The 57,671-nt window shown below is 39.5% G+C and carries 52 protein-coding genes (2 of these 52 cut by a window edge); 22 read left to right on the forward strand and 30 right to left on the reverse strand.

The features are described 5' to 3' along the window. The 4 genes from HMPREF9455_RS02290 to HMPREF9455_RS02310 form a co-directional block, all read right to left on the reverse strand. Positions 1-384: the 5' end (the start) of a hypothetical protein gene (locus tag HMPREF9455_RS02290; RefSeq protein WP_006797960.1), read on the reverse strand. It extends 2,640 nt beyond the left edge of the window; 384 of the gene's 3,024 nt are visible here — the first part of the coding sequence; the start codon lies at positions 382-384; its stop codon lies off the left edge, out of view. Positions 385-396: 12 nt separating this feature from the next. Beyond that, positions 397-897 carry a hypothetical protein gene (locus HMPREF9455_RS02295; protein ID WP_044215336.1) on the reverse strand — a complete coding sequence of 167 codons (501 nt, stop codon included), beginning with the start codon at positions 895-897 and terminating at the stop codon, positions 397-399. 48 nt (positions 898-945) lie between these two features. Then, positions 946-1,602, reverse strand: coding sequence for a hypothetical protein (locus HMPREF9455_RS02300; protein ID WP_006797963.1), 657 nt, complete (start codon positions 1,600-1,602; stop codon positions 946-948). A gap of 913 nt (positions 1,603-2,515) precedes the next feature. After that, complete coding sequence (locus HMPREF9455_RS02310; RefSeq protein ID WP_006797965.1) at positions 2,516-2,851, reverse strand: hypothetical protein; 336 nt, start codon at positions 2,849-2,851, stop codon at positions 2,516-2,518. Positions 2,852-3,121: 270 nt separating this feature from the next. Between HMPREF9455_RS02310 and HMPREF9455_RS02315 the strand changes: the two genes are divergently transcribed. Continuing rightward, a complete protein-coding gene (locus HMPREF9455_RS02315; RefSeq protein ID WP_006797966.1) occupies positions 3,122-5,503 on the forward strand; it encodes a hybrid sensor histidine kinase/response regulator in 2,382 nt (793 codons plus the stop codon). On the opposite strand, the gene HMPREF9455_RS02320 is transcribed toward HMPREF9455_RS02315, so the two are convergent. From HMPREF9455_RS02320 to HMPREF9455_RS02350, 7 genes are all read right to left on the reverse strand, one after another. After that, positions 5,500-6,810 carry a sigma-54-dependent transcriptional regulator gene (locus tag HMPREF9455_RS02320; protein ID WP_006797967.1) on the reverse strand — a complete coding sequence of 437 codons (1,311 nt, stop codon included), beginning with the start codon at positions 6,808-6,810 and terminating at the stop codon, positions 5,500-5,502. The two genes, HMPREF9455_RS02315 and HMPREF9455_RS02320, sit on opposite strands and share 4 nt — an antisense overlap. A gap of 439 nt (positions 6,811-7,249) precedes the next feature. Next, positions 7,250-9,241 carry a hypothetical protein gene (locus HMPREF9455_RS20565; protein WP_006797969.1) on the reverse strand — a complete coding sequence of 664 codons (1,992 nt, stop codon included), beginning with the start codon at positions 9,239-9,241 and terminating at the stop codon, positions 7,250-7,252. Positions 9,242-9,272: 31 nt separating this feature from the next. Beyond that, entirely contained in the window at positions 9,273-9,743 is a 471-nt protein-coding gene (locus HMPREF9455_RS02330) for a hypothetical protein (protein ID WP_006797970.1), read from the reverse strand. Next, complete coding sequence (locus HMPREF9455_RS02335; protein ID WP_006797971.1) at positions 9,743-10,288, reverse strand: hypothetical protein; 546 nt, start codon at positions 10,286-10,288, stop codon at positions 9,743-9,745. The genes HMPREF9455_RS02330 and HMPREF9455_RS02335 overlap by 1 nt, the downstream gene beginning before the upstream one ends. Before the next feature lie 64 nt (positions 10,289-10,352). Continuing rightward, positions 10,353-12,722 (reverse strand): coiled-coil domain-containing protein, encoded by a 2,370-nt coding sequence (locus HMPREF9455_RS20570; RefSeq protein ID WP_006797972.1) that lies wholly within the window; start codon positions 12,720-12,722, stop codon positions 10,353-10,355. A 99-nt stretch (positions 12,723-12,821) separates the two neighbouring features. Then, entirely contained in the window at positions 12,822-13,376 is a 555-nt protein-coding gene (locus tag HMPREF9455_RS02345) for a hypothetical protein (protein ID WP_006797973.1), read from the reverse strand. Positions 13,377-13,574: 198 nt separating this feature from the next. Next, a complete protein-coding gene (locus tag HMPREF9455_RS02350; protein WP_006797974.1) occupies positions 13,575-14,267 on the reverse strand; it encodes a hypothetical protein in 693 nt (230 codons plus the stop codon). A 307-nt stretch (positions 14,268-14,574) separates the two neighbouring features. Here HMPREF9455_RS02350 and HMPREF9455_RS02355 point away from each other — a divergent pair, with 307 nt between their 5' ends. Continuing rightward, positions 14,575-14,895 (forward strand): hypothetical protein, encoded by a 321-nt coding sequence (locus HMPREF9455_RS02355; protein WP_006797975.1) that lies wholly within the window; start codon positions 14,575-14,577, stop codon positions 14,893-14,895. Positions 14,896-15,051: 156 nt separating this feature from the next. Here the strand turns inward: HMPREF9455_RS02355 and HMPREF9455_RS02360 are convergent, their stop codons facing one another. Further along, positions 15,052-16,068, reverse strand: coding sequence for a fasciclin domain-containing protein (locus HMPREF9455_RS02360; RefSeq protein ID WP_006797976.1), 1,017 nt, complete (start codon positions 16,066-16,068; stop codon positions 15,052-15,054). 374 nt (positions 16,069-16,442) lie between these two features. Between HMPREF9455_RS02360 and HMPREF9455_RS21275 the strand changes: the two genes are divergently transcribed. Then, positions 16,443-16,652, forward strand: a complete 210-nt coding sequence (locus tag HMPREF9455_RS21275; protein ID WP_148401821.1) for a hypothetical protein — start codon at positions 16,443-16,445, stop codon at positions 16,650-16,652. 69 nt (positions 16,653-16,721) lie between these two features. Here the strand turns inward: HMPREF9455_RS21275 and HMPREF9455_RS21280 are convergent, their stop codons facing one another. Then, positions 16,722-16,964, reverse strand: a complete 243-nt coding sequence (locus HMPREF9455_RS21280; RefSeq protein ID WP_148401822.1) for a hypothetical protein — start codon at positions 16,962-16,964, stop codon at positions 16,722-16,724. Between the two features lie 578 nt (positions 16,965-17,542). On the opposite strand from HMPREF9455_RS21280, the gene HMPREF9455_RS02365 reads away from it, so the two are divergent. The 6 genes from HMPREF9455_RS02365 (at position 17,543) to HMPREF9455_RS02395 (ending at position 24,397) form a co-directional block, all read left to right on the forward strand. After that, on the forward strand, positions 17,543-18,496 hold the full coding sequence (locus HMPREF9455_RS02365; RefSeq protein WP_006797978.1) for a fimbrillin family protein: 954 nt from the start codon (positions 17,543-17,545) through the stop codon (positions 18,494-18,496). Between the two features lie 82 nt (positions 18,497-18,578). Beyond that, a complete protein-coding gene (locus HMPREF9455_RS02375) occupies positions 18,579-19,586 on the forward strand; it encodes a fimbrillin family protein (protein WP_148401823.1) in 1,008 nt (335 codons plus the stop codon). 369 nt (positions 19,587-19,955) lie between these two features. Further along, the gene (locus HMPREF9455_RS02380; RefSeq protein WP_006797980.1) at positions 19,956-20,354 is read left to right on the forward strand and encodes a DUF3244 domain-containing protein; all 399 of its coding nucleotides are present in this window, start codon (positions 19,956-19,958) and stop codon (positions 20,352-20,354) included. A 78-nt stretch (positions 20,355-20,432) separates the two neighbouring features. After that, entirely contained in the window at positions 20,433-22,139 is a 1,707-nt protein-coding gene (locus HMPREF9455_RS02385; RefSeq protein ID WP_006797981.1) for a tetratricopeptide repeat protein, read from the forward strand. Between the two features lie 70 nt (positions 22,140-22,209). Further along, positions 22,210-22,614 (forward strand): DUF3244 domain-containing protein, encoded by a 405-nt coding sequence (locus tag HMPREF9455_RS02390; RefSeq protein ID WP_006797982.1) that lies wholly within the window; start codon positions 22,210-22,212, stop codon positions 22,612-22,614. Between the two features lie 79 nt (positions 22,615-22,693). Then, entirely contained in the window at positions 22,694-24,397 is a 1,704-nt protein-coding gene (locus HMPREF9455_RS02395; RefSeq protein ID WP_006797983.1) for a tetratricopeptide repeat protein, read from the forward strand. Positions 24,398-24,420: 23 nt separating this feature from the next. Here the strand turns inward: HMPREF9455_RS02395 and HMPREF9455_RS02400 are convergent, their stop codons facing one another. Both HMPREF9455_RS02400 and HMPREF9455_RS20575 read right to left on the reverse strand, forming a co-directional pair. Then, on the reverse strand, positions 24,421-24,888 hold the full coding sequence (locus tag HMPREF9455_RS02400) for an aminoacyl-tRNA deacylase (RefSeq protein ID WP_006797984.1): 468 nt from the start codon (positions 24,886-24,888) through the stop codon (positions 24,421-24,423). A 12-nt stretch (positions 24,889-24,900) separates the two neighbouring features. Then, positions 24,901-25,734: a leucine-rich repeat domain-containing protein gene (locus tag HMPREF9455_RS20575; protein ID WP_006797985.1), complete on the reverse strand. Its 834-nt coding sequence runs from the start codon at positions 25,732-25,734 to the stop codon at positions 24,901-24,903. Between the two features lie 255 nt (positions 25,735-25,989). Here HMPREF9455_RS20575 and HMPREF9455_RS02410 point away from each other — a divergent pair, with 255 nt between their 5' ends. Next, on the forward strand, positions 25,990-27,099 hold the full coding sequence (locus HMPREF9455_RS02410; protein WP_148401834.1) for a phage portal family protein: 1,110 nt from the start codon (positions 25,990-25,992) through the stop codon (positions 27,097-27,099). 53 nt (positions 27,100-27,152) lie between these two features. Here the strand turns inward: HMPREF9455_RS02410 and HMPREF9455_RS02415 are convergent, their stop codons facing one another. From HMPREF9455_RS02415 to HMPREF9455_RS02430, 4 genes are all read right to left on the reverse strand, one after another. Further along, positions 27,153-28,286 (reverse strand): MBL fold metallo-hydrolase, encoded by a 1,134-nt coding sequence (locus tag HMPREF9455_RS02415; protein ID WP_006797987.1) that lies wholly within the window; start codon positions 28,284-28,286, stop codon positions 27,153-27,155. 124 nt (positions 28,287-28,410) lie between these two features. Continuing rightward, positions 28,411-29,031 carry a DUF4230 domain-containing protein gene (locus tag HMPREF9455_RS02420; RefSeq protein ID WP_245532156.1) on the reverse strand — a complete coding sequence of 207 codons (621 nt, stop codon included), beginning with the start codon at positions 29,029-29,031 and terminating at the stop codon, positions 28,411-28,413. 172 nt (positions 29,032-29,203) lie between these two features. Continuing rightward, on the reverse strand, positions 29,204-29,470 hold the full coding sequence (locus HMPREF9455_RS02425; protein WP_006797989.1) for a hypothetical protein: 267 nt from the start codon (positions 29,468-29,470) through the stop codon (positions 29,204-29,206). Between the two features lie 165 nt (positions 29,471-29,635). Beyond that, the gene (locus tag HMPREF9455_RS02430) at positions 29,636-30,535 is read right to left on the reverse strand and encodes a sugar phosphate isomerase/epimerase family protein (RefSeq protein ID WP_006797990.1); all 900 of its coding nucleotides are present in this window, start codon (positions 30,533-30,535) and stop codon (positions 29,636-29,638) included. Between the two features lie 276 nt (positions 30,536-30,811). On the opposite strand from HMPREF9455_RS02430, the gene sucC reads away from it, so the two are divergent. Both sucC and sucD read left to right on the forward strand, forming a co-directional pair. Further along, positions 30,812-31,966 carry an ADP-forming succinate--CoA ligase subunit beta gene (gene sucC / locus HMPREF9455_RS02435; protein ID WP_006797991.1) on the forward strand — a complete coding sequence of 385 codons (1,155 nt, stop codon included), beginning with the start codon at positions 30,812-30,814 and terminating at the stop codon, positions 31,964-31,966. 75 nt (positions 31,967-32,041) lie between these two features. After that, positions 32,042-32,914, forward strand: a complete 873-nt coding sequence (gene sucD, locus HMPREF9455_RS02440) for a succinate--CoA ligase subunit alpha (RefSeq protein WP_006797992.1) — start codon at positions 32,042-32,044, stop codon at positions 32,912-32,914. 307 nt (positions 32,915-33,221) lie between these two features. Here sucD and HMPREF9455_RS02445 read toward each other — a convergent pair whose 3' ends face one another. Together HMPREF9455_RS02445 and HMPREF9455_RS02450 are read right to left on the reverse strand one after the other, a co-directional pair. Beyond that, positions 33,222-34,988, reverse strand: a complete 1,767-nt coding sequence (locus tag HMPREF9455_RS02445; RefSeq protein ID WP_148401824.1) for a hypothetical protein — start codon at positions 34,986-34,988, stop codon at positions 33,222-33,224. A gap of 281 nt (positions 34,989-35,269) precedes the next feature. Then, complete coding sequence (locus tag HMPREF9455_RS02450; protein WP_006797994.1) at positions 35,270-35,776, reverse strand: DUF6712 family protein; 507 nt, start codon at positions 35,774-35,776, stop codon at positions 35,270-35,272. 845 nt (positions 35,777-36,621) lie between these two features. Between HMPREF9455_RS02450 and HMPREF9455_RS02455 the strand changes: the two genes are divergently transcribed. Next, the gene (locus HMPREF9455_RS02455) at positions 36,622-36,852 is read left to right on the forward strand and encodes a hypothetical protein (protein WP_006797996.1); all 231 of its coding nucleotides are present in this window, start codon (positions 36,622-36,624) and stop codon (positions 36,850-36,852) included. Between the two features lie 94 nt (positions 36,853-36,946). Here the strand turns inward: HMPREF9455_RS02455 and HMPREF9455_RS02460 are convergent, their stop codons facing one another. Beyond that, a complete protein-coding gene (locus tag HMPREF9455_RS02460) occupies positions 36,947-37,321 on the reverse strand; it encodes a hypothetical protein (RefSeq protein ID WP_006797997.1) in 375 nt (124 codons plus the stop codon). Between the two features lie 99 nt (positions 37,322-37,420). Between HMPREF9455_RS02460 and HMPREF9455_RS02465 the strand changes: the two genes are divergently transcribed. After that, on the forward strand, positions 37,421-37,600 hold the full coding sequence (locus tag HMPREF9455_RS02465) for a hypothetical protein (protein WP_006797998.1): 180 nt from the start codon (positions 37,421-37,423) through the stop codon (positions 37,598-37,600). A gap of 280 nt (positions 37,601-37,880) precedes the next feature. Here the strand turns inward: HMPREF9455_RS02465 and HMPREF9455_RS02475 are convergent, their stop codons facing one another. Continuing rightward, a complete protein-coding gene (locus HMPREF9455_RS02475; RefSeq protein ID WP_006798000.1) occupies positions 37,881-38,348 on the reverse strand; it encodes a hypothetical protein in 468 nt (155 codons plus the stop codon). 102 nt (positions 38,349-38,450) lie between these two features. On the opposite strand from HMPREF9455_RS02475, the gene HMPREF9455_RS02480 reads away from it, so the two are divergent. Then, a complete protein-coding gene (locus HMPREF9455_RS02480) occupies positions 38,451-40,889 on the forward strand; it encodes a hypothetical protein (RefSeq protein ID WP_006798001.1) in 2,439 nt (812 codons plus the stop codon). Between the two features lie 354 nt (positions 40,890-41,243). Further along, positions 41,244-43,655, forward strand: a complete 2,412-nt coding sequence (locus HMPREF9455_RS02485; protein ID WP_006798003.1) for a TonB-dependent receptor — start codon at positions 41,244-41,246, stop codon at positions 43,653-43,655. A gap of 164 nt (positions 43,656-43,819) precedes the next feature. Here the strand turns inward: HMPREF9455_RS02485 and HMPREF9455_RS02490 are convergent, their stop codons facing one another. From HMPREF9455_RS02490 to HMPREF9455_RS02505, 4 genes are all read right to left on the reverse strand, one after another. Next, on the reverse strand, positions 43,820-45,121 hold the full coding sequence (locus HMPREF9455_RS02490; protein ID WP_006798004.1) for a biosynthetic peptidoglycan transglycosylase: 1,302 nt from the start codon (positions 45,119-45,121) through the stop codon (positions 43,820-43,822). Positions 45,122-45,219: 98 nt separating this feature from the next. Next, positions 45,220-45,975 carry a hypothetical protein gene (locus HMPREF9455_RS02495; protein ID WP_006798005.1) on the reverse strand — a complete coding sequence of 252 codons (756 nt, stop codon included), beginning with the start codon at positions 45,973-45,975 and terminating at the stop codon, positions 45,220-45,222. 27 nt (positions 45,976-46,002) lie between these two features. Then, positions 46,003-46,848 carry a hypothetical protein gene (locus tag HMPREF9455_RS02500; RefSeq protein WP_006798006.1) on the reverse strand — a complete coding sequence of 282 codons (846 nt, stop codon included), beginning with the start codon at positions 46,846-46,848 and terminating at the stop codon, positions 46,003-46,005. Between the two features lie 497 nt (positions 46,849-47,345). Next, positions 47,346-47,564: a helix-turn-helix transcriptional regulator gene (locus tag HMPREF9455_RS02505; RefSeq protein ID WP_006798007.1), complete on the reverse strand. Its 219-nt coding sequence runs from the start codon at positions 47,562-47,564 to the stop codon at positions 47,346-47,348. 281 nt (positions 47,565-47,845) lie between these two features. On the opposite strand from HMPREF9455_RS02505, the gene HMPREF9455_RS02510 reads away from it, so the two are divergent. Together HMPREF9455_RS02510 and HMPREF9455_RS02515 are read left to right on the forward strand one after the other, a co-directional pair. Continuing rightward, the gene (locus HMPREF9455_RS02510) at positions 47,846-50,884 is read left to right on the forward strand and encodes a SusC/RagA family TonB-linked outer membrane protein (RefSeq protein ID WP_006798008.1); all 3,039 of its coding nucleotides are present in this window, start codon (positions 47,846-47,848) and stop codon (positions 50,882-50,884) included. A 102-nt stretch (positions 50,885-50,986) separates the two neighbouring features. Continuing rightward, complete coding sequence (locus HMPREF9455_RS02515; RefSeq protein ID WP_006798009.1) at positions 50,987-52,696, forward strand: RagB/SusD family nutrient uptake outer membrane protein; 1,710 nt, start codon at positions 50,987-50,989, stop codon at positions 52,694-52,696. Between the two features lie 126 nt (positions 52,697-52,822). Here HMPREF9455_RS02515 and HMPREF9455_RS02520 read toward each other — a convergent pair whose 3' ends face one another. Together HMPREF9455_RS02520 and HMPREF9455_RS02525 are read right to left on the reverse strand one after the other, a co-directional pair. Next, complete coding sequence (locus tag HMPREF9455_RS02520) at positions 52,823-53,548, reverse strand: DUF3307 domain-containing protein (protein ID WP_006798010.1); 726 nt, start codon at positions 53,546-53,548, stop codon at positions 52,823-52,825. Between the two features lie 5 nt (positions 53,549-53,553). Next, positions 53,554-54,213 (reverse strand): SatD family protein, encoded by a 660-nt coding sequence (locus HMPREF9455_RS02525; protein WP_006798011.1) that lies wholly within the window; start codon positions 54,211-54,213, stop codon positions 53,554-53,556. Positions 54,214-54,450: 237 nt separating this feature from the next. Between HMPREF9455_RS02525 and HMPREF9455_RS02530 the strand changes: the two genes are divergently transcribed. From HMPREF9455_RS02530 to HMPREF9455_RS21285, 4 genes are all read left to right on the forward strand, one after another. Beyond that, on the forward strand, positions 54,451-55,623 hold the full coding sequence (locus HMPREF9455_RS02530) for an XkdF-like putative serine protease domain-containing protein (RefSeq protein WP_006798012.1): 1,173 nt from the start codon (positions 54,451-54,453) through the stop codon (positions 55,621-55,623). Between the two features lie 338 nt (positions 55,624-55,961). Next, on the forward strand, positions 55,962-56,318 hold the full coding sequence (locus HMPREF9455_RS02535) for a hypothetical protein (protein ID WP_044215348.1): 357 nt from the start codon (positions 55,962-55,964) through the stop codon (positions 56,316-56,318). Positions 56,319-56,361: 43 nt separating this feature from the next. After that, positions 56,362-56,973, forward strand: coding sequence for a hypothetical protein (locus HMPREF9455_RS02540; protein WP_006798013.1), 612 nt, complete (start codon positions 56,362-56,364; stop codon positions 56,971-56,973). A gap of 97 nt (positions 56,974-57,070) precedes the next feature. After that, positions 57,071-57,229 carry a hypothetical protein gene (locus HMPREF9455_RS21285; protein WP_006798014.1) on the forward strand — a complete coding sequence of 53 codons (159 nt, stop codon included), beginning with the start codon at positions 57,071-57,073 and terminating at the stop codon, positions 57,227-57,229. A gap of 227 nt (positions 57,230-57,456) precedes the next feature. On the opposite strand, the gene HMPREF9455_RS02545 is transcribed toward HMPREF9455_RS21285, so the two are convergent. Further along, positions 57,457-57,671, reverse strand: partial view of a hypothetical protein gene (locus tag HMPREF9455_RS02545; RefSeq protein ID WP_006798015.1) — the end only. 1,729 nt of this gene lie beyond the right edge of the window; the window shows 215 of its 1,944 coding nt (coding positions 1,730-1,944); its start codon lies off the right edge, out of view; the stop codon is at positions 57,457-57,459.

Raw genomic sequence — 57,671 nt, forward strand, 5'->3', positions numbered from 1 at the left:
TGCGACAAATGAAAGTTCAGGTACCTGATAAGTACCGCCTACCACTATGTTCGTCTTGGTTTTCACCACGCTGTATTCTCCCAGAGCATCACAGAATGCACTTACCGTAACTGTATAGGTGCCCGCCGGTATACCGGACAACACGTTATTAGCTGTAGGCAGCAGAAAAAATCCTCCGCTAACGGTCGGCTCCAGCGAATACTGGACATTAAAAAGTCCTGCGGCGTCAGCTCCCGTAAGCGTTACGGTTACCGTACCGTTACTCTGGCAGGTAGAGGGCGTTACAACCGTGTTTACCGTAAAGTTATCACATGTTGTTTGAGCCTGCAGAACCATACCAAAAATCGATATTATAAACAATATCGAATATATTAGTTTCCTCATTTGTTTATCTCTTTATTGTTTGATCAGTATCATTTCATATACCCCTTCCAGTGTCTGGTTAGGATAATTTGAAGTGCCGTAAATAGTTTTATTAAAAACAATCGTTATAGAATTTCCCTGTTCCAGAATAGTATATTTTGGGAAAAAATAATTGTCGGAAAACTGGTCCTTTTTATCTGGAACTTCATTCTCTGCGTCTCTCTTTTCCAGGGTATTTTCTCCGGTAATCATGTAGGTATACCCATTATTCAACAAGGTAAATTCAGTTATTTGCCCGTTGGCTATGGTGGCTTTGGAAAACACCGGTTGCGGGGGAAAATCCCAATTTTGAGTTATTACCTGAAGCGAGTCTGTAAAAACTTTGGTAAAGACCGGAGCCTTACTGCGGAAGTCCTTAGCTGTTATCACCGCCTGTGAAAATTTATATTCTCCGGATATATTTTGCGAATTTTGGGAAAAAACATTGGCACAGGCGATGATATATATCATGAATATGACGATTTTTTTCTTCATCTTTTTAGATATTTGATTTTGGTACAACTATGATTTTTTTTCAAATTCTTATTTTTCGGAGAATAAAATATTCATAAAAGTTTTCTCTGAGATGGTATATCCCGAAGCAAGCTGATAGGTTAATACTCCTGTCGTACTTATTGTTACATTTGAGAAAACCGAGTTATCGAAATAAATAATATAGTAGTCCAACTGATTAGCATTAAATATTTTCAGTGCCGGGGCGCCAGAGCTCTTCCTTGATGTAGTCGAAGAGGATAGTCCGTATTGTTCACTATACAGATTGTATAAATTTACGGAGAAAGTGCTTCCACTATACGTATAATTGCTGTTAGGCAATGTAGCCGGATCCGTAGGCAGGATAATTGAAGGCATGTAAAATTGATTTTTACCACTGCTTCTTACCCATCTTGTTCCATCATTGATATAGTAACCGGGAGTCACATCTCCTGTGGTGGCAGTATTGTACACCGTCATCCCGGCAACATGGGCCGATAGGGGAGAAAATGAAGTGGTTAACGAAAGGGTTACGCGCGGCAACAGTAAGCCTTTGGTAGATGAGCCTCCGGCTGTTTCCTTCAGGTCGAGAATAGCATTCATGTCCGGTTCTTCGCCAGAGCCGATAGTTACCTGTGCGTGTGAGGTCGCACACAGGCATACCATCAAGGACATAATCGCTATTAATTTTTCAAATCTTAGTTTCATAATTCATTAGTTTGTTGTAATTCTTTAGTAAAGTATTTGTTCTTAATTTTGCAGATCCTTGTATGCTTTATCAAAATGTAATTATTCTGCATCTTCTTTTAGTATTGGGATATCTGCACGAACGGATACACATTGGTGTATCTCCGCTTCCTGATATATCCCGGCTGATAATCTGGTTGTTTTCTGGGTTTGCAATTTGTGATTGTCTTTAAATTTATTGTCTGTTTGTATAAAAACGGTAATCTGTTACCGGTATATTTCTATTGTTGTGTATTAATAAAGTTGTTTGTGTAATAATTTATATTCAAAGAATTGCTAATTTTACAAGAGAGTTGAAATAATTACCTACATACTTCCTATAAAATAAAACATTAGAGTACATTTTGATAAAAGTTAATAAAAGTTTTGTGTCTACTACTGATATTTTCAGCCAGCCGGATTTCATACGGCCAGGTAAAATGTCTTTCGGATAAAAATGTATAACATCCATGTTTTCAGCAATAAAAGCTGAATGATAAATACAGTATTTCTGTCTTATTTTCATTCTCTGGTAGTACTCACTTTTTACGAGCGCAAGTTACCTTGAAAATTTTATATAAATTTTATATATTTTCGCCATTCTGTTTCATATTTTCTCCCTGGTATGATAATCTTCATTTTGCGGATCATATTCTTTAATTATTCCGTTATTATGTTTTTTCAGAAGGCTTTTTTGTCTTTCATTATGTTTTAAGGCGTATCTCCTAATTTTTTAATATCCTATTTGTTTAAGTACTTGTTTATGTAGGTTCGTTGTGTTTTTTATAAAATGTTATTCGTCATAGATATTCTCCCAATAGAAGAAAAAATAAAAGGAAATACTTAAGTATTTCCTTTTATTTACTAAAATTGTCAGATGTAGATTGGAACTAATTTATTCGGCAGCAGTTTCTACAAATTCCTTACCTTCGTCATCCAGAATAACAACTTTAATGCTTTCATCCGATTTTGAGGATAAGGTTACTTTAGTAAGTTTCTTGTCTGCGTTGTAGGCAAGAGCTGTGACATTATATGATTCTGTGTACCCTTGAATAGCAGCTTGTACTTTCTCGTTCAGGTCCTCAAACTTCACGTCTACATATCCGTCATCGTTTGATTGGCTAATAGCAACGACTGCATTATTCTCAACTGATAAACTTTGTACATTTGCAAAAGCTGATGTTCCAAAAACTATCGCAATGGCTAACATCATTAATTTCATTGTTTTCATGTCTCCAAATTTTTTAATTACTATTAATTGGTATAAATGTGTAAACTTCCGTTACAGTATATAATTTGCAATAGCTATGCCAAAAAGAAGATAAGTATCCTTTGTTATTGTAAGTTTTTGTAAATCAATTATATGTGTAATTAACGTTAATCGGATAATAAAAATGAGATTGTGGAACTGTGGAAAATTTCCACAATTTGGACTGTGGAAAACTAAATAGAATAATTATTTGTTCGTTTTATATATATGTATAATGGAAATATTAAAAGGATGTCAGAAACTCCCGAAAAAAATATAAGGTTCAAAGCTATATTGATATACGTAATTGTTGCCGTTATCTGTGGCGGTATGCTTATTTATATATATAAACTAAGAGATGATATTGATGATCAGAAAAGAAGTATTTCGCAGTATTATAAAGAGTTATCGCTAGTCAACAAATTGATTGATTCTGTAAATGCATCACAGTCGAAGGTAAATATGTATGTGTCTACAAAACAAATAAGGCATTATAAATCTTTCAATGAAAGCCTGAATGTTGTGGAACAGCTAATGGATTCTCTTAGTCATATAAACCCGTTACACAACGAAAAATTACAGCAAATAAATAATCTTTTGATAAAGAAGGGGGTGATTGTTTCAAATTTGAATAGGCAATTCAATAATAAAAATCCCATAGAGTCAATAAATGAAATATTAAAAGAAATTGATCCTGTTGTTAAGAAAGATACAGTTTTGATCACTACCACCGTGCAGGATACTGTAATTTATTCGGGCGCCAAGAAAGGATTTTGGCGGAAATTGGGGGAATTGTTTTCTGCTTCGAAAGGGGCTGATACTGTGACTTCAATTACCACAGCCAGACTAGATACTTTGACTATGCCAAAAAACGATACCCTCCATGTAGTTTCGGAAGTCACAGAAATAGCAGAACAAGCGAAAGACGACTATTTAAAAAGAATTATATCTATCGAGAAAAACTTGAGCAACCTCATTGTAGCAGATCAGGAAATTTCTTCTGAAATTACAACACTATTGATTGGCCTGTATAACCAAACTGTTCAGGCCAGGCTTGATGAAATCCAGAAAAGTGAACAACTGATCCGTAATAATAATACTTATTCTATAGTAAGCAGTATTGTCTCTCTTATCCTGATTTTTATATTTATATTGCTTATAATTAGTGATGTAAACAAAAGTTACAGGCTGCGAAAGAATGTAGAGCAAGCAAACCTGAAAATTAAGCAAATCATGGATAGCCGGCATAAATTGTTACTATCAGTTTCTCATGACATTAAAACGCCTCTTAATTCGATACTGGGGACATTAGAACTGAAAGAAACAAGTGATGGGTTTCTACATCACGAAGTACGCACGATGAAAGATTCGGGTGAATATATTCTTGCCTTGCTGGGTAACCTTCTGGAGTTTTCAAGTATTGAACAGGGTACCTCGAATATATCGAATCGTAACTTTAATCTGTACGACCTGTGTCGGCAGACTGTAGAAATGTTTGTACCCCTTGCAGATAAGAAGAACCTTACATTGGCCTATTCGTTCGACTTCGATAAAAGTTTGATATTGTCGTCCGATTCTTTAAAGATCAAACAAATACTCATAAATATATTATCTAATTCAATTAAGTATACATTAGACGGTTCTATTCGATTTGATGTAAGATTCTCTGAATCCAGATTATATTGTACAGTAGAGGATACAGGAGTTGGTATTCCTGAAAATCAAATTAAAGATATATTCCGGCCATTTAGCCGGGTTGATCAAAATTCACATTTGTCGGAAGGCTCAGGGTTTGGAATGTATGTAGTAAAAGGTTTGGTCGATTTATTTCAGGGAAATATAAAAGTTACTTCCACAGAAGGGCAGGGGACCAGAACAGAAATATCTATCCCCGCAAGCGAGGTTTTTATAAATGATGCTTTTATTCCAAAGAAAATATTGGTAGTAGACGATGATATGTCTTATTTGATAATCATTCGTAATATGTTATCAGACTTAGGGCATATACCATCCATATGTGGCAATATAGTTGATTTTGAAAATATAATAACAAAAATCGACCAATATGATGAGATATTGACGGATATGGAAATGGAAAATTTTAATGGTATTGATGTTTTAAACAGGATAAAGCACAGTGGGATAAATATACCGGTTACAGTGATTACAGCCCGGGAAGATGTTAATAATGAATATTTTATGGCAATGGGGTTTAACGCCTATATAAAAAAACCTGTATCGGGAGGTGACTTAAGGCTGCTGTTTGGAGGACGACAAAAAGAAGAAAGAGCAGAAGGCGTTGGCTCGCTCGATAAAATGCTGGAAGGAGACTCCGAAGCATTACATGAGGTTTTGGCATCTTTTGTCGATTCTACAAAGGATAATACGGGCAAACTAAAACAGGCTTTACTCAATAGTGATTATAATATGGCCCAGTTTATTAGCCATAAAATGAAGCCAATGTTTATACAGGTCGGAGCAGTGGAGAAGTTAGATATATTGAAGAAACTGGACACACACCGTTCAGATGGAACATTCATGTTGTATCCCCAATGGGAGGATGATGTACTTGAGCTTATTGAATATGCGGAACAGATAATAACCGAGACCGAAAATTATTTGAAATCCCATTAAATATCCATACCATACTGGTGCATTTTGTTATATAGAGTCTTTCTATCTATATTGAGTAGGTTTGCCGCTTTGGTTTTATTTCCTTTTGTTATTTTCAGGGCTTTGGTAATTTGTTCACGCTCATCTGTTGGCAATAAGATCTGTTCAGTTTGTATAGGACTCTGAATAAATTCAGGTAAAAGGTCGGGGGTAATTTCCGTTCCTTTTGTAAACAATACGGTTCTGCGTATAACATTTCTTAATTCACGGAGGTTTCCGGGCCAGCGATATTGTTTTAGTATAGACATGCTTTCCTCCGAGAACCGCTCCACATTTCGTTCCAATTCTTTATTGGCTTCAGATAAAAAACTATTCGCAAAAAGGACAATATCCTCCTTACGCTCACGTAAAGGGGGGACTATCAGAGTAAATTCATTTAACCTGTGATATAAATCTTCACGAAAACGCCCTTCGGAAATAGCTGTTTCCAAATTTTCGTTAGTTGCAACTATTACCCTTACGTCTATCTTAATGTCGGTCGCGGAGCCTACCGGACGTATTTTACGTTCCTGTATCGCACGTAACAACTGAACCTGTACTTCGTAAGATAAATTTCCTACTTCGTCTAAGAAAACAGTTCCTACCCCTGCTTGTTCAAAAACGCCCTTCTTATCTGCAATAGCAGAGGTGAATGATCCTTTCAGGTGTCCGAACAGTTCGCTTGGCGCCAATTCTTTAGATAAGCTGCCACAATCCACAGCCACAAAAGGAGCTTGTTTCCTTTGGCTGTTGTCGTGTATCATCCGTGCAGTATATTCCTTTCCGGTTCCGCTTTCGCCTCTTATAAGGACAGACAGGTGTGTAGGCGCAACCAGCTTTATATGCTCATACATTTGTTTGGATAAAGCGCTGTTGCCATAAACAATATTTGTAGCAGGAGCATTTTCTTTTGATATTTCAGCCGGAGTATAATTTAGAGCCTCATCTATTTTTGATCTTAGAATATCCGGATTCACAGGCTTTTCCATATAATCAAAAGCTCCCAGTTTAATCGCTGCAACTGCACTTTGAACCTCTCCGTAGCCGGTCATGACAATTACGGGGGTGTTTATTTTCCTCTCTCTTATCCATGCCAGCAGCATTATCCCGTCTCCGTCAGGAAGTCTCAGATCGGTAATAATTAACTTGAAATCAGTTTTTAGCAAATCCTTCCTGGCTTCATCTAAAGTAGATTTAACGAATGCGTCAAATCCATTTTTATCAAACCATTTCTTAAGGACAATTCCGAATGTATTGTCATCTTCAATAATTAAAACCTTGGAAGCCATTGTACATTATGAATTAGAGGAAAGTTTCTTCAAAATTATTCGTTTTTATTTTCAGACGAAAGGGTTTTATTCTTAATTAACACTAATAAATAAAATATGGCCGGGCTGATTATGACAAAATGCTCAACACACGATTTTTATACTAAATACATATGAAACATTCATAAGACATAAGTGAAATTACATGATTGCATGCAATATCAGGAATACATTTGCGGCATACTGTCTTCTTAATACCATGCTCTTTTAATATCTGTTCGGCTGTCATAACTATTCTTTTTACAAAAATAATAAAAAGCTTAAGATAAACATAGCTTCTATCTGTTTTGCAGGTCTTTCCACTTTTAAAAGGCCTTAATCTATCTCAATCGTCGTTCACAAAATAGACCGCTGTCAGAATGTTCTGTTTTGCACATTTACAGCGGTCATATTCATTTCCCTATTTTATCCTCGCATTATATGAGTCGGAATAATGATATTTCATCTGTAAGACAAACAGGTCATCCTTACTGTTGTGTTTCACATTCAGCTCATCCACTATTATATAGCGCTTAGTAGACAATTCATAAACAGCTGTCGACGCACTGATTTCTTTCAACCATTCGGCCACTTCCCTGTTTATGGGTAAGGTTTGTACCGTAAACTGCTCTGTCACGTCTTTATTGAAGACCGATTCTATACGGCTGCTGGTTGTGTACTCCGGTGTCTGGGTGCGATGAATGGTCGTGGTTTCCGACTTAAAATCGGTCTGTTCCGTACCTCCGAAGTTGAAGGAACACCACCCTCCAAGTGAGCCCAGGAATGCAAAGTCATTCACTTTGTACAGGCAATCGGGCAGTATCTGGTAGGTCAGTGCCTTACTTACGGCTTTGCCGTCGCGACACAGATACACCCTTACAATACCCGCTTTAGCGTATTTATCCAGTACTATTTTGTCTATGTCGAGGCATGCTGTATTTACGGCGTTATACTTACCTTTGTCTTGTACATCTGAAACTTCGTAGTCCAGATAACTGTCGGCTTGTGTGTATACTTTGTATAATATGCCCAGTTTGCACTGCGTGTCGTTACTTTCGGGGGCAGGGTCGGAAAGGATAAAGTTGAAATATTGCTTTTGCCCCCTGATATGAGTAAGCACAGGTTGCCGGGTCAATGGCTCTGCCTCATTATTCCGGCTGATGTCATAAACATATTCCGATAAATTATTCTTTTCCAGATTGCGGTCGTATCCCGTAAGGGCAAACAGCACGTCGGAATGATAGAATGTTTCGGTTTCGACACCATTGAAACGCTTGGCAACAAAGCGGAAATCGGTCATTGTGCCTGTATTATGCCAGCCTTTTCCTTCAAGAAACTTGTCTGAATATGTATTCGTATTAGCCCACATCGTATTCATATCGAACCACAAAGGCATTCCGAAGTAAGATTTGGATAGGGTAGTGGCATATGTCCCCATTTTGGCATAATCCTTTATGCCCGGCAGTATGCCTGTGTCTTTGTAAATGTCGAGTTGTATTTCGCAATCGCCAAAATCTTTAGTCAGGGAGTCGTTATCTGTTGTTAATAGCGGATCACCTGTGATTTTGACAGATAAGGGACTCTTTTCAATCGAAAAAGCATACTTATTCCCTATTCCTTTCGATTTCATTTCAATTTTGTCAGGGCTCGAAGGCAGTATGATAATATCAAAATTATTTCGGAAGAAATAATTGTTAATCAGGCATGCGCGCAGATTTTCTGTTGTTATTTTAATGGTACTGCCTGCAAAGTAGGTATTGCTGCTGACTTTGCTTTTGTCTGTTGTATAATAAAAAGTATGTTTGGTTCCTGTCAGGTATTCCTTGAAGGTGAGTTCGTTATCACTATCGTGAGCTATGGTTCCGTGCTGTAATGTGATGTTTATAAACGGATCATCGTCTTTATTATATGTATCGGTCGGATCTCCTATCCTTACAATGAAATCGTTGAACCGGCTGACTTCGGGCTCAAGAGTAAAGGCGTAATCGTTGCCGCTACCGTTTGAGGTAATATATATAGTCGTGTCGTTCGATGTGATTGTAAACTTGTCTTTGAAAAAACTCTTGCTGTTAAAGCAATTTATCAATGTTTCAATTGTTTTACTTGTTTCGGTTCTTATTAAAAATGTATCATTATCGACTTCTCCGGCTTCTATTGTTCCCACGAATTTGTATACCTGTTTCGATTTTAATTCTGTTATTTTAAAATCCGATACTTTTTCCGTTACGACCACTCCTCCTCCCACAGTTGTATATATAAAGCCGGAGCCTCTGATCGTCAGAGATAAGGTGACCGGCTTGTCTTCTTTTTGAGGATTGAAATTCTCGAACTGTACAAAGTTTGGATTTCCTGCCAGCGAAAATATTTCAGGTTCCGTTATTTTCGCTATTTCATTTTCTGTTATATATCCCATATCTGTATATTCTATTTTTTTACTTACTGTTTTATTCAAAATATTTACTTAATTCATCTGTCACCGCATCCAGCAGCATATCCGCCCATTTATCGTCCCATTGCTTTTCTATTTCCTCCTCCAGCGTTGCCAGCACCGGACGCCCCTCGTAGCCGTCGCGCCGGATAGCCCTGCCGATCAGGAACAGCGTACTGTTGTCGGCAGGTATGCCGCGCGATAAAGCCCAGTCGCGCAGTGCGTCGATTGGCGGTTGTTTGCCTGTGCCGGGTTTGCGCCCCTGCTCTATGTAGTCTATATAATTGTCGAACAGGGTTTCTATCACTACCGATTCGCTCATCTTGCAGATTTCCACTCTTACACTGTCTTGTAGTGCGCTGCTTCTGAGCGTGTTTCTGCCTGTTTTGGCATTCGTGCCCACCTTATTGTCGGACAGTATGGTTTGCGACAGCTTCAACACATCGGCGGCAATGGCTTCTATAACTTTTGTAATCGCTGTATCCATTATCTACGGGTTTTGATGTCGAAGTCGGGCAGCTTTTGCACGAATACCTCACAATTGTTTGCCGGAAGTATATCGAAACCGGGCAGAAGGGATTCGTCTTCAAGCAACTTACCTATATCGAACTGTTCGTCTATCAGGCAAAGGTTCTGCATATTCACCTGTGTGAAGTTGACCGAAAAGCGGCAACCGCAGGCATTGTTGTCATAATAGTCGCGCAGGGTGGTGTATGTCCAGTCGGGGCGGATACTGATACCATAATCCGGATTTTTCTTTATCCGTTCCACGATGTTCAGCCCGATGGAGAAAGCGAGGTTTTGCAGGTGATGCACCGACTCTTCGGTGGAAGGAAGAAACAGGATGGAAAAGTTTACCGAATTGGTGAATACATTGTCCTGATTACGCCCCGTGAGCGGGTCTTCGAGCCAGAACAGGGGATGGGTTTCCTTGCCGCTGCCGAGTTCGTAATTGCGGTTGTAATAAAAGGCCTTGATGGTCTTGTGTTGCTGCGCCTGTTGGCGAAAGATTTGTAGAATGTTGTTTATCATATTGTTTGCTTGTAAATGGTTTTTATGATATAGATAAATTACTTTTATTTTGATGCAAATCCAATCAATTTCCCGACCACCTATCTACCTGTACTGCATCTTCCTGTGCACGGATAATATCCGTTACCGCCACTCTCGAATTGATCTTTATAGATTTTATGGCATCTATAAGCGCTTCATTATCAATTGTGCTAGGTGTCTCTATAGCTGGCATTAGCCCGCCTGCTGCAAATTCCCTTTGGAAAGGAAGTTCAAAGCCTTGGGATGCTTTGGCGAAAAAGCCTGTCATATCTGTTGCATTCAGTTCCTTTCGCTGTGAATTGATATAGCGCACCAAACCAAGATTTTTAGAAGTAGACTCACGATTGATTACATATTCGCCGCCTTCCACTTCTATATTTGTACCTTCGATACGCATACCACCTTGTGAATGGCGTTTGCCTTTGAGGAAACCCCCGTCTTCGAGTTTCGACAATTGCTTGGTCATCACGCCAACCTGTATTGCTCCGGCTGCTCCTACAATAGCTGCCATAATGGGGCCGATGATAGGACCCAGCGACCATGCCTTGGTAACACCTAACGCAGTATTGGCCACCCCTTGAATGATGCCTTGCGAGATTTCATTCTTTTTGATTTGCTTTTCTTTTTTCTCTTTTTCTTTTTCGGCCTTTTCTTTCTCTTTGGCTAATTGCTTCTCTTGTTGGGCAAGTTGCTGATTTTTTGCCATTTCCTGATTGATTTGTTCCTGCAAAATCAACAGGCGGCCACCACGTGCATTTTTAGCTTGTTCTTCTAAGGAACTGATTTTGTCGCTGCTCTCCTGACGCAGCTCTACGGCTTCGCTATACTTTTCGGAAATGGCTTCGAATTTTTCGTTGGCTTCTTCGAGCTGCTCACTCAACAATGCGTTGCTGGCACTGAAAATGGCATTGACGCCTGTCATTATAATGTCGACATGCTCTTGCATGGTAGCGCTTATTTTCGACCAATGCTCTTTGTGAGATTCCTGTGTGTCGGCGGCAGTTTCTACAATGGCATCACCGGCTTCTTGGTTGGCTTGCACAAAGTTAGACATCGATTGCTGTGCTTCGTCCAATAGTTCGTTTTGCCGGTCGTTGAACGATTCTGTGTTTTGGATTAATAGGTCATTCGTTTTCTGTTGGTCTTGCAGTTTTTTGTCGGCAATTTCTTTTGATAGTTGATCGAGGTCTTTTTGTTGCTGTTTTTCAATTTCTACAATATCTGTATTTGATTGTTGAAATATATTTTTTATTTGTTCTTCCTGTTCTTCGGTAAGCTTTATAATTTCCTCTTTATTTTCGGTCTTTTCTTTTCTTACAGTATTATTTTCTTTTTTTCTTACAGCAATTTCCTTTTTTGCATATTTATCTCTAATCTCACTCTCAATCTTTAAATACTCTTCTTTTAGACCTGAAATATCTTCACCTCGTTCCTTTGCCAATATAGCTTGTGATTCATAGGATTGATTTAGAATTTCAAGCTCCTTATCCATTCCCTCTTTAGATAAAATTGTTTTTAATCGATTTAAAACAACTTGGTCTTCATAAAACTTTTTTTCTATAACTGATTTTTTTTCGTTCCATATAGCGTATGACTTTATTCTAACATCTAAAAGATTTTGTTCTGCTACCTTTAATTCTTCCTGCAATAATAATTCTTGATCATAAGTATTATTTTCAAAAAATAATTCTGTTGCTATATTTGATAAAGTTTTATTCTCTTTTTTAAGCTTATCTAATGCATTTCTCAAATCATTAACATGATTTTCAGCTTTTTCAATTTGATTATCTCTATCAAATTCGAGTTTATCTAATGCGTCATCGAGATTAATGACAGTTTTGTTAAGTTCAAGATGCTCTGTTTTAAGAAAATTCAATTTATTAGACATTTCATCATATGCAACGAGTAATTTTCGGCTTGAAAATAATGTGCCATCTACGGTTGATGTATATTTTTTTTGCTTAGTCATTAGATTATCATATCCGTTGGTAAGATTATCGAAGCCATCAGTTACATCAGTTAGATTCGACAAACCCAATGGAAGATATTCTAATATTTTAAGAAAGCGCTTATCAAATTTTTTAGTACTATCGTCTAATTCTTGAATATTCTTATTGTTTTTTGCAAATATAGAACTTGCTATTGATTGCATTTTATTTACGGTTGAAACTGTATCTCCCAATTGAGAAACATTATTTTCTACAAAAAGAGCCTGCCGCCCAAAGGCTTTCATGAAATTATTCCCATCTTTGAAAAGTTCATTCATTTCCTCTATTCTGGACGATGCATTTTTTGCTGTTTCTGGTATTTTAATTATAGAATCCCTCAGTAGATTAGAATCTGTTATTGTCTGTTTTAAACCATTAGATTTAAATTCGAACTCGAAAGTTTGTATTTTTTTTTGTTGAGCCATAAGTGTTTTTAAAGTATAGATAAAGTTTTTTATTTTTCATAACAAAAGGCTTGAATCTTTATGATCCAAGCCTTATAACTTCAAATATTTTTTTAATTGTTAATCTACCTTTGATTTTTGATTTTCAATATTTTTACCTGCTTTATCAAAAATATTATATAATAACAGCGGGACAACCATCCATAAAGGTATTACAACAGCAGAAATACACATACAATATCCTAAAACTGATAAGCCACCAATATAATCGCCTTTAAAACGGACTAATTTCCATCCTACAATAAAGCTTAATACTGAAAAGACGATTAATAATGTAATTAGTAAATATGTATAAATAATCTTTAGCAACAATAGAGCTAATAAAGAACAAATACAAAATATAATAACGTTAAGATATATTTTGATATTGACTAAATCAAAAATAGACAAATAACGTCTCAAATATCCTAAAAGAAAAATAAAATTTATCAGTATTAGAAATGCAAACAAACGTACATATCCGCTTACTTTAGTTAGTAATGATGCAAAACCATCAACCATTGTTTGGGCACTATAATAAAGCCACGCATACATGCATAATAAAGCTACTAATAATATAAATAACAGAATGGATAATATTTTTTCGATACAATATGGATAACGTTTGCTAGACATAGTTTTATTAGGTTATTTTTTTATAAAGATAAATAATTATCCATACCATCAAAAGATAATCACAAAAGTCTTTAACAGGTGAATATTTTGAAGGAAAGTTTGAAATCACAATCGGATTGCAAATTTCACCTCTCCTTCATTCTCACCTCCTTATCTGCTTCTCAAACTTATACTGTTCATCCTCAGCCCGCGCCTTATCTATCCGGTAAAGGAGGAATCCGAAAACTTCGACAACTGCCTTTCCAGTGATTTGGTCAAATAAGTATATTTTATCCTCTGCCAGATCGGCAATCGTTTTATACCACCCCCATTTATTACAAAAGTCTTTGTATCCTTTAGAAACCGGTTTGCCTGAGCCACCACCGTTGAATAATGGTGCAAAATCGCCTCTGATTCTTTCTTTCTGTGCAAAAAAAAAGCGAGCAGTGGTAGGGCTTTGTCACATGACAGGTTGCGGAATACCTCTTTTCGTGCGGCAGCAGTATCGGGATTGTAGCTTTCACCCGCAGGGCGGCATACGATAGCCAGCGTTTCCGAAATCTTGGTTTCACTGTCGCTGTTGAGCGTCTCCTCTATGTCTATCCATTCGCCCAGTGTGAGTTTATCCGACAGGGAGATAAAGAAATCCCGCCCATCGATACTAACCTTTGTTGCAGGTTCTAAGTCGGTATCGAATATAAAGCCGACGGCATCGGATATGGCGTCGAACAGTTGGGTCGGCGAGTTGAGCAGCCATTCGCTGTCCAGCTTGCAAATGCCGGCTATGAAGTGCAAATATTCCATCTTGCCCTCGGGGCGGTGCTTAAACCATTTTTCGTAATCGGCAAGGCACAGGTCGGCCCACGATTGGGGCACGGAGATTTTTTGGTCGTTGAATTCGATTTGTAACATAGTTTTATAATTAATAGTTAATAATGAATAATTAATAATGAAAAGTTAAATTGAGTATTATAGATCGCTTGCGCCATTCTTTATTCTTTATTCTTAATTATTTCTCACTGTATAGATAAATTACTTTTATTTTGATAACAGATTAATTAATTTATTTCATGCGGCGATAGCAAAAAATGCTTAAAAGAGAAGAGAAAAATGAGTGTACATGCAATAAAATATTTCATGGCTTTTCGAGCAGACTCGTATTATTTTTGATATATTTGAAACGATATGGCTGACTATTGAGAACTAAAAAACGTATAAAATGCAAAAGAAACTATTAATCATCACTTTACTTATCGTCACCCTCGTATCCTGCGGGTCTATGAAAGATGCGATGTACTCCGAAAAGAATGTCAGGAAAGTGGAACTGGGCATGACCAAAGAAAAAGTTATATCCATAATGGGCAAATCGTACACATCGGCAGGAGCGATACAGACGCCGGAGGGCAGTGTCGAAATCATCAGATGGGATTCGGTTGATGATCTCGAAAAATATGAATTTCAATTTGTGGATAAGATATTGAAAGAATGGCACAGGGTAAGGTTGGATTATCACGACCATCGGCCGAGAGTAGCACCATAAAGGGTTAGAGACTGAAAATGAACGAAAAAAGAGCTATAACAAAATGTTTTGGTAAAATTTAAACAGGCTCTTAATACCATATACAAGAAGCCCGGACAAATAATTTGTCCGGGCTTTCACTAACCAAATGAATCTTTACTGACTGAAAGCTAAACGTTATTCTTCTGCTTCACCGGCTTTGTAAGTATCCGATACTATGAACAGATCGGTGCTTTCGGCGGCGTTATCCACTGGCAGATAACCGGATGCTACTTTATCTTTTTCGTCGATCACACCGTCTCCGTCCATATCAGCTATCCTTAATGATCCCAATCCTAACTTGTCCAGTGCTGTTTCTGTTTTATATTCGGGCGCTTCGTCTATTTGCTCCTGAGTAGTGAACAAACCTACAACCATATAGCCATCGCGGAACGAAGTTTTGCCTTCCTGCTCTACGTTATAGAATAATCCTTCGCTATTGAAATGATCAAATGCAGCCTTACCTTCGGCATCGGTGGCTACACTGTCTACTTTTACATATTCTTCACCTTTGAGTTCGAAGAATGTAATTTTTGCACCCTCTGTCACTGCTTTTTCCGCAGCGCCTTCAGCCCATTCTTCGTTGGCGGCATATACAACAAAGTTTGCTGTAAATTTTGGAATGTCAACCACCGGAATTACCGATGCTACAACGTAGATTTTGCTTAGTCCGGCATCAGTGGCACTTGCAGAAGTCACCTCTACATCGTTTACCCAGATTTTACCATCTTTCTTGGCTATTCTGAGAGGATCGCCTTTTACACTCTCTATGATAACTTCATCGCCTTCCTCTGCCGGAAAGTCGAATGTGCCTTTTACTATGTGGCGGGTAATATTTTCTGCTGTTACATCAGTGTCGTCTCCTCCTTCGCCCTCTTCACCTTCTTTGGGTGCTTTTGCTGATTCGGGAGCCGGTTCCTGTGTTTGGTCGGCTACAGCAAATACAGTCAGCGCTTCTGTTCCGAGGTCCTCAGACTTCACGCCTTTCAGTATATTGGTAAAATCCCCTACATTTTCCATTTCGCCCAGTTTGCCCAATACCTCTTCCAACTGTGTTTTTGCAGGCGGAGGTGTCGGATCATCATCATTACTACAGGCTACAGATGTGAAAAGCAATGCTGCCGCTACAAAACTCAAATAAAATAACTTTTTCATAATAAACATTTTCGTTAATAAAATTGATTAAAAATTTATTTAATATCAGATTGATATAATTCCTCCATCCCGAAACCCTGATAAAAAGGTATCGGTATATCCGCAATGTTTTATGTGTGAAGTTATTCGTGGCAGGTCTTCGACCAGAGAAGACAGCCTTATCTAAATTTTGATGTAGTTGTAAATCGTATCAAAAAGATTTGGCCGTTAGACGGGAATCGTCAGCTCCGGATCGACCGAAATCATAGGTAAGACGGAAAAAAAGAAAAGAATGCTGTACAGGGTATAGTGTTTTTAACTTTTTATCACATTTTCGCAGAGATATCATTGTGTATTCTTTACAATTTAAGAAAGTTCCGGTTTGATGTTATTTTATGTTAAAAAAAAGTTCTCGAACTACTATTTACTGTATCCTGAAAGTTACACAACCCGCTACACTTTCCTATACACTCATCACTACACTCACCTATACACTCACCTATACACTCACCTATACACTCACCTATACGCTCACCTATACGCTCACCTATACCTATACTAAAGACAATACTAAACAAGACTATATAAAAAAGAAAACTATATAAAAGAAAAAAAATCAGAGTATAGATAATTCAAAAAAAATATAATAAAATCTGCATAAAGTTGAAATGAATTTATCTATACCCCAAAAACGAAGCCGAACCATGATAAATTTCATTCACAATACAGTCTACAAGCTGAAACCGGAACAGACGTCCGGTCGCATCCATCGCCTTGGATGGTTGGTATTGTGGAACATTTTTTCTTTGCTGTCGTTCTTTTTTGCAAAGTGGGAGATACTTTTCAGGAGTAAAGATGATTGTCCGGAAGATTCTTTCCGATACGGCTGCCTGGTTTACCCTTGTGGTAGTTTTCATCTTTGCACTGCTGTTGGGGGAAGTATATCTGCTATGGTAAAAACTGTAAAGCCAAAGAATATTTTCTTCGTTTTTTACCGGTTATTTTCGGCGAAAAATAAGAGTGGTGTTTTTATTGAAAGTGTTTCCCTGTCAAATGTTTCATCGTTTTATCGACACAATCTATTTTAACATAGAAACAATCCATTAAACAAAATTCACTTTCGTTACGTTAATACTATGTGTTTTTCATGGTATTAGATTTTAAGGTTAATAATGAAGATTGGTTGTTGTGAAACAACCTTTTCTTTTTATAGCCGAAATGAAATTGTTGTGAGACAATTCATAATTGCGTTAGTTTATCAAATAAAATTATTTTCATTTTTTTTATTAAAAAAATATTAGGGAAATAATTCATCTCAGGATAATGTGGATGGGATTAGCATATATCTATTATCGTTAAATTGTGAGATCTGATAAGTTTAATTCACTTAAAATTAAACATTTATTCCCTCCGATTGTTATTTTAAAATATTGGATTATTTGGTTCAATCTACTCACAAACAGTTTGATAATACCTAAAAAAGCATCACTTGATTATGAAAAAAACTATCTTCAGCCTATTGGCATTGTGCTTGCTGGTGGCATGCGACAGCGATTCCGATGATTCTCCTAAATTTGATAAAGATTCTTATAGAGTCGATATCAGTGCAACAGTGCAAACCGCTAATTTAGTGAAGGCGGGACCTGTTAACGGTAATTTTACAACTGATTTTCCGATAGGCATATATGCCTACAATGTTTCGTGGAAAGCCGGTGCCGCAGCTAATGTAATCAACAGAGACTCTGCTGTGGTAGCCGGAGCTGCAGACCATAGTGTGACATTTTCCAAAGGCCCGTATTATTATCCGACAGATGGCACCGATCTCAGTTTCTTTGCATTTGCCCCTCGTGGTGCTGAAACCTCAGCGGCTACTGCCGGTGTAAGTCCGGTAGTGGCTATTAGTATGGCAGGTCAGGAAGATCTAATGTGGGCTTCAGGTACAGGTCATAAGGCCGGATCTGCGGCCGCAGTTCATCCGGTACTTAATTTCCAGCATAAGCTTACGCAGTTGCAATTTATATTCAAATCTGATGCAACTTATCCTGCATCGGGAAATTCCGTGGTATCACTTACTGTCAACGGACAGCCCAATCTGGCCACTATGACAGTGGAGACAGGAGCATGCACTTTTAGCGGCAGCGCCAATATGCAGGCGTTGTCTTCGGCAAACCAGACCGCAGGGATAGCTATTACCACAGCCGGTACAGCCGCAAATTCCCCTGTGATGACAAATACAGCATCGGGAGCAACTGCATATACACTTACTATCGTAGTAAAACCGGCCGGGGGAGGCTCCAATGTGACATATACCAATGTTCCTGTAAATCTTACAACTGTAGCCGGCAGCGCCCATGCCATTACACTCACATTCACCGCTACGGCTGTTAGCGCCAGTGCAACTGTGGCCGATTGGCAGACAGGTACAGGCGGTACAGTATCTGTATTGTAAATAATATAACATAATATACTATAGAGTACCCGGTGAATGTATCGGGTATTCTATAGCGGCTAACAGAAAGAATGGCAGTACTTTGAAAAATCTATTTTTTATTTTCTCTGTTTTTGGATTGTCCATATTAGGAGGATGTGCCTCCGATACAGATTTTATGTCCGATGGAGAGCCGTCACGTAAACATATTCCTGCTGCTTTCTCGTTGGATAATGTTGCAACTAAATCCGTAGATAACACATCTTTGGGATGCGATATGGTTTTGTCCAATGATAATCCGGCAATAACCGTATCCATGGAGAAAGAGATGCGCGAGCGAAAGACTCGGTTGTCGCATGGATTGAAGACTTCATGGACTACAGCCAACAATCAGGTGAAATGGACTACGGGTGACCGGATAGGAATGTTTATGCGTGATGCGGGAGGTAGTAATTCTTATGCAAAAGACAATGTTTTATATACTGTCGCCTTGGGAGGTGCAGCAACTGCGTCTTTGACTGCTGATGCTTCACCTCTTTATTTTCCAAACAAGAGCAGTAGTATCAAATTTTATGCATATTATCCATACTCGGCATCTGTAAGTTCGCTGTCGGTAAATTATACCTTACCGGCCGACCAGTCTACAGAACAGGCCTTAGGCAGTGCAGATATTATGTATGCTTCGCCGGCTGCCCAGAATGGTTCGTCTCCCAATGTACCTCTCACTTTCAATCATCAGATGGTATTGTTGTCCTTCAATATAAAAGGGGGGATCCTTTCGGGGCTTTTTACTCTTACCCAGGTCACAGTCAGTGGCTCGGCGGTAACCAATACGGGAGTATTAAATCTGGCTACCGGAACATTAACGCCCAATACGGCAAGCACTTTCACGGCTACCGTAAATACAAGTAAGCCTGTGAGCAATACTCTTGTTGCAAATGTAGATGTGATCATAAATCCTTGCAGGATAGTAAACAACAGTACTTTATTGCCTACCGAACTGAAAGTAACTCTGACTTTTGGTCTGTTGTCGCATTCTACTTATCTGGTAACCAGTGGTACATTTGCTGCAGGAACAAGGTATGTATACAATCTTAATGTCGCCCTCTGAAATATGAATTTTAAGCGTAGTTACTCAAAATATTTTCTTTATTTGAGAAATAAACATTTATCTTTATTAGGTTATTATGGAAATCGGACTTATCAGGAAGCACGAAAAGTGAAAATGCCGAATTAAATCTTTCTAATCTCCTTTTTTAAGTGATATATTGTTAAAAATAAATCTATATTTTTCATTTTAACCATATTTGTTAAAATGCTATATATGTTAATCTTAACAAAATAATATCTAAGAAAAAATCTATATTCAATTTTTTCAATGTGTTAATGTAAAAAATAGGATGTAATTTTATATAATCCTCTCACAACTTTATCTATACTTCTTTTATGTTTTATTAATTAAAGTAAAAACTAAACAATTATGAGAATTAAATTTTTTTTTCTTGCGTTTTTGATCTCTTGCGTTGGCGGAATAGGTTATGCTGCCGTTGATAAAGTCGTGAATGTTGCTTTATATAATAGTGGGCCTGGTGAGACTGGTCCTATATTTCCTATGGCCAGAATGCTTTCTGTATCTCCGGTAACAGTGACTGTAACCGATGATGTAAACCTGAATATCTTATTCAGAACTAGTACTGGCAGAGTAGCTGTAACAATTAAAGACGAAGCAGGTGTAGTACATTATGTAAAAAATGTGGGTACATCAGAAACAACCAGCTTATCAGTAGATATCAGTATGCTTCCGGCAGGAACATATACTATATCATTTACAAATGCGGATAAGACATTGAACAAATTCGGCACTTTCGAGGTTAATTAATCGTTTTTTTTATATAATAAATTTTAGAGGGGTTCGGGTTTACCAGCCCGAACCTTTTCAATTCTAGGTTTTAGTTTAATGAAAAATATAGCATTTGGTAATAGTTATATACTTTGTCTACTACTAATTTTCTTTTTCTATTCCTGCAAAAAAGACAATCATTCCGCAGCATTGTTAATAAAGGCACAGAGTATTGCTGAAAATAAACCGTCTGAAGCCCTTCTTTTGCTAGATTCTATCAGCAATCCGGAGCAGATGGATAGAAATAGCTATATGCAATATATAGTAACAAGGGTACAGGCTAAATTTAATATTCATAGGCCTGATATAAAAAATGACACCTTGATTTTCGATGCATATAAGTATTTTGACGAGAAGAAAAATTATCCCCAAGCAGCTCTGGCTCACTATCATACAGCAGCCCTATATAATGCAAATGAATTTGCGGACAAAGAATTGGAACATTTTAAATTAGCCACGCATTATGCTCTAAAAGCAGGAGATAATCTTTTGGCAGGCAAAAGTCTTCATTGGATTGGAAACCTGTATCACCGGAAGAATATCCAGGACAGTGCTATAGCTAATTATAAACGTGCTTTACATTATTACCCGGTAAGTAAAGAGTCTGAGAAATATATATTGCATGCAATAAATCTTATAGGTTTTTCCTATGAAATGGAAAATCATTTTGATAGTGCATTTGTTTATTTTAATAAGGGTATGCAATTGGCGAAACAACTTGATAATAAAGCTTCCCAAATAACCTTTTCTCATTTATTAGGTATTGTTTATCGTGATTTGGGAGACTTTCCAAAAGCAGAATCCTATTTGCAAGAAGCAATACATGGAACTACCAATCGGGATGAGAAACGGCGCATTAATCTCAGTATACTCATGCTATACAATGACATGAACAAACTCGATTCTGCAATGTATTATTCTAATCAACTGTTGTCATATATTCCTGAAATGACTTTTGCTTACACCGTTCAGGAAAGCTATGCAGCCATATCGGAATACTATAAGAAAAGCGGTGATTATAAAACGGCGCTGTATTACAATAATCTGTATGATGTTACTACCCGGGAAATCAAAGAAGCCGATAATACAAAAAAACTCGCCGAAGCCGACAGAAAATACAAAGCGGTTATAGAACAACAGGAACTGCAAAGTACACGCTTGCGTAGTTATTTGTATTTAATAGGTACTGTATCATTTACTTTGATTATTCTTATGACTATCTGTTTCAGAGGCAGGACATCGCGTCTCAAACGTCAGAGAGTCGCTGAACGTAACAAGTTACTCGAGGAACAGTCGCAGGTGCACGCAAAATTGCTTGAGCACCAGCACGAAAGCCTTACATATATGCAGGGCATATATCGCAGTATCGTGGACGAATGGGTGGATATAGACAAAAAGGTAAAGTCTCTGGCTAAAGAATTCGGGGTAAAGGAAGAACCCGAACTCTATATGAAAATAAAGCAAATGATAGAAAATTTTAAGCAAAATACCAACCAGCAACTCGTCGTACTTGCTAAAGAGCATTTTCTGAAACAACCCTATGGCGATAGTGCTGTTTCTACCCTGAAAGATAAGGATTTACTGCTGTTTATGCTTTATTATTGCGGATATAAACGTAACGATGTCGCAATTTTGTTGGGTGTTAATCCTCACAAGGATAATATGGCCTTCCGCAAGCTGGATTTGAGGAACAAACTTCTCAAAGTCGGTATGGAACAGTACGATATTGAAAAAATATTATTTTCGGAAGAAAATGTAAATTAAAATATCTAACTTTATCAATTGGCTGTAAATGCCTGTTTAGAATACGCAATAATTTAAAAATTAATCTATTATGAGAACAAAATTTTACTTCTTAGTGTTTATTATGTTGTGTCTGGGGGGAACGGCTTTTGCTGGTAAAATAGTAGATGTTCCAGTGGGAGACGGACCCGGCGAAGGTGGTCCAACTATAAATCCTCCGGCTGCACGAATGGCTGTTATGTCTCCTATATCTCCTATATCGGTAAAAATGGTTGATGATAAGAGTCTGGTAGTATCATTCAGTGCTAATTTAGGTGTTGTAACTGTAGCCGTTAAAGACGAAGCTGGCGCTGTATATTACACAAAGGTTGTAAATACGTCATATTCAGGCAAATTGTCGGTAAATATTTCTGCACTTCCAGCAGGCACATATACCATAACATTTGTAAATACTGCTACTTCTTTGAAAAAATATGGTACCTTTGAAATTGATTGATATTAAATTTTTCAAATAACAATATTGAGGGGGTTCGGGACTTGTAATCCCGAACCTTTTCTAGTCTGGTTCTTTTTTAATGAGCAAAATAGCATTAGCTAAAAGTCTTACATATTCTCTTCTATTTATACTCTTTCTTTATTCTTGTGAGGAAGGGGGGCATCCTGCAAAACTATTGGAGCAAGCACAGACTAAAATAGAAGATAATCCTTCCGAAGCGCTTCTTCTGCTCGATTCTATCCGTAATCCTTCGGGTATGGATCAGGACAGCTATATGCGGTATGTTTTACTGCATGTTCAGGCAAAATCTTTGATGCGTAAGGATATAAAAAGCGATACTTTGGTCTTTGATGCACAAAGGTATTTTGATACTAAAAATGATCCTTATCTGTCGGCTCTCGCACACTATTATACAGCAGGTGTATATCATGCGAATAATACTCCCGATAAGGAATTGGAGCATTTTATGCTGGCAGGTCATTACGCCCGTAAAGCCGGTAATAATTTACTCATGGGCAAAAGCCGGCATAGTATCGGTAACCTGTATTATGAAAAAGGTGTGATGGACAGTGCTATTGTCAACTACAAACAGGCATTGGATTACTATGCGAAGAATGGAGGAATGGAAACCTTCAGGCTACAGATAATGAGATTTACAGGTATAGCTTATCAGGCGGAGGGAAAACTGGATAGCGCCTATTATTATTTTGACGAAGGTTTACGTTATTCGAAAGAACTGAATAATGTTCCGTCTCAGGTGTCTTTCACCCATATGTTGGGGATGCTGTATCGTAAAAAGGGCGATCATCAGAAATCTGCTGACTATCTGAGAACTGCGCTTGCCGAAACTACCGACCAACAAGAGGCAATAAGGATATGCCTTAGCTTTCTGAAATTATATCATAATCAGAATCAACCGGATTCGGCAAAATATTATTCTGACCTGATGAAAGAGCATTTGGCCAAAATAACATATCCGAGAACACTGGAAGACCTTTATAAATCTTTGTCGAGCTACCACGAAGAAAATGGAGACTACAAGGAAGCATTGCATTACAATAACTTACTGCTGGATGTTACCCGGCAGATAAATGAATCGAACAGTCTGCAAAAATTGTCGGAGGCAGATAAAAAATATAAAGCAGCCCTCCATAAGAAAGAGCTGGATAGTTTGCTCATGCGCAACTATCTCTACTTACTAGGTGGTATATCACTCGTACTCATCGTATTGGTAATAGCATACTTCAATAACAGAACTATGCGGCTCAAACGCCAGAGGATAGACGAGCGCAACAAATTGCTGGAGGAGCAATCACTCGTGCAACAGAAACTACTTGAACATCAGGACGAAAGTCTGACGTATATGCAGGGTATATACCGTAATATTGTGACCGAATGGGTGGAAATAGATAAACAGGTTAAATCGCTGGCTAAAGAATTCGGAGCCAAAGAGGAACCCGAACTTTATGTGAAAATAAAGAAGATGGTGGAAAGCTTCAGGCAAAATACCAATGAGCAGCTCGTGGGACAGGCTAAAGAGCATTTTCAGAAACAGCCGTATGGCGAAAATGTACTGTCGGTACTGAAAGATAAGGAGTTGCTGTTGTTTATGCTATACTATTGCGGATACAAACGTAACGATGTTGCGGTCCTGTTGGGAGTACGTCCGCACAAGGAGAATATGAATTTCCGCAAACTGGACTTACGGAACAAATTACTTAAGGCAGGGATGCCGAAAGAAGACGTTGAGCAGATATTATTTGCAGAGGATAAAGAAGACTGATATTGTCCGGTTTTCCTCTGTACTCAAACCACTTCCTTTTTTGATATTTCTACTGTTTTGCCATCAAGCAGCGATACGATATTTTCAGGATTTATCTTTAATGTATGCAAACTGTCGCCCGTTCCTCCATAAACATAGTCAAAGTCCAATAATTTTTTATCAATAAAGCAAGGCAAATTATGCCCGATCAAAGGAACCGAGCCTGTTTCATAGCCGGTCGCCCTTTTCACATCTAGCCTGTCTGCCAGTCTGAATGTTGCGAAGCCTATATTACTTCCCGTTTTTTTGAAATCTATTTTCCCGTTTTGGGCGCTTACAATGAGTGCGACAAAGCCATTTTCTGTTTTTATGATAAATGCAGGAGCGGCTTTACTACTATCGAAGTACTTATCGGCGTCCTCTGTTTTTAATATAGGCTCATTGTGCCTGATTATTTCGTAGTCGCAGGCCGATTTATGCAGTAGTTCGTCTAATTGGTTAAGAGTGAGCATCTGTCCGGTTTATTATTTTTTACGAATAGTATTGAATACCCAGTTTTTTTTGCGGGCAATACTTTTGTCACTGGCTTCGAAGCCCGGGTTGTGAGATGCCCAAAGATATACAGACGATTCATTTTTAGGAAGCAAAGTGTATATTTTATTTAGGGCTTCTTCTCCAAGCTGGTTATCCTCCAAAAAAACAGTAATTAAATTATTGGAATCGCTGATATTGACTGATGATATCTGTGTTTTCATACAGTAAAGCGAACTCAGACGATTGTTATTATTCAGATTCAGGGATTTGAGAGGATTTTCACTACACGACAAATTAATTAATGTTGTGTTTTTACTTATATCTAACATTGAAAGGTTATTTCCGGATACGTAAAGAGTACTTAGGCTTGGATTGTTACTCAAATCAATTGTTGTGAGCTTATTATTGTTACAGTCCAAATATTGCAGATTCTGGCTTTTGCTTACATTTAATGATGTAAGCCTGTTATAGCTTACATCTAAATACTCAATCATCGGATTTTCAGATAAATCCAAAGATGTGATATTGTTGTTTGCGAGATATAGGTTTACCAGTTCAGAACATCCGGAGAAATCAAGGTAATTAATGCCTAACCCACTAGCCTTAAATACTTTTAATTGGGTACATTTTCCTATTTTCAGTTTTTGTAAGCGCATACTGTCTAAATCTATAGCAATAAGATCTGAAGTTCTAACCTTAATTGTATAAGATTTACCGGGATCAGAATAATTATGGCTCACTTTCTCAAAAATGAACATCCCCTTATGATCTTTTTTCATAGGCAATGTATATTCGATCTCTGTCCCATCGCCCCAATCAATCATAACAGAAGGTGCAAGAAGACTAAATGCTACTGTAGACGATGCTTTTTTGCATAGATGGAGTGATGGTTAACTCAATATTATGCCCGATATTATTTCCTTTATTGCCACACGATAGAAATAAAAAAAGAGAGATGATAAAGATTATTGATTTCATAGTAATTATTTTATTAAAGATATAAATTCCTTTCCATTCTGTTATCAAAATAAAAATAATTTATCTATACTCTAAAAACACCAATGAAAAAAAAGGAAAGTATGAAACAACATTCGACAGGAGCCAATTATTCAGTAATTAAATTATCCCAATCAGTAAAATCGTACCCCACATTCACCCGCAACACAAAAGGCTGGGTGAGTTACGACCGAGACAATCTGCTGCCGCAACGAATCATAGAACTGAACAATGAATCGGCGATCAACAAGGCAGTGATAGAAAATAAAGTGACTTATATTTGCGGAACAGGAGTGAGGGACGGGGAGTATTACGGTCAACCTAACCCTGCCGACGACTGGGATGCATTGATAGAAAAAATAGCTAAAGATTATGTGACTTTCGGCGGATATTGTTTTCAGGTGATACTGAACGAAAACGGCAAGACTGTAAGCCTTTATCATACCGATTTCAGTAAAGTGAGAGTAGGGGAGATCAACGAGTTTGGAACTTATCTTAGCTTCTTCCTGTCTAACGACTGGCGCAAGACATACGGAAAATTCGCTCCGGTAGAGATAAAGGCATATGGGGCCGAAGAAATGCAGAAAGGTGTTCCGTATCTTTTCTATTACAAGGATTATGAGCCGAGTCTCGATTATTACCCTGTGCCCCAGTATTATTCCGCATTGAATTATATAGAAGCGGATGGCTTGCTGGGCAAATTTTACCGCAACTCTATCAACAATGGTTTTGTACCCTCAACCATTATTACCATGCCGAGTAATCCGGCAGAAGATCAGAAAGAACAATTCCAGAAAGATATCGAGAGCAGCTATGCAGGGACTAACGGGGCAAACAGTATTGTTGTGCTTTGGGGCGAAAGTCAGGAAGTAAAGCCCGTGGTAACATCGTATACAGCGAGTAACAATGCCGATCTGTACAACAATGTGGATGAGATTATTTTCCAGAAAATCATATCCGCTCACCGCCTTACTTCGCCTACACTGGCAGGCCTGTCGGGGTCAGGCAACCTGAGCGGAAATGCCAATGAGATTATCAACTCGTATGTGCTCTACAACCATACGGTCATTCATCAGCTTCGCCGCAAAATATTGGATACGCTAAGTATTTTTACCATCAATAACGGTTATAAGCGGTTGGTGGTGGAAGATCTGGATATTGTAAAAGAACTTGCTGCCGATAGCAATAATTAGTTTTTTTGTATTTCATGTGCGGGTACGGACTTTAAGGTTCGTACCCTTTTCTCTTACTCAATCCCCACCCACCATTCTTTAAATGTCTGTGTGCTGTCTTTCAGATTCACCACTTCGCCTATCATTGGTGTCAGCAGGCGCATATCTTCTCTCTTGCTTGCAGCCGTAACCCTTTTCAGAGGGGCGTCCCACGAATGGTTTGCCAGAGCGTATTTAGATGAATGCACGGGGAAAAGTACCTGTGTATGCAGGTCTTTCGCTGCCTGCACTACTTCTTCGGGCATCATATGTATATATTTCCATCCTGTGCCATATTGTCCGTTTTCGAGTATGGCCAGATCTATCTTACCAAAGCGCTCGCCTATTTTGGCAAAATGGGTGTCATATCCGCTGTCGCCGCCCAGATATATTTTCATTGTAGGTGTTTGCAAAAGGTATGAAGCCCATAGCGACTGATTCGGCGAAAGTCCGCGACCCGAAAAATGCCGGGCAGGGAGACAATATGTCGTAAATCCGTCACCGATAACGGCGTCCTCGTTCCAGTCCAGTTCTACAACCTTGTCCATATCAAAACCCCATCTTTCGAAATGTTCTGCTACGCCCAGTCCACAGATTACTTTACCCGTGCGGTCTTTGAGAGCCATTACACTTTTATAATCGAGATGATCCCAGTGATCGTGCGAAATGAAGAGATAGTCTATATCAGGCATGTCTTCTGCCGTGTATCCGTCAGCACCGTCGAATGCTTTGTTGACAAACGAAACAGGCGATGCAGCCTTGCTGAAGACCGGATCGGCCAGTATGCGCTTGCCGTCTATCTGTATGAAATAGGATGAATGACCAAACCAGACCAGTATATCTTCGTTGCGGTCGAGATGGAGTAAATCGGTTTTCACTGAAGGAATTTTATCGGTAGGAGTGACGCGCTCATGTTTTGCAAAAAGGAAATTATACATAATACCTATATATCCTTTGTCTCCCGTTAGTTGTGGCGTATAGCTCAGATTCTGGAATTTTCCATCCCTGTAATTAGGTGAGTTCTTCACCCTTTCTTTGCGCTCTCCGCCTGGTGTACGTCCAAAACTCGGCTGATTGACAAATATTGCAATTGTGATTGCTAATAGTGCTGCTACTGAAAGTATTATAATCATTGTTCTCTTGATTCTCTTTTTAGTTTTCGGTTTCATGAAGTTTCAATTTTTATGTTAAAAACAAAATTTGTGCCATAATTTATATGAAACTTTAAAGAGAACGCTGAGCCGGTAATAGTAGATTTCCGGATAAATATTGGATAGCGCAGAATTTGTGTTTTTATTTTTCCTTGTATCCTTTTCCTTGCCCGAAGGTGATAAATATATGGTCGAAGCCCATAGCCTGCAAAATAGGGCGTAGCAGGTTTACGGCACTATCGCGGCTTTTGCTGTCCATGTCTAGTTTTGCAGCTTGTTCGCGCAACTGCTTTTCGGCCTGGCGGTACGCTTCGTCGGCTATTTGTGTCGACTCCCACAACCCGAATTGCATATCGTAGATGCGCGAGGCCGAATGGTCTATTGCTACATGGCATATTTCGGGGGCGGGCAGAGTCAGGCGTATCGAATCGCCGGAGGTGTATATGTCTTCGGGTTTGAGGCGGGTGAGGTCTATGCAGCAGATCACTTCACCCGATACTATGAGTGCAGTCTTGGCATTTGGCAGCCACTGGCGCACCTTCTTATATTCCACCATATCCTGAATGTTGTATTTCAACACTTCCAGATTGCCGAGACTTTCTATTTTCTCCACAATCATATTGTGCGAAACTTCCACTTTTTCCCCTCCTTTGTCTTTGCCGCCAAAGAGGTACATGATAATGCCACCGATAAGGATACCGATAGCGAGCATATTTATATAACTGCGTTGTTTTATTGTATTTCTGCCGGACATATATTGCATTTATCTGCTATTTGAAGTAAATGTACGAAAAGCGATTGTTTTTATCAAATCAAAAGAGGCTGTGTATATAATAGTTTGCTGTATGGCTGGCTCTTTGAAAGATAAACCCCTGTCTTTTACTAATAAGTAGTTATGAGACAGAGGTATATTTATTACTTCCGACGAAGGGTAATTACATAGGTATCTCTCTTGCATCCGAATTGTAATCTCTCACATCATTCGATTTGCGGTCTAGTTTTTCCCTTACTCTTTCGGCTTCTTTTGCTATATCCCTTTGTCTGCGGGACGGATCATCATCTCCTTCCGATTCTTCCCTCTCTTCCATGTTTATATCGAGAGCCTGATCGTTGTTGCCAAATACCTGATCTGCATCCAGATGCTTGATTTGCTCTATTTCTTCATCGGTGAGATGTTTCCCTTTACTATTATCTGTGCTCATAATCTGTGAATTTTTAATCTGTAAATGACTATACGATTGTATTTTAAACAAATATACAGGACAATAGTTCTTTCCAATATTTTAAATGTTGTAAAAAACAGTTTCTTAATATAAACAGAAAAGGCCGGAAAATTTCCGGCCTTAGGCGATGAAGTATGAAGCCTTTCAAAAGATTCCCTCAGTTATTGTTGTGTAGTAGTCGATACATTGCCTTATGTCCGGAACGGAATTGTCCCAGTTGTTTTCATATTCTATAGATATGTATCCTTTAAAGTTTTGTGCTTTAAGTGTTTTTAGCATTCCTTCCACATCGAGTATACCTTTTCCCCAGATCACATCGTGCTGTTCGGTTTCTCCCTCTTTCTTTTCGGCTATATCCTTGAAGTGCAGCGATACGATACGCCCGTTCAGTTTCTTGAGACAGTCGATCTGATTTAATCCCTCGCGGCGCCAGTGACCCACGTCGCAACATGCTCCTATCATCGGGTTTCGGTTGGCTATCTGTGCCAGCAGCAGGTCTGGATTCCAGTAGGTTGACGGCTGCGGATGGTTGTGCACGGCTATCTTTATGCCATATTTGTTAACGAGGCTTTCTATAAGGTCCCAGTCTTTTATGGCCGGTTCGCAGGAGATGAACTCCATGCCCATCTCTTTAGCCAGGATAAATTCTTTTTCCCAGTCGTCCGGGTTATCTGTGGTATATACGCCGGTGGAGATTATTTTTACACCTTTGCTTTCGGCAAATTCCTTTATTTCCTTGCGTTCTTCGGTGGTGAGTCCTATGCCGAATACTTTGTCACCCCATTTGTCGCCCAGTTTGTGTCCGGGAAATACCTCGATGTATTTCACTCCCAGTTCGTGGGTTTTGTCGATAGCTTCGGCAAAGGTGAACTTGTGGAAGGTATAGGATTGCATAGACAAATACCATCCGTTTTGTTCGGCTTTGGTTACTGTCACGGTTTTTGGTTGATTACCAGCTTCCGGTTGTTGCTTGTTCTTTGTATTGCATGATGCATAACTGCATAGTATGCCTGCAATTAATAGGTACTTAAATAGTTTTTTCATACGTTAGATTCGTTAGGGCATATCTTAATTAACAGTGTCAAAGATAAATAAAAGTTTGGGTTAGGGGGTATCTTACAGGCATATTTTGAGGTAACAGGTTAATATTTAACTTTTTCCGTTATACTCCTTTTACTTAGTATCCGCTATATAAACAACATCTATCTCCTCTTAAATTAAAATTATCTATAAAATGTACTTTATTAAAAAACTTACCTGTAAATTTAGCTGTTAAAGAAAAGGTATCAATTTAATAACTACTTAAATTTTTTTATACCTATGAAGATACACGAATATCAGGCAAAAAATCTATTCTCGTCTTATGGCATTCCCGTTGAAAAGTATGTGCTCTGTAATGTCGCCAATGAGGCTGTTACTGCGTACGACGGGCTGAATATGGAACGGGTGGTAGTAAAAGCACAGGTGCTTACCGGCGGCCGAGGTAAAGCAGGAGGAGTTAAACTGGCAAAGAACAGGGAGGATGTAAAACAATATGCAACAGATATTCTGGGTATGAGTATCAAAGAATTCCCCGTTACAAAAATCATTGTGAGTGAAGCCGTTAATATCGGCTCGGAATACTATGTGAGCTTTGTTATCGACCGCAATACTAAATCCGTCATCCTGATGATGAGTGCCGAAGGTGGTATGGATATAGAGGAAGTAGCCGAACATTCACCGGAAAAGATACACAAATTTGCCATTGATCCTTTTATCGGAGTTCCTGATTATCTGGCGCGGCGGTTTGCATTCACTATATTCGAAGAAATAAACCAGGTGAATCAATTGGCGGTAATATTGCAAAAACTATATAAACTGTTCGTAGATAAAGATGCGTCACTGGCCGAAATCAATCCGCTGGTACTCACCAAAGAAGGCAACCTGATAGCAATAGATGCCAAGATGACCTTCGACGACAATGCGCTCTACCGTCAGCCGCAGATACATGCCCTCTTTGAGCCTACCGAAGAAGAAAAAACAGAGGCTTATGCCAAGGAGAAAGGTTTCAGCTATGTGCATCTCGATGGCGAAATAGGCTGTATGGTAAATGGAGCAGGTCTTGCCATGGCCACTATGGACATGATAAAACTGTATGGCGGTACACCTGCCAATTTTCTCGACATAGGCGGCAGCTCCAATCCCAATAAAGTGATAGATGCCATGACCTTGTTGCTCAAAGACCCGAAAGTGAAAGTAGTGTTGATCAATATATTCGGCGGCATAACCCGTTGCGACGATGTGGCTTCGGGTTTGCTTACCGCCTTCGAACAATTGAAAACCGATATTCCCGTTATCGTCCGCCTTACAGGCACTAACGAAAAGCAGGGACGCGATATGCTTGCAGGAACCCGCTTCAAAGTGGCGGAAACTATGGGAGAGGCAGTGCAGTTAGCAGTTGGCAGTAATCAGTCAACAGTTATCAAAACATCATAAAAAATACCGTTTTTTTAATAATCAATAAATATTAACACTGTTAACTGATGACTGTTAACTGTTAACTGAAAAAATATGAGTATACTAATAAACGAATCCACACGACTGATAGTACAGGGAATAACCGGACGCGACGGCAGTTTCCATACAAAGAAGATGCTAGAATACGGTACAAATATTGTAGGTGGTACATCGCCCGGAAAAGGTGGTACGGAGATACTCGGCGTACCTGTATTCAATACTGTATATGAGGCTGTGCAACAGACGCAGGCCAATACATCCATTATATTTGTTCCTGCTAAATTTGCGGCAGATGCTATAATGGAAGCAGCCGATGCAGGAGTCAGACTCATTATCTGCATATCCGAGGGGCTCCCTACGCTGGATGCTGTGAAGGCATTCCGTTATACCCAGATGAAAGGGGTGATGCTGATAGGACCTAATTGCCCGGGATTGATGTCGCCCGACAAATGCCTTGTAGGAATACTTCCGGGACAGATTTTTAAGAAAGGGAATATAGGTGTTATCAGCCGGAGCGGTACATTAACTTATGAGGTTGTGTATCATCTTACGGCAAACGGTATGGGGCAGTCCACTGCCGTAGGTATGGGCGGAGACCCTGTAGTGGGACTTTACTACCGTGAATTGCTGGAAATGTTGCAAAATGATCCCGATACCGATGCCATAGTTATGATAGGCGAAATAGGTGGTAATGCAGAAGAACAGGCTGCTGAATATATCCGTAAGCATGTGACAAAACCTGTTGTCGGCTTTATAGCAGGTCAGGCGGCACCTCAGGGTAAACAGATGGGGCATGCCGGTGCTATTATAGCTGGTGGTTCGGGTACTGCCGCCGATAAGATTGCTGCACTGGAAGCTGCGGGTGTGCGGGTGGCGAAAGAGCCGTCGGAGATACCAGGCCTGCTGAAAGAACGGCTTGGCAATTGATAAAATATTTATGAATAGAAATCCCCTGTATTATAGTGTATACAGGGGATTTTCTTATTATCATTGAGATGTTGTCTTATATGTTTACCTGTTTCCGTAGCATGTTCTTAACCAAGTTTAACGGCTATAATAGAACATTATTATGTAATCCTGCGTTATCATTATGTAGTTTTGTAAAGTTTGTGTTAAGGTTGAAGAAGTCAGCGATGCGATATCGGGGACTTTTTCTTTTTAAGCAATATTCTTCAGCGTACGGAAACAGAGAGAGCAGCTCATCGGCTGCCCTCTATATTATCTTCGAGTTAAGTTACTCATTGAGCCTGTCCACTGCCCATGCCAGAATGTTGCTGAACAGTATCTTTTTCGGTTCATAACCACTATTAGCCAGATTAGCCCATGCACCCCCGTCTGCCAGCAGAATGAGCGCGCCCTTGCTGTCACTGTCCTCCACCAGCAGAATACGCGCAGTTCCGTCCGAAACTTTGGCTATAGGGATAAACCGGCTTCGAACAGAAGTATCCGTAACTGACGCTGCCATATCTATCTTCCAGTTGTAATCGCCGTCCCTGGCAAAAGATAATCCGGATGCATTACCAAAAGGTCCGTTGACAAGCTTGTCGTTCGGCGATGTGAGTGTAGTTGAATTTACTATTATTCCGGCTTCGGCATTGGTTGCGGCAGAATAGGTAGCCAATACGGATGATGTGCTTACTCCTAACAGGCCTGCGACTATCGATACTGCACCCGCCACCGGGGTGGTGGTGTTATCTACAGCGTAGATAAGTATCTTTCCGCTTTTGATATAAGCCAGTGCTGTCGCAGCCTCTGTCGCACTCAGAGTCATACTGTAATTGATGATGGTCACATCGGTAGCCTTATTTGTCATATTGGCTACTGTATTAGCCGTGGAACCGGTGGCAGAAGTTATCTTCTCCACTTTATCATATATTCCGTTTGGTCCGTAGTTGTCTATATTCCCGGCTATATTAGTCATAGAAGCAGGATAGCCTGCGTATGAAATGTTGTTTATGTACACCGATAAAGCAGGATATACTGCCTTTATGGTAAAAGGGCATGTAGTAGCAGACAATGCACTGTTTGTGGTCAGGGTAAAATTATTCAAACCCTGTGTCAACGGTTTATCAGTCAAATTTGTCGTTGGTATTGTAAATGTCTGGTTTCCAGTTGAAATTAGACCTGTTTTTGCAAAAGAATATCCATTGACTTCATCTGTTTTTATCTCATACATTCCTCCCGTCGAAGGTGCTGTGGCCATACCCTGTATTGTAAGGTAATTAGTTGACGGATTCAACTCCGTTCCTACCAGATATGTTCCGTTTACAGCCAAAGTGTTACAGTCGATAAGATAATCTAATGGTTTGCTGAGAACCTGATTAGACAAGGATGTTTCAAGAGTATTGATCTTCACCTTTATCACATCCGGCACATCGGTAAGATCGCTGGTGGATAAAACGGGTGTACCACTTCCCGGCGCCATAATCGTTTGTACTCCCGTTGTCAGGAATTCGCCTGTTAGAATATAGTCATAACCATTGGTGGTGGTACCGGTGATAATATATTTTCCGGGAACAGAAATATCCAGTACTATATTTAAATAGTTCAGCGGAGTAAGTTCCACCCCTTTTATATATGTGCCTCTCACCGTAGCGGAAACTACGGTGAAATCTGCAACTACATCTGGAGGGCAACCGGTATCGGAGACGGGAACCCACTGAGTTCCGTCCCATATATTAAGCCCGATAGAGAGCTCCGGTGTTTCCTGCATATTATATACAATCATACCTGTCGATTGTTTTTTTTCCTCTTCGGTTGCCGAGATAACCAAAGGAACCAAGCTTTGAAGGCTGACCAGGGATACACGCGGTAGTAAGAGTCCTTTTGTAGAATTTGCTAAATTGCTGCCGCTTGTATTTGTCTCCTTGAGATCAAGTAAGGCTCCTGTCCTTGGTGAAAGGTTGGAACCGATCGTTATTTGCGCTGTAAGCATTGAGAAGTTCGACATTGCTATTATTACAATCAAATGTAATATTAAAGTCTTTGTGATTAGCTTCATAAGTTAATAGTTTGAACAAATACGTCTATTGTGTTGTCTTATATTTTAACAAATATCAGTTCAATTAGTTTTGTCTTTACTCTGTTATTGTCTTTATTGTCTTTTTTCGGAGCACAAATATATGACATGATTTTTGGAAATATCGTTTTTAACGTCAAAATAATGACTTTTTATTGTTAATAATAGTTTTTTTGGCCTGTTTTAAGTTGCATAAACAATAAAAAGACAGTTTTGGAAACTGTCTTTTTTAAAATAGATTGCATTGTAAACAGGAATTTGAGCTAACGCTTCGGAAAATGAAATCCACTGTTGAATTCCATCTCTTTTTTACACTTATCTTCCGGTTGCCACAAAGGATAGTTAGTCCGGTATTTGTACAGGAAATCCACAAGTTGCTGTTTTAACACATCTGCATCGTTCTTTACCCATTGTCGCAATTGAGCAAGATCTTTTATATCCACACCTTTACTGTTCTCACTTTCCCGGATTGTTATACCCTTGTTTACGATAGTAGCCCAATGGAAAGGCAAAGCCTGATAAACGGCACAGAAGGAGAGGGCAGGGGCGATTTTCAATATCAGATCGCTGTTTTCCGGTGTAAGGGTATTGGCCGATACCTGTTCGCATAATTCATCCATTAGCGGCTCGCCCAGTATGCCTGCAATATGAAGCTCCTGCGCAATACAGATATAAGGTATAAACTCGGTGATGTCGGTGTTGGATGTCACAGGTGAATGCATCTTAAACAGTTTCTCACTTATCAGGGGTAATTGTATTAGTTCTCTCATAGCTTTTTACTGTATAGATAAACTTTTTTTAATTTGATAATGCCAGATTCAAAAAATATATAAATATGGATGAAAAAAGAAAAGATTGTTTCACAACAACCTTTTCCCAACTAACCTTATTCTAATACTATGGGAAAACATAAGTATTAAAATAAAAAAATATCTTTATCGGACGATTATCTCATAATTCGGTTGTTTTTATTCTTATGCCTGCGCAAATTCTGGTTCCGGGCCTCTGCGTAGCTTCTATTTTGTGTAACATGTCAGGTTTATCTTATTGGTACACATATGCACCTGTTAAATTACTATAATCCAAATATAAGAACATTACGAGAATGAAGTAGATTTATGAATGGATAATAACATTATTTAAGTAAAGTTGTCCGTATCCGGATGAAGCGGGACGTCCTGTTTTATATAGCAATGTTATTAAAGACAAAAATTCATTTAAAATATTAAAAGTAAATGATCTGATATTCAATTGGTTAATTAACTATTTTAATGAGTTATTTTAACGCAATATGTTTCATTTTTAGCATAGATCAGGTTATATTTGTAATGCATACAACGTTCTTTACATAAGAAACTTACTTGGTTAAAAAAACGGCTGCACGTACCTGATGGTAATACTGTTTGACAGCGGTAGCCGTTTTGCGATTGATTTCTCTATGGATGCACTCCTTATCCGGTGTGCTTTTCATTAATTAAACACTTATATAATCGCCTTAACCGAATTTTTAAACTTCACATTCCGAAATTTTAAAACGGGAAAGACTTGCAATAATATAGATGTATTGCAAGTCTTTTTTGTAATTTCAATTACTTTATCTATACTATAAAAACTTATGGCAAAGAAAACAATAAACGTTGATATTGAGATCAATACAAAGAAAGCAGAGGAAGCAGTTTCCAAGTTTGGCAAATTTCTGGGAGTGGAAGATACCCTGATTGCAAACTTTTATAAACATTCCGGAAACGTGATAGACAATATAGGGCAGATAGCAACGGCATCGGCAGAATTAGCCGCACGAGCTGAGGATGAACAGTATAAGTTTGAAAGGCAGATAAGGTGGTAAAATGAAGAATAATCATACAATGTAATCGCACGGTAACAGGGGGATATTATAAGGATTATTTGTATTGGATGAAGTATTTTGAGTAAGAAGATAATTAAACTTTATATATCAAAAAACTATTAGTAAAAGTAGATATAGTATATATAATATCACTTGCAGACGAAGAACCTCCTGAATATATGACATAGCCAGTATCTGTACGTTTAGCATTATAGACTATATCACTTGCAGACGAAGAACCTCCTGAATATATGGCATAGCCAGCATTTGTACGTTTAGCATTATAGACTATATCACTTGCGGATGAAGAACCTCCTGAATATATGACATAGCCTGTATTTGTACGTTTAGCATTATAATGTAATTTAGATGGCGGTTCGGATACAGGACTAGTATAAATATCTTCTTCACAACTATTAAAGCTGAAGCTAAGTAATGAGGCCAATAAAACATATAGATACTTCTTCATGATTTTAGGTATTATTACTTATAAATATAGACTTTTAAATTAACAATTGGTTTAATCCATTATTAAAAATAATAAACTTTATCTATACTATAAAAACTTATGGCAAAGAAAACGATAAACATTGATATTGAGATCAATACAAAGAAAGCAGAGGAAGCAGTTTCCAAGTTTGGTAAATTTCTGGGAGTAGAAGATACCCTGATTGCAAACTTTTATAAACATTCCGGAAACGTGATAGACCCCTGCTACCGCGCGATTGTATCGCGTGGTAATATATAATTAAAAAGAAAATGATAGATAGTATGAGTCATAATTATAAATTCAAAAATCCGGAGGGTATATATTTCATCTGTTTTGCTGTGGTAAATTGGTTGGATGTATTACCACGCGATACAATCGCGCGGTAGCGGGGGCCGATCTGGCGGAGGATAAAATATACTTATTTGACCAGATTACTGAGAAAGCAGTTGTCGAAGTTTTCGGATTCCTCCTTTACCGGATAGATAAGGCGCGGGCTGAGGATGAACAGTATAAGTTTGAGAAGCAGATAAGGAGGTAATTATTGGGGAAAAACTATTGTATATGCCAGTTCGGAAGAACTTATCATATTTTTATTGTATACTTTATAGTTCTGTCCATCAGGTATTATTGTATATACCAAGTTGGTAGAATTTATCAAATTATTATTGTATACTTTATAGTTCTGTCCATCGGGTACTATTGTATATGCCAAGTTGGTAGAATTTATTAAATCTTTATTGTATGCTTTATAGTTCTGCCCATCTGGTATTATTGTATAGACCAAACGAATAGCGTATATTAAATCTTTTTCATAGACTTTATAGTTATTGCCATCGGGTACTATTGTGTAGGCTAAACGGATAGCATATATTAAATCTTTTTCGTAGACTTTAATGTAATTATTATCTGTACTTGTGCTCCCCCCTCCTATATCGTTCTCTTTTTCACAAGATACAAGATTAAAGGAGATAAATAATGTTATGATAAGATATAAGATATTTTTCATTGTTTTATAGTATTTCCATTTATAAATATAGACTTTTAAATTAACAATTGGTTTAATCTGTAATCAAAAATAAAAAACTTTATCTATACCTTAAAAACACTTATGGCAGACAAAACACTTAAATTAAAAATCGACAGTAGCGATGTTGTAACATTGAAGGACAAGCTGGAAAATGTGGAAATAAAAACCATAAACGTAATTTCGGCTCAGGAAGTATTACAAGGCATACTCACTTCGCCCGAGCCTGTAAAGAACATGGATAAGATTATACCCGCTTACCAAAAGATAGGTACGATTGTAGATGGCATGTCGAAGCTATTGCCCCGCAGCGTAAAAGGATTGCAGGAAGCACAGGTGTCGATACAAACGGGCATAAATAAAGAACTGGAAGGCGCTAAGAAGATAAGCGATGCACATAAAAAAAAGCTGGATGAAATAAAGAAAGAAGAAGCCGCTTTTATAAAATCGGCAAAAGAAAAGGAAAAAGAAGACCTCTCCGTTTTGAACCGTGCGCTCGCTGATGCAAAGAAAAGGGGGGAAGACACCACCGTGCAGGAAGCCCTGATAAGGAAACTATATGAACAAACAGAAGCCGGAATAACAAGGCACATACAGGACAACAACGACAAGCGCGCCCTGATAATACAGGAGTCAATGAATAATATGGCTACTGCCATAGACGACAGCTACGCGAAGCAGAAAGCCTCGCTCGAAGCCAAGTACAAACTGGAAACGCAGGCAATAAAAAATGCAACCGACCTCACCATTGCCTCCGAAGACGAAAAAACAGCCTATATACAATATTCCGATGCCGACAGGCAGGCGATGGAAATAGCCCGGTTTCAGAAACTAAAAGACCTTGACGCCCAATATAACGAGGAATCGGCCAAGCTGGAACAACAATACCAGAAAGACAAAGCCGGCACGTTTGAGAATTTCCTGAAACAGCGTGGCGAAAAGATGGAAGTGCATGTAGATACAGCTTCGAAGAAAATAAAGAAAAGCACGGAGAAAGTGGCTGATGAACTCGATTTTTTCTTTCAGGATATGATGTTGAAAGATAAGACCTTTTCGGACAAGACTGTCAGCCAGATTGTAGACCATTCTGTAAAATCACAAAAAGCAATTACCGATGCAGCAGAAAAAGCAGCAGAAGCCAACAATCAATCTGCCGATGCTACAAAGAAGAGTGCTGAAGCTACCGACAAGGCTGCCGATGCCACAAAGAAGTACCTCGACATACAGGCTACCCGAACCAACTATGCCAACCAGATAAATGAAGATAAGGCGTTACGGGCATCTATGATGCAAAAAATGATGGATCAAGTTTGGGTATTCGAGCTTGAATTAGATGCTGCCGGCGACAATGCCGAGAAACGCAAGGAGATAGAAGCCAAAAAACTGGAATATATAAAACAGGCAGGTGCCGAACTTATAATTGTACAGCAAGGCATCATCGCCGCCGAAAAGAAAGAACAAGACCTCGGCATGGTACAGTGGAGGCAGTATGCAGAACAGCTAAGTACGGTGGCAAATAGTGTGAAAGGGGCTTTGACACAGACCGCCGACTATTTCGGTACGGCTTTTGGAGCTATCAGTAGTGTGTATAAAGCGGAAATAGATGCGATTTCGGAAGAACATACACACTATACAGAAAAGAAGAAGGGGATGGACGCTGAAGTAGAAGAAAGTACCAGAAAAGCGACTGAACTTGAGAATGAGAAGACACAAGCGGCAAAAGAGGGAAATAATGCCAGAGTTCAAGAACTGGAAAAAGAAGTTCAGGCGCATTCTAAAGCACATAATGATTTAGTAAATACACAAAGTAAATATAATGAAAAGGTTAAAGAATTAGATAATAAAAAAGCAAAAAAACAAGCTGAACAGGAAAAAATAGAAAAACTAAACCGTAAAGCCACATTAATAAAAAATATAGGAGAAGCCATAGCCAATGTAGCACAGGGTGCAACCAAGGCCTTATCTTATGGCCCTATTCTCGGCCCTATACTGGCGGCGGTTGTTACCGCAGCAGGAGCGATTCAGGTGGGTATAATGACAAAGCAGCTTGCCAAATTCGCAGACGGTGGACTACTAAACGGCAAGCGGCATGCACAAGGCGGCATGCGAATTGAGGGTACAAATATAGAAGTAGAGGGCGGCGAATATGTAATCAATCGTGAATCTACGTCTAAAAATCTCGGTTTAGTACGCTATATAAATTCCCAACGCAAAGAATTGACACCCTCCGATGTAACCGGATTTTTCGCCAGAGCATCACAGGGTTTCGATCTGCCATTTCAACGGGAATTTGCAGCGGGAGGGATGATGCCTGCGCCGTTTTTAGCCCCTAATTTTTCTTCCGACAACGATGCGTTAGTACATGCCATTAAGAACATCCGCATAGAGTCGGGTTCTTCGGGTGACAACGAAGCCCTGATAAATGCTATCAAAGATATCCGTATAGAGCCTAAAGTAGCTGTAACGGATATAATCCGTGCACAGGAAGATGCCGTACAGGTAGATAAATGGTCGGGAAATTGATTAAACATTTATCAAAATAAAAGTAAATTATCTATACAGTGAAAAATAATTAAGAATGACAGGCAACTGTTCGGGTATCTAAATCTTAAATATCTGACTCAAAAAAGAATACGCCCGGAAGATTGTTATACTTTCGGACGTATTTGTTAATTTGTATATGGATGCATGCAAGAGGTAATTACCCTCTTCCGTTGTAGAGTTACGATTAAAAAAGAAATGTTCTGTTACAGACAAATCATTATACATTTCTGACATATTTCTGTTCTTTAACATTTGTATATAAATAAAATAGTTAATCTATTGTTATTCATATTATATTTGCATGCAATTTAACTAAATACCTGATTAACGATAATGAAGAGTCTGTTCTTCCTGTACACACTATTGTGTCTTACCCTCACTGTATCCGCCTCCATTCCACGTATAAAGGGAAAAGTAGTAGAAGCCGGGAAAAATACACCGATCGATTATGCCGATATAATCCTTATTGAAAAGGGAAAAACAAATCCCGTATTGCATACTCTTCCGGAAACAGACGGAGGCTTCATCCTTTCCGATATCAAGGACGGAGAATATTCGTTATTGGTAAGGGCTGTGGGGTTCGATGTATATACACGCTCCGGTATAGTGCTGAATACATCTGCCTCAGTCTTCAATCTGGGTATTATAGAGATGAAGCCACTGGAACAGGGCTTGGCCGAAGTAGAAATCGTAGCACAGAAAAGACAGGTTATCTATAAACTGGACAAAAAGGTTATAGATGCATCCAACAATCTGCTGGCAAGCGGCGGATCGGCAGTCGATATACTGGAGAACACACCTTCGATACGTGTCGATGCCGAAGGGGAAGTAACATTCAGGGGCAGCAGTGGATTTGCCGTTTATGTAGATGGCAAACCGAGTGTCTTTAGCGGTTCGCAGGCACTGGAACAAATACCATCGGGACATATAGAGAATATAGAGATAATCACCACTCCGTCGGCCCGCCACGATACAGGTGGCGATGTAGGCATTATCAATATCATCACCAAAAAACATTCGCTGCAAGGTTTGAACGGTATGGTCAATCTCACGGGAAGCACCATGCTTTCACGTGGGGTGGATTTTCTTCTCACACAGCAGGAAAAGGCTTCACGCTGGTATGTGGGCGGCGGATGGAATGACAGATTGCGTAAAAGTAAGTTCCGGCAGGAGAAAACCACCATCGTATCCGATGTGACCACCATATCCGATTCGGACGGGCCACGCGAAAGCAATAATTTCGACTATTCGCTGAAGGCCGGATGGATGTACACATTGCCGAAAACCACATTCAATGTGGATGTGCAGGGCGGTTATGGCGGACGTACACGTAAGGGTGACCTCGATTATAAAGAAGAGCAGTCTAAAGCCGGTGTGCCTGTAAGTAGCGGTGACTATATAAGCCATGACGACTACGATCTGCACGAGACTTATTATCAGGGAACCGTCGGTTTTGCGCACAAGTTTAATGATAAGGGGCACGACCTCACGGGGAGTTACTACCTTAAATATGGTGGCGATGCCATGGAATATTTTCAGAGCGACCTGTTCAACTACCAGGGCGAACGTCAGCAGGGACACAGAGCATGGGAAGACGAACATCGCTGGACAATGCGCGGAAACCTCGATTACATATTTCCATATCGCGAAACGGGGCGTATCGAAGGCGGCTACCAGTATTTCTCCTATCTCGAAGACGGTGATTACAGCATGCAGTTCTGGAATCCCGAAAAAAAAGAATTTTACTGGCGCGATGATATTTACAATACATTCTATTTCAAATACGGTATACATTCCATCTATGCCATAGTGGCCGACAGTTACCGCAATTTCGATTTCCAGCTGGGGCTTCGCGGCGAGCATACCCACCGTGTGCTTCGCAGTTCGAAGGAATGGGCTAACCGTACATATGACAAATTCGAATTTTTCCCGTCGGCACACCTCGGCTACAACCTGCCGGGAGGCGATAAGATACTGGCTTCTTATTCGCGGCGCATCACCCGCCCCGAATTGTTTTTCATGGAGCCGTACATTACATACCGCGACTATTATTCTGCCGAAATAGGCAATCCCGATATCCGTAACGAATACATCAACTCATACGAACTGAACTATAAGAAGAATATTGGTGAACACGCGCTTTCGGCATCAGTATTTCATCGTAGCCGCAAGGATAAGATAGAACGCTTGCGTGTACCGTATGAAGCCGGTGTGACACTGGATTCGATGGCAAACGTAGGGCACGATTATTCGACAGGCCTTGAGATCAGCGCGCAGATACAGGCTACACGCAAGTGGAATATCAACCTGAACGGCAGCTACTATCATTACAAGATAGAGAATGAATATAAGACCGAAAGTGGTGACGAAACCAGTAATAATTACGAGATAACACTCAATAACTCATACGATGCCGGAAAAACCACCCGTGTGCAACTCGATGGCAATTTTGTAGGCCCGTCTGTAACTACACAGGGGAAGACTGATGCTTTCTGGTATGTGAATCTGGCGGTGCGCCAGCAGTTGCTCAGCAGGAAGCTGAATGCCACCCTGTCTTTCCGCGATGTGTTCAACTCGGCACGCTATGTTAGTAATATAAATACAGCAAACCTGAAATCGGTGACGCATATAAGACCCAATTATCCGTTAATTACGTTAAGCCTGAGTTATACATTCAATAACTTCAAGGCGAAGGGTTCCCAAAACAAGGAAAATCACGACTTATTTGAAGGAACAAATCATTAATTTATTATTTGTTAAGTGTGTAGTGTCGGTGTAGGATTTCCATGCCGGCACTATTTTTTGTGGGAATATATCAGTGTAATTGTGTCTGGTTGAAAATTTAGGTAAGGAAGAATGCTTTTGAGACAGTTAACTCAAAACATTCTTATTTTATATTGTGTCAGTTTTTATTTAATATTTTTCAAAAGGCCAATATTTATTCGGCTCTCATATAAGGTTATCAATTTTTTGTAATTTATATTGGTAGATGTTTTTGTATTGAGATATTTTATTCGGTCAAAATTTACAGATGAAGTTATATTGGATAATCTTTCAATAAGAAAAAAACTTTCTTCGTTTGATAGTTTTAAATTCTTTAAATCATAAGCGAAAAAATATTTTATTGCCTTTGCTAATCCAATAACATTTCTCTCATATTGTACAGATGCAATATAAATGTTCAGAATCTCTTCTTTGGTAAACTGCTGACTTATCCAATATGACAATAAGATTTCAAAACATTTCCTTTTAAATTTATTTTGTCCGAATGAAATGAATAAGGTCCTGACCAATTGCATCGTGATTGTTGACCCTCCACTTTTTATATAATTATTTTTATCTCTAAAAAATGAAATTTGACTTATTGCCCCCCTTATTAATGATTTAATTGAAAATCCTTTATTGTTTTTATAAAAATCAGAATCTTCTATGTCTACTAAAATATTTTTCAATATAGAATAATCTACCTCCAATCGATTCAATTCAATATAAGCTAATTTAGCTCGATATAGGATATATTCAAAATCATTTACTAGCTTTAACTGAAATATTGTAGCCAAAATTTTTATAAAATTCAAAAAAGTAGTTTCATGTCTATCATGTAGATTTGTCCTAAAGATGTGTAGATAAGAGAATGATATAAGGATATTTCCAATCAACCAAGGTATAGATATATTTTTTATATTCAATATAATATCATCACCTTTATTCTTTGTAGCGAGATACCATATTAAATTAACACCTATAAATAAAATCCAAAAAGGGGTAGTTTCGAACTTTAGCCATCCTTTGAAATATTTAATAACGAAAGGATTATTTGCTCCTTCCACCCTATTATTTGGTAAAGTTAGCTGGATAGACCCGTAATCAAGCCCTAATAATGTTCTTAATGTAACAACTTTTCGGGCATTAATTGTTATCGTTTTCTGTAATTCAACAAAATATCTTAATAGAAGATATCCTACAATTGATATTAGTATTGCTAATTGTATTGAATACTGATTAATAGTAATGAAGAAAGATGTATCTTCTTTATTACTAAAGAATAAAGGAATCAAAATAGTAGTAGCTCCAAGTAAAATACTTGTTAGTTGTCTGTAAATATTAGATTGTCCATTTGCGATTCTTTGTGCTTCCTCAAACTCAATGAGTAAAACTTCTTTTTCATTTGCTTTATAAGTGGGATAAAATTGTTCTTTTATATCTGCCATATATTTTGTGCCATAATAATCACAAAACTAATGATTTGATTTGTAATTTTCATTTTTTTGATATAAATATTGAGATAATATGAATATTACAATAGATTTTATCTCCTCTCCATCCTCTTCAAAAAATCATCCTTTTTTAATTCCGCTTTTATTTCCGGCGAATACAGCATCCTTATCACTGTCTTTTCCTGTTCCGAAATATAATAAGGCACTCCCTGAAAACGCAGCCAGCCGCCGTATGCGCTGTAATGCTGCGGGATGGCCGAACGGCCTATAGTGAGGTAGTATTCATAAAGCATCATCGGGTGTTCAAGTCCCAGCATATGCTCAAATTCATGCATCAGGGTTTGCGTGCCCGATTCACGCCCGTCGTATATATGGGCAAAGTTTATTTTCCATGCATGGTCTGTAGCCTCGTTTATGCGGGCTATGCCGTTGACAAATATCGGTTTCTGCCTCGGCTTGTTTGCCGGAGCCGACTTCACATTCTTGTATACGATAACATTTCCGTTATCCGGTACACGTTCTATCCTTAATGGAACTATCAGCGGGCGGAGTAGGGTTATAACGGAATCTACTTCGGCTATAACGTTTTTATCCAGTTTTCCGGTGTCTTCTATTTCCACCCGTATATCTGTATTCCATTTGCGGATACGCTCCCCGGCCCGGTTGAAGGCAATGTCGCAGAACAAATCGAATTCTTCGTCCGTAAAACCAATTTTACAGAATTTGTCCGCATCAAAATCCTGTATCTTTTCGTCTTCCGACTTTCTGTAGAAATGCGCTGCCGTGCCCCATGCCGTAAGCAAAAGAAGCGAGATAAGAATGATGTATCTGACAATCTTCGAGCGCATTTAGTGTGAGCGTAATTTACTGAATTTTTAATTCTTAAATCCAATTTGTTTCCTTTCCTCTTCAGGATAGATGATAATGCGAGGGCGCTTGTTTACATCCGGAATCATCAGTTTACGCTCTGCATCTGTAAATCCCATCTTTTGTGCGAAAGTTTCCACATGAAGTCCCGATCTTATTTCGGACGAATACAGCATTTTTATCACCATCTTTTCTTCCTTCGATATATAGAAAGGTTCCTTCATCATATTTCGTATTTCGTCCTGCGAACGGAAAAACTGCGGTATTACCGACCTGCCTATGGTTACATAATAGGGATATAACTTGATAGGATGATCCAGCCCCAACGCATGCTGAAATTCATGCATAAGTGTTTGTGAACTAGCATGGCAACCATCATAGATCATAGCAAAATTGATACTCCACGAGTAGGAAGATCTGCGGTTTACCTTCGACATACCGTTCAGGCAGATAGATTGTGGCAACTTATTTGATACCACTTCCGGCACACGCCTGTATACGTGCAGGTTACCACCATTGGTTACACGTTCCATCTTTACCGGGGCAATCAGTGGAGCAAGGATGGCAATGACAGAATCCACCTCGTCTATCGATTGTTGGCTAAGTTCGCCGATATTCTTTATTTCCACTTTTATATCTCTGTCCCATTTGCGTATCCGGGAGTTTTCGAACATGAATGCCACATCGCAGAACAGACTGAGTTCGTCTTCATTATATCCGGTTTCTCTGAATTTGTCTGCATTGAACCGACGGGTTTCCTTTACTGCGGCATTTTCGTATACGAACGATACCAATCCTGTCGTTGTGGATAGGATAATCAAGGAGAATATGGTATATTTAGCATACTTCACCATGTTTTTCGGTATTATGTAGATTCATATAAATGCGCTGTCAAAAACGTCCGACGCACATCCCCCTTTACTACAAATATATTAATTTATATTTGTTTGATATTATATAGAGTGTTTTTTTGAGGGAATTCCATAAATAAGTAATAAAAAAAGAAGAAAAAGAATCACATTTTTATTAATGGGAAGAAAATGAGTGTGATATGGTGGTATAAAATACGAAGTGTATAAGGACGGATTAGATCTTACATGAATGAGTAGGTGAAATGTATCAAAACATGAATAACTGTCACTGCAGCAAAGAACTGAGCGGGTTATAATCTCATACTTTGTCATTTTTATCTTTTGCAATCCTTTCCGGTACTATTAAATATGAGCTTCTCTGTCCGGGAAAATAGGGGCAAAAATAAAAATGTCAATAAGTATTAATAACGACTATGAAAAAATTAATGATTTTTATTTATCATTTCAGCTTTTTATGCCGGTTTTGTTGAGTTTGTGAGTCATTCGATATCTACAATATCGACTAGCTTTACATCGAGTGCCTGACAAATTTTGTATAGTGTCCCAAGGGTTGGATTAGTGCGTCCTTTCTCTATCCTTATGAGGTTATTATATTCTATATCAAGTTTATCAGCCAAATCCATCATGCTCAAATCTCTACTTTCTCTTATTTCTCTAATCTTCAGACCTACTTTTTTAACTAAAGTTTCTTTATCCATGAATTTCTATCATTAATGATTGTTCATTAAAGAAAATTGATTATGTTTGTATCACAACAATCATATATGATAGTTTATGTTAAACCTTATTTTGTTGAAAATCAGATTTAACACATTATACCTTAATGTTTAACAGATTTATAAAAAGGAGGAAAGTATGAAAACATGAAACCATGGATTACACCCTACGTATGCAAGGATAATGCCCGGATCCACAGTGCATGCATAACCAATTTTTAACGATTTAACGCTTTATTATTAACAAATCTTATTAGAAATTAATGAAAACACATCGACAAATTAATGCCCCGAATTCAGGATTATTATGTAGGTCGTTTTCTTCTTTAGCAGTTGCCACTATAGGATTATTCCTGTTTTATGCACCCGATGTGCAGGCTATTGATGAAAATACTGAGAAAAAGACTGTCTCTCATGAAATCGCCCCTTTGCAAAAGGGACAAACTATCACTATAACTGTAACAGACGCAGATGGGCCTCTCATCGGAGCCAATGTAGTGGTAAAAGGTACCACTAACGGAAATATCGCGGATGCAGACGGAAAAGTTATACTGCACAATGTTCCCGAAAATGCCGTATTGGTAATCTCTTTCGTTGGTTTTATACCGAAAGAAGTTCCGGTAGGCAATCAGAATGCTATAACTGTAAATTTACAGGAAGATGCGAAGACACTCGAAGAAGTTGTGGTGATTGGATACGGTACACTGGATAAAAAGCAAGTAACCAGTGCCGTTACCTCCATTTCGGGAAAAGACCTGATGGTAGGAGTAGGCGGTTCCGATATATCCGCATCCTTACAAGGTAGAATCAGCGGGTTGATCATGAATAATATAGGGAGCGCCAATGCCGGTACAACATTCCAGCTGCGAGGGCTTACTTCTATCAATGCAGGTAAATCGCCACTGATCGTAATTGACGGATTCCCGGGCGGGGATATACGTTCACTTACACAAGACGACATTAAGTCGATAGACGTACTTAAAGATGCCTCTGCCGGAGCTATCTATGGTACACGCGCCACTTCGGGAGTAATATTGATTACAACCAAGAGCGGTTCGAATACCAACGGCAAGGTAAAACTGACCTATAGCAACGAACTTACTAAGAAACAGGCTTACGGGGCTCCTCAGATGCTTACCGGACGAGAATATGCCGAACATGGTATAGGCACGGATCACGGTTCGGATACAAACTGGTGGAATGAAATGATAAATGATGATAACTTCTCTCACAAGCACCATGTGGCTATAGATATGGGAACAGAAAAGGCTCAGGTATATACATCGTTCTTCTATGAAAAAAATCAGGGGATATCTTTGAGCGACGAGCGCGAAGATTATGGAGGACGTTTCAATGCCAATTTCAAACTGTTTGACGACTGGCTCGAAGTACGCCCGAATGTAGATTACCGTCAGGCATGGAGAAACAACAATATTCCGGCTTTCCAACAAGCTATGCGAAACAACCCTACACGTTCGCCTTACGACCCCGAAAGTGAAACCGGGTACAACGTATGGCTCAACGAGTCGCTGGACTATAATGTGGTAGCCGATGCCAGACTGAGCACTTACGAAGGGCTGGACAAATGGTTCAAACCGGAAGTCACCTTCAAACTGAATATAAAGCCTGTTCCGGGCTTGTCTTATTCGCAGACAATAGGTTACGAAAACCGTCAGTGGGAATATCACTTCTACAGGTCGCGCTATCATCGCTCCGAACTGGAAGAATCGCGCAGGGGTGCTGCATATCTCAATTTCAGCAAGACAGAAAATATTACATCCGAAGGATATGCAAATTATATCAAAGAATTTAACGGAGGGCATGTGCTAAATGCTACTGCCGGTTATTCGTACTTCGAAAACAATGGTGAAGGTTTCAGTATGGAAAACTTCGACTTCGATGTGGACGGTCTCAAGTTCTGGAATATCGGAGTTGGTTCGTACCGCAGTGACGGGAAAGCGAATCTGGCCTCAAGTAAAAATATCACAGAACGCTTGTTTTCGGTGTTCGGACGTGCCAATTATTCTTTTCAGGACAAATACTTGTTGCAGGCATCTCTCCGTCACGAAGGTTCTTCAAAATTTGCCGCAGACAATCGCTGGGCAGATTTCTGGTCGGTATCGGCGGGATGGCGTATTTCCGCTGAAAGTTTTATGAAAAGCCTTACATGGCTAAAAGACCTTAAAGTGCGTTTCGGTTATGGAGTAACGGGTAACAACGATTTCAGCTCTTCGTATATGGCCGATATGCTTAGTTCAGATGCTTACTGGATGCTACCTGACGGAACATGGGCATATTCGTTTGGTAAGTCACAGAACGTAAATTCCAAACTGGGATGGGAAGAGAATAAAGAATGGAATATTGGTGTCGATTATTCGATATTCGGAGACCGCTTCTATGGAAAATTTGACTATTATCGCCGTAAGATAGACAATCTGATTTATAACGTGAAAGTTCCTCAGCCGCCTTTTACACAGGGTTCTCAATGGCAAAACATCGGTAGTATGGAAAGTAAAGGCTGGGAATTCGAATTCGGTGGGGATATTATCCGCACTAAAGACTTCACATGGACTACCAATATGAATCTCAGCCACAACTCGGGTAAGATACTCAGCTTGTGGGGTAACAATACTTATTACAACGGTAACGGATTCGTTGCTCCGGGCACACCCGGCGATGCTGCGCGTATAGAAGAAGGTTCGAAAATCGGTTCATTCTACATCTGGAAATTTGCAGGGTTCGACGACGACGGAAACTTCCTTCTTTACAATAAAAACGGAGAAGTGATACCCGCTGCTCAAAAGACCGAAAATGATAAACAGTATATGGGTAATTACCTGCCTACACTGATCGTTGGCTGGCGTAATACGCTTACATATAAGAATCTGGATCTGGGTATCAGCCTGCGCAGTTGGATAGACTTCGATGTATATAACACCTTAAATATGTATTTCGGTATTCAGGGACGAGGAAATACCAACGTGCTCAAAGATGCTTACGGAAAGTTTGCCCACATTAAGGGAGAAAAACAGATTTGTGACTACTATCTCGAAGACGGTACATTCCTGAAAATCGACGCTATTACATTGGGATATACTCTGCCGATGAAAAAATACACCAAATTCGTTGACCGCATACGTGTTTACGGAACAGTGGGTAATGTTGCTACTATCACAGGCTACAGCGGTATGAATCCCGAAGTGAATATCACCAATTGGGATGGCGGTACGGAGAAATTCTGGGATGGTAGTTTCTATCCGATGACCCGCACATATACTTTTGGTCTTCAAGTGAACTTCTAAGATCGCAGACCTATTTATTATTCTGTTATAATCAAATATAACAGGTAGTTAGTCTGAAATAATATATCATTAAAAACTTTCTTCTTAAATACATAGGCAAGAATGAAAAAAAATAAGATAACTAAATTTATATTGTCGGGAGCCCTTTGTCTGCTCACAGCTACATCTTGCGATGTAGATCCGACTTTCTATACACAAGTAGTACCCGAAACGTTCTATACCTCGCAGGAAGCGGTATGGGAACGTTTCAACCGCCCTTTCACTCACTGGCGCTGGTATGTAGCCAATGACGCTCCCCGCTGGATGTTGCAGGAACTTGGTACAGACGAATTTTGTCAGCCTACCAGAGGTAGCGACTGGTTCGACGGCGCCAATTATCAGAAATTCCATCACCATGAATATACCGAAGATATGATTTTCGTCGAAACAGGATGGACAAACTTTGCGATGGGAGTAGCCCTTGCCTGGGATGCACTCGAAGACCTCGAAAAAGTAGACTTCGATGCCCTGGGTTTTCCACAGGGAACACGTGAATCGATGCTGAATCAGCAAAAAGCACTGGTAGCATCTTTGTACCTTGACGGGCTCGACTTTTTCGGAGGGGTAGCTCTATATACTACAACCCAGAGTGAGGTGAAGGGCCGTTCGACCGATAAGGAAACGTTCGACTTTATCGAAAATCTGCTCAAAGAAGCCATCCCTAACCTTCCATTAAAAGAAGAACTGGGTGGGCTGGAAAACGGCAGTATCAACAGGGCCGCAGGAGCCGCTCTTCTGGCACGCCTCTACTTCAATGCCAAATCGTATATCGGTACGGAAATGTATGCAGAGGCCGGACAGATATGTCAGGATATTATCAGTGGCGTATACGGCAAATATGAACTGGATGCGGATTGGACAAATATTTTCGGCTTCGATAATGAAACAAGTACCGAAATAATATGGTCGGTACCTAGCCAGAATGCCAAGCTGGAAACAGATGGTATGTACTGGGACCGTATGGTTCCTTACAACTACAGGAACTATCTGGGAGGATTGGAAGGTTCGGGTTCCAACAATGGTATCGGGCTGATTCCGAGCCTCGACCCGCTGGGCAATAAATATCCTTATAAACTGGGCGGTGCTTATTCCAAGTTCCACGATAACGATATACGCAAACAACCATACGTATATGAAAACAATGGCAAATATCGTGGAATGTTTATCGTAGGAAAACTGATCAACCCTACTAATCCCGACTGGGTTTGTACAGGTAGCCGTGAGTATAACGGGCAGATAATCACGATAGTGGATCAGGTGGCTTACTTTGCAAAAGTAGGTTCGGCCGAATATCCGACGGTAGCATCTCTAAAGTCTACAATCGCTACGGCCGAGGAGTCGTCGTGCGTGCGTGTAACCAAGCGCAGCCCGCGTCCAAATCAGAGTGAAAAGAACCGTAAGTTCGATCCCGATATTCCTATCATTCGTTTGGCCGAAATTTACTACACATTAGCCGAATGCAAAATGCGCGCAGGAGAAAAAGGCGAAGCGGCTCAATTGATTAACACCGTGCGCAAGCGTTATTTCGCAAACGGAAACGACCCTGATCCTGTTACGGCTTCCAACCTTGACAAATACCGTATGCTGGACGAATGGTTACGCGAATTTTTGGGCGAAGGCCGCCGCCGTACCGATCTGGTACGTTGGGATGCTTATGTGACAGAAGACTGGTGGGATCACAAAGCGACCAATAATCCAAATCTGAACCGCTTCCCGATACATTACAGCCTGATAGGGGCTAACAACTTACTGGAACAAAATCCGGGATATTAACAATGAGCAGATTGTTTGGTATATAAATGCCCGTTTACTGTTTAGGTATAGGCTTTAAACAGTAGAATTTGAGAGAGGCTGTCCGGGAAGGGCAGCCTCTTGTTTATTTTATATAATATACTGCTTTCAAAGTAGGTAATATTTAAAAACCACCCCGATAATGATAGCCACAGAAAAACTCGAAAGCGTTCCTATCATTACATATTCCGTCATTTTTATTTCCTGCAGTTCTTTCAGATCGCCATATCTGAATATTGACTTGGCTGCCAGAAGGAATCCGATGGCTTCGAAATTTCCGGTAAATATAAATGTAATTATAAGAAAGCGTTCGATGTAGCCAATCCATTTTCCGGCATCCTGTAGTCCGTTATTTCCTGTTATGTTCAACTGGCTGCTCCATTTTTCGGTGAATATGCCGATAAGTATCGAAGAGGGTTGCAGTATGAGGATATATGCTATCAGGACAATCCACATCTTATTGCCCGCAAAAAGGCCGGATATATATTCCCATAATGCCCCGAACTGGCCTTCACAGATAAGCCAAAGCAATATCAGAACAATAATATGTAACAGTTGGTCTATCAGGAATGGTTGCAGTCCTTCTTTCTTTCGCTTATATAGGAAATCTATTGCGAAATGACTGATTAGTATCCCTACGGGAATATACCAGCTTAACCATGCTCCTGCAATAATGTACGCCGCAATAGCATGTATCAGGCTGTGTATTATATTTGCTTTCAGACTTATCTCTATATTATCACTCTTTTTTCTGTCTACGAGCGATTTGGGCTGAAACAGGAAGTCACAGAGGAAATGTGCGCAAAGAAGCCTGAGTAAAATATTGATCTCCATCTTTTTTAAGATTTAAGTTTTTCCAAATCCGATACCTTTCTTCTGAACCGGCTTGCATATTTGATTATATTACCTGCTTTTGCATTTAACAGTAACTTGCTGACAGTCTGTTGCGTTTTTCCTGTTATTTCTGCAAGGTCTTTTTGAGATGTATGTTCCGCCAGCATAAGGGGATATACAACCGAAGCCTGTGCCTGTGTCCAGCCGGATACGATGTCATCAGCGAAGGTTGTGCTGACATTCAGTTCATCATTGAAGTCATTGTCAGGTGTAATAATACACATACGACTGTTCTTATCCAGCATATCAAATGCCTGACCCGACAACCGGAAGGCTTCTCCATCCGATTCCACGACGCTGTCTGTTATAAACTCGCCTTTTCCTATGCCTAAGCCCATACGCGCATCCCAGCGGAGATTGGCACCCGAATTCGCTGTCAGGGCAGCCCTTAATGCTATGGCTGTCCATACGGTAGCTTTGGCATTATCGGTAATTATCTGGAAGCTGTCGCCCCTGTATATCTCTATTCTGGCATTAGCTATTGCTAAAGTGTTGACATTAGAAATAGTGTTATGCAATATATCCAGTAGCCTGTCCCTGTTTCCGGAACTCAGTATTTCGGTAGAATCTACTATGTCGCCTGTTATTACTCCTATCCAACTCATTGCTCTTATTGTTTTATACAAAGATACTATTTTTTTATTTTACTTACAGCCTTTTTAGGTTGTTTTTTGTTAATACAGTCAATTTTGGTTGTTTTTTGTTAATACAGCTTGTTTTGGCTGTTGTTTTGACGTGATAAGAATAAATATTTTTTGTGATTAGATCAAAATGTTAATTTTTTTCATTTACCTGCATTTTTCCCCAATCCGATTATCTATACCCTAAAAAGCAGATAATCTATGAACTTACCTATCTACAACTGTATTATCGACGATAACGAAGACGATGTAACCGGCATCTGTGCCATATCTTTTGTCGATTGTCCGGCCAATGAGGTCGATTTCGTGGCATTGCAAAAAAACAGCGAACATATTCTTCTCAATCGCGACACGAAAAAACGCATACTCACAGGCGTAGTACTGAAACCCGAACAACTGATTTATCGCCACAGTGAAGAACTGGGCGACTATTACATCAAGTTTTCGGCCGAACAAATAGAGAAAATAGCACAGAAAATGATGCGTACCGGTGTGGCGCTCCACAATACCACACACCAGCATCAGACACCGCTCTCGGGCAATTATCTCACCGAACTGTGGATAGTGGCAGACCCGCGGACAGACAAATCAAAAGCATTAGGATTTGAAGACCTTCCCAAAGGGACCTTGATGTGCAGCTACAAGGTCGAGAATGAAAGATACTGGAACACAGAGGTGATGACCGGCCACGTCAAGGGCTTCTCTTTGGAAGGTTTCTTCAATCAACAACCGGATATTTCCAAAATTAAAAATCAAATGAATGTAAACATGAACAAAAAGAGACCGAAACAAACATTACTCGGCCGCATTGCACGCATGTTGCTTGACATCGAAGCCGTAGAAAAGGCGGATGTGACGGCTAGCGGTACGCCTTATGTAGTCTTTGTGCTGGCCGACGGCAAGGAAGCCTATGTGGACGAAGACGGATTTGCCACGCTCGACGGAGAACAAATGCCGGCCGGAGAGCATCAGCTTGCAAATGGCAATTTGCTGGTAATAGACGAGCAGGGACAATTCACAGAGACGCGCGAAGCATCGGAAGACAAAACCAAACCCGAAGAGACGAAAGCTCCGCAAACATTGAAACGCAGTAAGGCACGGCACAAACTAGCCACTTTCGAACCTAAAACAGCCGAAGCACTGAAAGCTAAGATTGCCGAAATGCAGCAAACTATCGACCAGTTGACTAAAACATTGGAAGACGCACAGTCGATGCTCGAATCCACAAAAGGGCAGGTAGAAGAGATGCGTAAAAAAACTCCGTCGGCACATCCTGCCGTTCAACTGTCGCACACAACTAAAAATGCTGGGGATATGACTACGGCCGAACGCATGGCAGCAGCTTTGAATCAGACAATAAACAGAAAGAAGTAATTAATTAACAAATTCGAAAATTAGCAGATTCGGAAATGGCGAAAACACATTTGCTAATATGCTAATATTCACATTAACAAATTGAAAATATGGCAAACATGTATGACATCTCATCACTGAATTATCAGCCGTCGACTAATATGGACTGGTTTAATTATTAATGCCAATCAGTAGTTAAAGTAACTATTGTAGTATAATATTGTTCTATTATTTTCTGCTTCACTACGTTTCGCTGAAACGTTCATTTTGGCATTGCCCAAAACGAACCAAAAGGCTAGCGCTCCTGTTGAGTCGCCTACGCTCCTCGATTTTCAATTCCTCGGGTACCCAAAACCGTTTTGCCGTCTGAATCAAACACACGGGCTATCGCCCCGTTTGATTCTACCCCGCCTGCAACGGATTGGGTACCCGGGGGATGCAGCCTTGATTTTTTGTTTCGTTTTGCATCAAGGCAAAATGAAAAACAAGCCGGATGGCGCGTTAGAAAAAATAGAACATTAAGTAATGTATTCGGCAACAGGCGTATGGCTTTTGCCGAAGTGATGGATGCCGCCGAGAAACACGGCAAACTACTCATCATATCCACCAATCTCCCGGTAGACGACATCCGCAAACGATACGGCGACCGTGTGCTGGACAGGATAAAATCGACCACAACGCGGATATTGTTTGAAGGGGAAAGCCTTAGGCAGTGAACAGTTAGCAGTCAACAATTCATAACTCATAACTACTATAAACATGAAACTAGGAAACAGCAACGGAAACAACACAGGTAAGAAATACTTTATCCGCGGACGCGACGACCGGGACGAGCCACAGCCCGCGCATCGTAAGAAAGCCGACGAGTTTAACGGATGGTTCACCGAGAATCACCAATCTCTGGCCAACTTCCTGATAGGCAAATATGCCTACAACGAGGATGTGTTTTATACCACTTATATGCGTATCAGCGAAAAGATTCTCTATTCGGGCATGATCGTAAAAGACTATAAGGCGTATTTCCACCGGTCTTATTTTACCAACTATATACAGGACAGCGAAAAGGAAAGCCGCTATGTAGCAATACCTGTGCACCATCACCTCGAAGCGCACCATTCCAATCCTCACGAGCATGAGCATATGCAGACGAAACTGGAGGATGATATATTCGATTATGTATATCGCCGCTATGACTTGCGTGAGTTTGAACTTTTCAAAATGTACATAACCCTCAAGCCGGCGGTCAATTACCATACGCTGGCCGCTATCACGCATGTGCAGGCGCATAAGATACAACGCATCGTATCCAGGATTCTGACCGATATACGCAGCAATAAAGTATTGGTGGGCAGGTACAGGGAGGTAAGGTAATTTATTTTTAATTAGCAGATTAGCAAAAATTAAATGAATATATCTATCCGGTAATTTGCTAATCTGCGAATTTGCTAATATACTAATTAAAAGAAGAATGTTTATAATCCGTGAAATCAGAATAACAGGCATCACCCGCCTGAAAGTAAATATAGAGACAGGCGATATCGAAAATATCCGCAACGAATGCGCCCGTACCTATAAAGTGAATAAAAGCAAGGTGAAATTTGTATATGACGAAAAAGATGATATATAAAATTAGGGCAAACGCATCAAAATACCTAAAGTTGTTTTCAGTCTCCTGTAGGGGCGTATTGCATACGCCCGCATAACAAAATATCACAATTAGGCGTATGCAATACGCCCCTACAGGCCTTCGATAGAAGTTGAACAATTTGATGCGTTTGCCCTAATATAAAATAGCAGGGGCGAACACACTCATTCGCCCCTGCTTATAATATAACCGGATATGCCTATGTCATTTTACCGTGTATTTATACCATTATATTGAGCCTGTTTGATAGCCCATGCCAAAGCATTTGCCATAAGACGGGCATTTTCCACGTTTCCTCCTGTCCATCCGGTGCGTGTCATAGGTTTGAAACTGGTATCGATAGCAAGGGGATATGTAGAAGCTGATCCTCCTGCGCCTGCGCCTGTAGCTCCATTATGGTTAGCTGCAAATCCACCCTCACTGA

This window comes from Dysgonomonas gadei ATCC BAA-286 (assembly GCF_000213555.1).
GTDB classification, from domain to species: Bacteria; Bacteroidota; Bacteroidia; order Bacteroidales; family Dysgonomonadaceae; genus Dysgonomonas; species Dysgonomonas gadei.

Excerpts from the sequence above, each read along its gene's own strand:
- HMPREF9455_RS02295 (WP_044215336.1), bottom strand. The coding sequence starts at position 897 with ATGAAGAAAAAAATCGTCATATTCATGATATATATCATCGCCTGTGCC.
- HMPREF9455_RS02300 (WP_006797963.1), bottom strand. The coding sequence starts at position 1,602 with ATGAAACTAAGATTTGAAAAATTAATAGCGATTATGTCCTTGATGGTA.
- HMPREF9455_RS02310 (WP_006797965.1), bottom strand. The coding sequence starts at position 2,851 with ATGAAAACAATGAAATTAATGATGTTAGCCATTGCGATAGTTTTTGGA.
- HMPREF9455_RS02315 (WP_006797966.1), top strand. The coding sequence starts at position 3,122 with ATGTCAGAAACTCCCGAAAAAAATATAAGGTTCAAAGCTATATTGATA.
- HMPREF9455_RS02320 (WP_006797967.1), bottom strand. The coding sequence starts at position 6,810 with ATGGCTTCCAAGGTTTTAATTATTGAAGATGACAATACATTCGGAATT.
- HMPREF9455_RS20565 (WP_006797969.1), bottom strand. The coding sequence starts at position 9,241 with ATGGGATATATAACAGAAAATGAAATAGCGAAAATAACGGAACCTGAA.
- HMPREF9455_RS02330 (WP_006797970.1), bottom strand. The coding sequence starts at position 9,743 with ATGGATACAGCGATTACAAAAGTTATAGAAGCCATTGCCGCCGATGTG.
- HMPREF9455_RS02335 (WP_006797971.1), bottom strand. The coding sequence starts at position 10,288 with ATGATAAACAACATTCTACAAATCTTTCGCCAACAGGCGCAGCAACAC.
- HMPREF9455_RS20570 (WP_006797972.1), bottom strand. The coding sequence starts at position 12,722 with ATGGCTCAACAAAAAAAAATACAAACTTTCGAGTTCGAATTTAAATCT.
- HMPREF9455_RS02345 (WP_006797973.1), bottom strand. The coding sequence starts at position 13,376 with ATGTCTAGCAAACGTTATCCATATTGTATCGAAAAAATATTATCCATT.
- HMPREF9455_RS02350 (WP_006797974.1), bottom strand. The coding sequence starts at position 14,267 with ATGTTACAAATCGAATTCAACGACCAAAAAATCTCCGTGCCCCAATCG.
- HMPREF9455_RS02355 (WP_006797975.1), top strand. The coding sequence starts at position 14,575 with ATGCAAAAGAAACTATTAATCATCACTTTACTTATCGTCACCCTCGTA.
- HMPREF9455_RS02360 (WP_006797976.1), bottom strand. The coding sequence starts at position 16,068 with ATGAAAAAGTTATTTTATTTGAGTTTTGTAGCGGCAGCATTGCTTTTC.
- HMPREF9455_RS21275 (WP_148401821.1), top strand. The coding sequence starts at position 16,443 with ATGTTAAAAAAAAGTTCTCGAACTACTATTTACTGTATCCTGAAAGTT.
- HMPREF9455_RS21280 (WP_148401822.1), bottom strand. The coding sequence starts at position 16,964 with ATGAAAACTACCACAAGGGTAAACCAGGCAGCCGTATCGGAAAGAATC.
- HMPREF9455_RS02365 (WP_006797978.1), top strand. The coding sequence starts at position 17,543 with ATGAAAAAAACTATCTTCAGCCTATTGGCATTGTGCTTGCTGGTGGCA.
- HMPREF9455_RS02380 (WP_006797980.1), top strand. The coding sequence starts at position 19,956 with ATGAGAATTAAATTTTTTTTTCTTGCGTTTTTGATCTCTTGCGTTGGC.
- HMPREF9455_RS02385 (WP_006797981.1), top strand. The coding sequence starts at position 20,433 with ATGAAAAATATAGCATTTGGTAATAGTTATATACTTTGTCTACTACTA.
- HMPREF9455_RS02390 (WP_006797982.1), top strand. The coding sequence starts at position 22,210 with ATGAGAACAAAATTTTACTTCTTAGTGTTTATTATGTTGTGTCTGGGG.
- HMPREF9455_RS02395 (WP_006797983.1), top strand. The coding sequence starts at position 22,694 with ATGAGCAAAATAGCATTAGCTAAAAGTCTTACATATTCTCTTCTATTT.
- HMPREF9455_RS02400 (WP_006797984.1), bottom strand. The coding sequence starts at position 24,888 with ATGCTCACTCTTAACCAATTAGACGAACTACTGCATAAATCGGCCTGC.
- HMPREF9455_RS20575 (WP_006797985.1), bottom strand. The coding sequence starts at position 25,734 with ATGATTGATTGGGGCGATGGGACAGAGATCGAATATACATTGCCTATG.
- HMPREF9455_RS02410 (WP_148401834.1), top strand. The coding sequence starts at position 25,990 with ATGAAACAACATTCGACAGGAGCCAATTATTCAGTAATTAAATTATCC.
- HMPREF9455_RS02415 (WP_006797987.1), bottom strand. The coding sequence starts at position 28,286 with ATGAAACCGAAAACTAAAAAGAGAATCAAGAGAACAATGATTATAATA.
- HMPREF9455_RS02420 (WP_245532156.1), bottom strand. The coding sequence starts at position 29,031 with ATGCAATATATGTCCGGCAGAAATACAATAAAACAACGCAGTTATATA.
- HMPREF9455_RS02425 (WP_006797989.1), bottom strand. The coding sequence starts at position 29,470 with ATGAGCACAGATAATAGTAAAGGGAAACATCTCACCGATGAAGAAATA.
- HMPREF9455_RS02430 (WP_006797990.1), bottom strand. The coding sequence starts at position 30,535 with ATGAAAAAACTATTTAAGTACCTATTAATTGCAGGCATACTATGCAGT.
- sucC (WP_006797991.1), top strand. The coding sequence starts at position 30,812 with ATGAAGATACACGAATATCAGGCAAAAAATCTATTCTCGTCTTATGGC.
- sucD (WP_006797992.1), top strand. The coding sequence starts at position 32,042 with ATGAGTATACTAATAAACGAATCCACACGACTGATAGTACAGGGAATA.
- HMPREF9455_RS02445 (WP_148401824.1), bottom strand. The coding sequence starts at position 34,988 with ATGAAGCTAATCACAAAGACTTTAATATTACATTTGATTGTAATAATA.
- HMPREF9455_RS02450 (WP_006797994.1), bottom strand. The coding sequence starts at position 35,776 with ATGAGAGAACTAATACAATTACCCCTGATAAGTGAGAAACTGTTTAAG.
- HMPREF9455_RS02455 (WP_006797996.1), top strand. The coding sequence starts at position 36,622 with ATGGCAAAGAAAACAATAAACGTTGATATTGAGATCAATACAAAGAAA.
- HMPREF9455_RS02460 (WP_006797997.1), bottom strand. The coding sequence starts at position 37,321 with ATGAAGAAGTATCTATATGTTTTATTGGCCTCATTACTTAGCTTCAGC.
- HMPREF9455_RS02465 (WP_006797998.1), top strand. The coding sequence starts at position 37,421 with ATGGCAAAGAAAACGATAAACATTGATATTGAGATCAATACAAAGAAA.
- HMPREF9455_RS02475 (WP_006798000.1), bottom strand. The coding sequence starts at position 38,348 with ATGAAAAATATCTTATATCTTATCATAACATTATTTATCTCCTTTAAT.
- HMPREF9455_RS02480 (WP_006798001.1), top strand. The coding sequence starts at position 38,451 with ATGGCAGACAAAACACTTAAATTAAAAATCGACAGTAGCGATGTTGTA.
- HMPREF9455_RS02485 (WP_006798003.1), top strand. The coding sequence starts at position 41,244 with ATGAAGAGTCTGTTCTTCCTGTACACACTATTGTGTCTTACCCTCACT.
- HMPREF9455_RS02490 (WP_006798004.1), bottom strand. The coding sequence starts at position 45,121 with ATGGCAGATATAAAAGAACAATTTTATCCCACTTATAAAGCAAATGAA.
- HMPREF9455_RS02495 (WP_006798005.1), bottom strand. The coding sequence starts at position 45,975 with ATGCGCTCGAAGATTGTCAGATACATCATTCTTATCTCGCTTCTTTTG.
- HMPREF9455_RS02500 (WP_006798006.1), bottom strand. The coding sequence starts at position 46,848 with ATGGTGAAGTATGCTAAATATACCATATTCTCCTTGATTATCCTATCC.
- HMPREF9455_RS02505 (WP_006798007.1), bottom strand. The coding sequence starts at position 47,564 with ATGGATAAAGAAACTTTAGTTAAAAAAGTAGGTCTGAAGATTAGAGAA.
- HMPREF9455_RS02510 (WP_006798008.1), top strand. The coding sequence starts at position 47,846 with ATGAAAACACATCGACAAATTAATGCCCCGAATTCAGGATTATTATGT.
- HMPREF9455_RS02515 (WP_006798009.1), top strand. The coding sequence starts at position 50,987 with ATGAAAAAAAATAAGATAACTAAATTTATATTGTCGGGAGCCCTTTGT.
- HMPREF9455_RS02520 (WP_006798010.1), bottom strand. The coding sequence starts at position 53,548 with ATGGAGATCAATATTTTACTCAGGCTTCTTTGCGCACATTTCCTCTGT.
- HMPREF9455_RS02525 (WP_006798011.1), bottom strand. The coding sequence starts at position 54,213 with ATGAGTTGGATAGGAGTAATAACAGGCGACATAGTAGATTCTACCGAA.
- HMPREF9455_RS02530 (WP_006798012.1), top strand. The coding sequence starts at position 54,451 with ATGAACTTACCTATCTACAACTGTATTATCGACGATAACGAAGACGAT.
- HMPREF9455_RS02540 (WP_006798013.1), top strand. The coding sequence starts at position 56,362 with ATGAAACTAGGAAACAGCAACGGAAACAACACAGGTAAGAAATACTTT.
- HMPREF9455_RS21285 (WP_006798014.1), top strand. The coding sequence starts at position 57,071 with ATGTTTATAATCCGTGAAATCAGAATAACAGGCATCACCCGCCTGAAA.